The organism is Burkholderia sp. BCC1996 (assembly GCF_905339955.1).
Lineage (GTDB): Bacteria > Pseudomonadota > Gammaproteobacteria > Burkholderiales > Burkholderiaceae > Burkholderia.
Genome location: NZ_CAJPHM010000024.1, coordinates 57,672 through 107,614, shown reverse-complemented (window position 1 = coordinate 107,614; position 49,943 = coordinate 57,672). Strand labels below are relative to the sequence as shown.

Here is a 49,943-nt window from a genome sequence, read left to right as displayed (position 1 = left end):
TGCGCGAGCAAGTCCTGTGTGGTCAAAATCCTGTCTCCTCCTGCGCCCCGACCGTTACGGTCAGAACTGGTCTTCCGTCAACGCGAGCACGCTCTCGTTGCCCTTCGCGCCGACGATCGACGCTTCGAGCCCGCCTGCCTGCACGAGGACGTGTTCCGCATAGCATTGTGCGATCGCGATCTTCGCATCGAAGAACGCCGTGTCGCTCGCGCGGTTCGCGTGCGCCGCCAGCAGCGCGCGCGCCATCTGCCATCCGCACAGCACGACGCCCGCCAGCTTCAGGTACGGCACGCTGCCCGCGAACACCGCGTTCGGGTCCTGCTTCACGTTCGCGACCACGTAGTCCACCACCGTCGACAGCGCGCGCGCACCCTTCTCCAGCTGCGCCTTCATCGACGCGGCCGCCGCGCCGTCGACCTTGCCGAGCGCCGCGACGGTGTCGCCGATCTCCGCGATCAGCGCCTTCGCCACCGCGCCGCCGTCGCGCATCGTCTTGCGGCCGACCAGGTCGTTCGCCTGGATCGCGGTCGTGCCTTCGTAGATCGCCAGGATCCGCGCGTCGCGGTAGTACTGCGCGGCGCCGGTTTCCTCGATGAAGCCCATCCCGCCGTGCACCTGCACGCCGAGGCTCGCCACGTCGTTCACCATCTCCGTGCTCCAGCCCTTCACGACCGGCACCAGATATTCGTAGATTGCCTGATGACGCGTGCGCGTCGCCTCGTCCGAATGGCGGTGGGCAATGTCGCTGTGCGCGGCCGCGACATACGCGAGCGCCCGCGCGCCCTCGGTCAGCGCGCGCATCGTGCCGAGCATGCGGCGCACGTCCGGGTGATGGATGATCGTCACCGACTGCTTGGCCGACCCGTCGACCGGGCGGCTCTGCACGCGCTCCTTCGCGAATTCCGCGGCCTTCCGGTAGGCACGGTCGGCCACGCCGATCCCCTGCATCCCGACGCCGAAGCGCGCCGCGTTCATCATGATGAACATGTATTCGAGGCCGCGATTCTCCTCGCCGACCAGATAGCCGATGGCGCCGCCGTGGTCGCCGTACTGCAGCACCGCGGTCGGGCTCGCCTTGATGCCGAGCTTGTGCTCGATCGACACGCAGTGCACGTCGTTGCGCGCGCCGAGCGAGCCGTCGTCGTTGACCAGGAACTTCGGCACGATGAACAGCGAAATGCCCTTCACGCCTTCCGGCGCGTTCGGCGTGCGCGCGAGCACCAGGTGGACGATGTTGTCCGCCATGTCGTGCTCGCCCCACGTGATGAAGATCTTGGTGCCGAACACCTTGTACGTGCCGTCGCCCTGCGGCTCGGCGCGCGAGCGCACCAGCGCCAGGTCCGAACCGGCCTGCGGCTCGGTCAGGTTCATCGTGCCGGTCCATTCACCCGAGATCAGCTTCGGCACGTAGCGCTGCTTCTGTTCGTCGGTGCCGGCCGTCAGCAGCGCCTCGATCGCGCCGTCGGTGAGCAGCGGGCACAGCGCGAACGACAGGTTCGCCGCGTTCAGCATCTCGATGCACGGCGTCGCGATCAGCTTCGGCAGCCCCTGGCCGTCGTATTCGGCCGGATGCTGCAGACCTTGCCAGCCGCCTTCGACGAACTGGCGGAATGCGGCGCCGAAACCCGGCGTCGCGGTCACGACGCCGTCCTTCCAGCTGCTCGGGTTGCGGTCGCCCTCGACGTTCAGCGGCGCCAGCACCTCGTCGCAGAATTTCGCGGATTCGTCGAGCACGGCCTGCGCCGTGTCATAGCCGGCGTCCTCGAAACCCGGCAACTGCGCAACGGTGTCGATGCCCGCGAGTTCCTTCAGCACGAACAGCATGTCCTTGACAGGGGCGTTATAGCTCATGGTCGATGTTCCAAATCAGGCGGTGAATGAGGCGCGCGGCCCGGGCGGCTGCGGCAAAACCGGCCAGCGCCAGGCGACGTCGTGGCCCATCGTAATGCCGCGTCGGCGGTTTTCCATTGTCATATCCGGCCCACATGGTGACAAAACCGGCCACACGATGCGCGGGGCGATGGCGGAAACGGGCGTCCGGGCGGGGGTTCGGGTGCCGTTTGCAGCACACGCGACGCGCGATCGGCGTGCCGGCAGAGAATCAGGGGTTAACCCTCTATCCGGTCAACATCGCATGCAAGAGATTCATCGGCAACGGCCTCGTCGTTGACAGCCGGGCCGCTGTTCGTATGGACACACGTCACGCATAACCTGATGTAATGCCGCCCGGAAAATAAAGCGCATTGACGCTGTTTCAGGGCCCGCCAATACTCGGCGCACAGCGAAGGCAATCCGGGTACGGAGCGAACCATCGGAACGAGGCGCGATGCACGCCCGTCATCGAGGCCCGGCTTTCGCGAACGACTGCGCGCACGTCGAACGTGCGACGCGCCCCAAGGAAGCGATGCCATGAATTCCGTAGACAGCATGTTCGATCCCGCACCCGAAGCATACGACCGACTCTCCGATCCCGGCACCTGGGACAGCACCGGAAGAACCTGGGCGAGCGGCGAACAGCAGATGCTGACGTGCTGCCGCGTCGTCGACGAGACGCATGACGTCAGGAGCTTCGAGTTTCGTGTAGGCGACGGCTCGCCCGTTCGCTTCGAACCCGGCCAGTTCATGACGGTGTCGGCGAACGTCGACGGCCAGCCGGTCGAGCGCTGCTACACGATCTCGTCGCCGCCGACGCGTCCCTATCTGGTGTCCATCACGGTCAAGCGCGTGCCCGGCGGCATCATGTCGAACTGGCTGCACGACAACATGAAGCCCGGCAGCCAGCTAGCGGCTTACGGCCCGTCGGGCAGCTTCACGCCGACCGCGGCACCCGCCGCAAAATTGCTGTACCTGTCCGCCGGCTCGGGCGTGACGCCGCTGATGTCGATGACGCGTGCGAGCATCGATCTCGGGCTCGACCTGGACATCGTGTTCGTCCACAGCGCGAGAACGCCCGCCGATATCGTGTTCCGCAAGGAGCTGCAGCGGCTCGAGGCGCTGTCGCCGCGCCTTCGCACGTACTTCGTCTGTGAAGGTGCCGGCGATGAAGCGCACTGGCCGGGACCGATCGGCCGGCTCAGCCTGCCGTTGCTTGCCGAACAGGTGCCCGACTACGCCGAGCGCGAAGCGTTCACCTGCGGCCCGGCGGGCTACATGAATGCCGTGCGCGACGTCCTGCGCAGCGGCGGACACGATCCCGCACGCTATCACCAGGAGAGCTTCGACATCGGCGCCGGCGTCGCGCCGACACTGGCCGCCCCCGCTGCCGAATCGTCGTCGGAAACCTTCGCGGTCAGGTTGGCGCGCTCGTCGAAGACGTTCACGATGAACGCCGCCGACACCGTGCTGTCGGCAGCGAGGAAGGCCGGCGTCGCGATTCCGTCATCCTGCAGCCAGGGCATCTGCGGCACGTGCAAAACGAAGGTGCTCGACGGCACGGTCGACATGCGGCACAACGGCGGGATTCGCGACCGGGAAGTGCAGAAGGGTTTCCGGCTGCTCTGCTGCAGCCACCCTACGTCGGACCTCGTGCTGGAGCTCTAGTCCGGCGGCAGACGACGCGCACGGCACGCTCACGGGCCTTGTTCGCACGTGTCCGGATCGGTGTTCGTCGCGGGTGCTGCACGCGGGCGACCTGCTCGCGTTCGACACCGACTTGGTCGGGCCGCACGGTTACTGCTCGGACATCTCCCGCACCTGGCTCGTCGGCGACGGCCGTCCGTCGGACGAACAGCGCAAGCTGTACGAATTCGCATACGCACAGGTCCATTTCAATATGAATCTGCTGCGGCCCCGGCAGTCCGAAGGCGGCAGCGTGATGTGCCGTCGATTGCGGCGCGTGCCGCTGGCCGGACGGCAACCGCGGCACGCGCATGGCGGCCAGCACCAAATCGGCCGCCCTTTTTCGCTGTCCGGGTCGGCACGTTTCTCCGTAGACTTCCATCTCATCATGCCAAACGAGCACCGGAGCAAAGACCAGGATGAGTGAACGCCCGAAGCACATCGCGGATTTCATCCGGGTCGCCGGCGATCTGTTTCAATCGGACAAGCTTCCGCCCGCCGCGCGTGCATTCGCACCGCAAGTATTCGCGCGGCTGCAGACCCCGTCGGATAACGGCACGCGGCTCGCGGTGCGCTACCCCGCCTGCGAATGGCTCGACCCGGCGCTCGAGTCGGTCGCACGCGTCGACCCGACGTTCGCCACCGTCGCACGGCTGATCAAGGCGCTCGAACCCGAGATCGGCTGGTCGCGTCGCACGTCGGGCAAGGACGGCAGCCCGAACTACATCGATGGGCACGTAAACGGGATGATCTGCGGGCCCGGCGGCGCCGAAAGCCGCGACGACATTCAGCTCGGCTTCTCGTTGATGATGCCCGGCGTCAGATATCCGGATCATGGTCACGCACCGGAGGAAGCGTACGTGCTCATGACCGCCGGCGAATTCCGGCAGCAAAACGGCGCATGGTTCGATCCCGGGATCGGCGGCGGCATCCACAATCCGCCCGGCGCGCTGCATGCGATGCAGTCCGGCAACGCGCCGTTCCTCGCGATATGGTGTCTGCTGAATTGATCCGACGATCGACGCGGGGTGCCGACGGATTCGCCTGCGGCAAGCGGCCGGCCATTGACCTACCGGCCGGTCGGAATCATCAATGGGAGCCGGCCATGGGAACCCGAGCAGGAAGCCAGTTATGGGAAGCCCACGCAGTCCCGCCGCGCGACGGCCGGCTCACGCAGCCGCGCCGCACGGCGGAGGCAGCGGTCCGACCGCATCGTCAACCTCCATTCGGTCGACGCGATATCGCCCGCGCGTGGATAAAACGCAACAGCACGGCAGAAGACGCGTTCGACGATTTTGTGTCCTCGATGGCGCCTTTGTTATCGGGCATACTCTATTCGCGCCCAGCGAACGGTCGTTCCATTTTTAATGCGAACCGTCGCGCGAGCCACTAAACACACACATGATTCTGTTACCTTGACGCACCGGCCCGAGCGCTTCGCGATGGCCATCACCCATCTTTCACACTATGACATTACAGATTGGGGTTCCTCTGGAGACAGCCACCGGCGAACGGCGCGTTGCGACCGTTCCCGAGGTGGTCGAGAAACTGATCAAGCTGGGGTTTTCGGTGGCCGTCCAAAGCGGCGCCGGTGCCGGCGCGAACTTTGACGACGACACGTATCGCGCGGCCGGCGCGAGCATCGCCGCCACGGCGGCCGAGCTCTGGTCCGGCAGCGACATCGTGCTCAAGGTGCGCCCGCCGAGCGCCGACGAAGTCGCGCTGATGCGCGAAGGCGGCGCGCTGATCGGCTTCGTGTGGCCCGCGCAGAACCCCGAGCTGATGCAGCAGCTGGCCGCGAAGCGCGCCACCGTGCTGGCGATCGACTCGCTGCCGCGCACGCTGTCGCGCGCGCAGAAGATGGACGCGCTCACGTCGATGGCCGGCATCAGCGGCTATCGCGCGGTGATCGAGGCCGCGCATGCGTTCGGCCGCTTCCTGAACGGCCAGGTCACGGCGGCCGGCAAGATCCCGCCGGCGAAGGTGTTCATCGCCGGCGCCGGTGTGGCCGGTCTGGCCGCGATCGGCACGGCCGCGAGCCTCGGTGCGATCGTGCGCGCGAACGACACGCGTGCGGAAGTGGCCGATCAGGTCAAGTCGCTGGGCGGCGAGTTCGTCAAGGTCGACTACGAAGAGGAAGGCTCGGGCGGCGGCGGCTACGCGAAGGTGATGAGCGAGGGCTTCCAGCAGGCGCAGCGCGCGATGTATGCGCAGCAGGCCAGGGACGCCGACATCATCATCACGACCGCGCTGATCCCCGGCAAGCCGGCGCCGAAGCTCATCACCGCCGAGATGGTGCAGTCGATGAAGCCCGGCAGCGTGATCGTCGACATGGCCGCCGAACAGGGCGGCAACTGCGAACTCACGGTGCCCGGCGAAGCCGTGGTGCGCCACGGCGTGACCATCGTCGGCTATACCGATCTCGCGTCGCGCCTGTCGCGGCAGTCGTCGACGCTCTATGCGACCAACCTGCTGCGCGTGATCGAAGAGCTGTGCAAGGCCAAGGACGGCACGATCAACGTCGACTTCGACGACGACGCGATCCGCGGCCTCACCGTCATCAAGGAAGGCAACGTCACGTGGCCGCCGCCGCCGATCAAGCAGGCGGCCGTCGCGCCCAAGCCTGCAGCGGCCGCACCCGCGGCAGCCGCCGCGCCGGCGAAGTCCAAGGGCCACGGCCACAGCGGCGAGCCGATGTCGGCCAAGGCGCTCGCGATCGTGTTCGCGATCGGCGCGCTGGCGTTCCTGCTGGTCGGCCAGTTCGCGCCGGCGAGCTTCCTGTCGCACTTCACGGTGTTCGTGCTCGCGTGCTTCGTCGGCTACATGGTGATCTGGAACGTCACGCCGTCGCTGCACACGCCGTTGATGAGCGTGACCAACGCGATCTCGTCGATCATCGCGATCGGCGCGCTCGTGCAGGTCGCGCCGCCCCTCGGTGAGCTGGCCAACGCCGGCGATCGTCCGTCCGGGCTGATCCTCGGTCTCGCGGTCGGCGCGCTCACGCTCACGGCCGTCAACATGTTCGGCGGCTTCGCGGTCACGCGCCGCATGCTGGCGATGTTCCGCAAATAAGGGGACGACAATAATGACTTCCAACCTGACTACCGTCTCCTATATCGGCGCCGCGATCCTGTTCATCCTGAGCCTCGGCGGCCTCGCGAACCCCGAAACCGCGCGCCGCGGCAACCTGCTCGGCATGATCGGCATGCTGATCGCCGTGCTGGCCACCGTGGCCGGGCCGCGCGTGTCGGCCGCGGGCATTCCGTACGTGATCGCCGCGCTCGTCGTCGGCGGTGCGGTCGGCCTGTACGCGGCGAAGAAGGTGCAGATGACGCAGATGCCGGAACTCGTCGCGCTGATGCACAGCCTGGTCGGTCTCGCGGCCTGCCTCGTCGGCTTCGCGAGCTACATCGACACGTCGCTGCAGTTCACCGGCGCCGAGAAGGCGATCCACGAAGTGGAAATTTATGTCGGCATCCTGATCGGTGCCGTCACCTTCGCGGGCTCGATCATCGCGTTCGGCAAGCTGTCGGGCAAGATCGGCGGCAAGCCGCTGCTGCTGCCGGCACGGCACTGGCTGAACCTGGCCGCGCTGCTGATCGTGATCTACTACGGCCGCGCGTTCCTGCATGCGGAAAGCATCCAGGACGGCATGCTGCCGCTCGTCGTGATGACCGTGATCTCGCTGCTGTTCGGCGTGCACATGGTGATGGCGATCGGCGGCGCGGACATGCCGGTCGTGGTGTCGATGCTCAACAGCTACTCGGGGTGGGCGGCAGCCGCCACCGGCTTCATGCTCGGCAACGACCTGCTGATCGTGATCGGCGCGCTGGTCGGCTCGTCGGGTGCGATCCTGTCGTACATCATGTGCCGCGCGATGAACCGCAACTTCATCAGCGTGATCGCGGGCGGCTTCGGCAGCGGCGCGGGCGCACCGGCGGCAGCCGGCGGCGGCGCCGCGCAGCCGGCCGGCGAAGCGGTCGCGGTGAGCGCAGTGGAGACGGCCGAGCTGCTGCGCGAAGCGAAGCGCGTGATCATCGTGCCCGGCTACGGGATGGCCGTGGCGCAAGCCCAGCACACGGTGTTCGAGCTGACGAAGCTGCTGCGCGAGAAGGGCGTCGACGTGCGTTTCGCGATCCACCCGGTCGCGGGCCGCATGCCGGGGCACATGAACGTGCTGCTGGCCGAAGCGAAGGTGCCGTACGACATCGTGCTGGAGATGGACGAGATCAACGGCGACTTCCCCGAGGCCGACGTGTCGATGGTGATCGGCGCGAACGACATCGTGAACCCGGCCGCGCAGGATGACCCGTCGAGCCCGATCGCCGGCATGCCGGTGCTGGAAGTGTGGAAGGCAAAGACGTCGATCGTGATGAAGCGCAGCATGGCGTCCGGCTATGCGGGCGTCGACAATCCGCTGTTCTACAAGGACAACAACCGCATGTTGTTCGGCGATGCGAAGTCGATGCTCAATGAAATCTTCGGCGCACTGAAAGCCTGAGTACGGCCACGCGCGCGGAGCGGCAGCAAGCCGCTCCAGCGCCGCGTGGCTTCGATACGCCGTCGCGGACGCCGAACCGGACGACGCGCAGCCTTCCTCCCCTGCCCTTTTCCCGTTGCGCCGGTTTGGTCAGCGCTTGTGAACGACGGAGTCGAGCACGAAACTGGTCGTCATGTTTTGCACGCCGTCCAGCGCGCTGATCGTTGCCCAGATGTCGCTGATGCGCTCGTGCGTGGCCGCCTCGATCTGCACCAGCAAATCGACTTCGCCGCTGAGGACCGCGCAATCGCGCACCTCGGCGATCCGCTCGAGCGCGGCGAGCACGTCCGCGCCGCGCATCCGGTCCCGGCGATACACGAGCATCACGGCGCGCACCGGCACGACATCGTCGGGCAATGCGAGCCGCACCGTATAGCCTGCAATGATGTTCAGCGCTTCGAGCCGGTCGATCCGGTTGCGGACCGCCTGCCTGGACAGACCGATCCGGTCGGCCAATACCGCGAGCGGTATCCGCGCATCGGCACACAATGCGTCGATGATCTTCTGGTCCAGGCCGTCGATCTTCATTGGCCGAACCCGGTGTGCGCGGCGCCGCGCGCATCGACCGCGTCGCGCAATGCCGCGATGTGGCCGGGGCCGATGCCGCAACACCCGCCGACGATCCGCGCGCCCAGGCCAAGCCACTGCTCCGCCCATCTTGCATAGCCGGGCGGATCGACGTCGCCGCGCAGGCCGTCGAGTTCCTCGTTCGCGCGCGCATCGGCGCGCTGAGGCGGAAACGCGTTCGCATAGGCGCCGATCGCGAGCGACGTTCCGGTGTTCGCGAGCGTGCGCTGCACCGTCTCGATCGCCGCACCCATCACCTCCGGCTGGCTGCAGTTGAACAGCAGCGCGGTCGCGCGCGCGGACACGGCGGCGTCGATCGCTTCGTCGAGCGTCTGTCCCGATCGCAGTACCGGCGTGGCGCCTGCGTCGACGTCGTCACGCAGCGTGAACGAGACCCAGAGCGGCTTCGGATTCGCACCTAGCGCACGCCGGACCGCGCCGATCTCGTCGGTCAGGCTCTGCGTCTCGGCCAGCCACAGGTCGACGTAGGGATCGAGCCCGTCGACGAGCGTCGCCAGGATCGCATCCGCGCGCGCCGCGTCGAACAGGTCGGGTCGGTAGGAACCGCCGGTCGGCGGAAGCGATCCCGCGACGCGCACGGGCCGCGCTGCGCGGTCCGCCGCTTGCCGCGCGAGTTGCCCGGCAAGTGCCGCGAGCGCGACACCGTCGCGGCGGAACCGCGCTTCGCCGATATGGAACGGCACGACCGCATAGCTGTTCGCGGTGATCACGTCGGCACCCGCCGCGATGAACGCGTCGTGCGCAAGGCTGACGTAATGCGGCGCTTCCATCAGCGCGAGTGCCGACCATTCCGGCTGCCTGAACGGCGCCCCCATCCGCGCCAGTTCGCGCCCCATGCCGCCGTCGAGTACTGTGATGTCTTGCATAGTCCGTGCTCCGTCGTTGCAATCCGCGCAGCTCGTGCCCGCATCGATTCAAAGGCCGGCGCGACGCGCGTGGGGCGTCGACCGAGCGTGCGCGCGGGTCCGTTTCAGATCTGCGCCAATGCTTGCGCGATATCGCTTTTCAGGTCGTCGATGTGCTCAATGCCGACCGAATAGCGGATGAAATTGAGCGGGATGTCGGCAGCGCGCATCTGCTCCGCCGACATCGTGCCCGCCCACATCGATGCCGTATGGATCGCGAGCGAATCGACGCCGCCGAGATTGCCTGCATTCAGCGGCAGGCGCAGCGCCTCGACGAAGCGCTGCGCTTCGCCGTAGCTTCCCCGCACGCCGAACGCGACCACGCCGCCGAAACCGCTCATCTGCCGGCGCGCGAGCCCATGCTGCGGATGGCTGCGCAGGCCCGGATAGAACACGCGCTCGATCTTCGCGTGCGCTTCGAGGAATTCAGCGAGCGCCTGAGCGTTCGCATTGATCCGCTCGACGCGCATCGGCAGCGTGCGCAGCCCGCGCAGCAGCAGCCACGCGTCCATCGGCGACAGCACCGACCCGAGCGTGATGTGCGTATGCCAGATCTGCTCGGCGAGCACGCGGCTCGTGCAGATCACGCCGCCCGTCAGGTCGTGATGGCCGCCCAGATACTTGGTCGCGCTGTGCACGACGATGTCGACACCGAGCCGGTGCGGCTGCTGGTTGATCGGCGACGCGAACGTGTTGTCCGCGAGCGTGAGGATGCCGCGGGCTCTGGCGATCTCGGTCACCGCGGCGATGTCGGTCACGAGCAGCAGCGGATTGACCGGCGACTCGAGCACGATCAGCCGTGTGTTCGGCCGGATCGCGCGATCGAACGCGACCACGTCGGTCTGGTCGACGAACGTCACCTCGACGCCGAACCGGCGCAGCATGTCGTCGAGCAGCTTCGTGGTGCTCATGTAATGACGCGTCTGGCCGACGACGTGATCGCCGGCCTTCACGACACTGAGGATCGCGGTCGCGATCGCGCCCATGCCGGATGCCGTGACCAGCGCGGTCTCGGTGCCCTCGAGCTCCGCCATGACCGCCTTCACGCGCTCGTGAACCGGATTGCCGTAGCGCGTGTAGTTGCGCGGATGCTGCGGCACGCTCGACATCTCCGCAAATTCCTCGCTGCCGGCTGCCTTGAACACCGCCGAATAGTGGATCGCCGGCGCGACCGACTTCTCGTCGGTCACGTCGCGGTCCGCGGCGAGCGCCAGCGTTTCAAGCTTGTATCCCATGTCGTCCTCGGATCGTTCGTTGTGTCGGGTTCGTTGTGTCGCGTTCATGCGGCGCCCGTCAGGCACGCACGCTGCCCAGATGGCGATTCAGCAGACCTTCGACGCGCTTGAGCACGGTCGAAAGCACCGCCGTGATACCGACGTACACGATGCCGGCCAGCATCAGCGCGTCGGTCGTATAGGTTTCGATGGAGATGCGTCGCGCGACACCGGTGAGGTCGAGCACGGTGATCGTGCTGGCAAGCGCGGTCGATTTCAGCTGCAGCACGATCTCGTTGCCGAGCGTCGGTGCGACGATGCCGATCGCGCGCGGCACGATCACGAACCAGGTGAGCATGAAGCGGCTCATCCCGAACGCGAGCGCGGCCTCCTTCTCGCCGGCGGGGACGCCGGCGATCCCGCCGCGGATGTCTTCGGCCATGTAGGCCGCGAGATTGAGCGTCAGCGCGCACAACGCACACGAGAACGATCCGCCGACCAGCAGCCACAGAGGCGATGCACGCACGATCGAGAACTGCGCGAGCCCGTAATACAGCACGAAAATCTGCACCAGCAGCGGCGTGCCGCGAAACACCGACATGAACAGGCGGCTCGGCGTCGACAGCCAGCGGCACGCCGACGTGCGCGCGACCGCCAGCGGCACCGCGAGCGCGAACGCAAGGGTGCATGACAGCACCAGCAGCTCGAGCGTGATCCCGATGCCGCGCGCGACGTCCGGGCCGGACTGCGCGATGAGGGAAACAAAGTCGTTCATCAGATGGCCCTCCTCAGGTGCGTGCTGCGTAACCGCGGCCCGCAATGCGCTCGAGCCACGCGAACACGGGGTTTGATGCGGCGAGAAAGCCGAAATAGACGATTCCGACCGCCACGTAGAAGACGAACGGCTGCTTGGTGAACTGCGCGGCGATGTTGGCCTTGCGCAACATGTCCTCGAGCCCGACGATCGACACCAGCGACGTGTCCTTCAGCAGGTTCTGCCACATGTTGTTCAGGCTCGGCAGGCAGATGCGCCACGCCTGCGGCAGGCGCACGTACCACAGCGTCTGCACGCGTGTCATCCCGTACGCGCGCGCGGCCTCGATCTGTCCGGCCGGCACCGCGCTGAACGCGCCGCGGAACATCTCCGACGAGTACGCGCCGAACACCACGGCGAGCGCGATCACGCCGGCGGAGAACGGGCTGATGACAACGGCGCCATCGAATTGCGCGTTGAGAAAATGCGACAGCCCGAAGTAGCAGATCAACAGGATCAGGAACTCGGGAATGCCGCGTAGGAAATTGGTCAGCGCATAGGTCGCATGCCTGAGCCACCCGAGGCTCGACAGTTTTGCCGACGCACCGGCGATGCCGAGCAGCATGCCGACGCACAGCGCGGCGACCGCCAGCTCCAGCGTGACGAGTGCACCAGCCGCGATCTGCGCGCCGTAGTTCACCAGGATATCCATCGTGATGTCGCTCCGTGTAAGACCGGAATCGCGCGGGCCGCCGTCCGGCGCCCGCGCGGTCCCGCTGCGCGGTTATTGCGGCGCGATGCTGAACGGGAAATAGCGCTTGTTGGCAGCGGCGAACGTGCCGTCCGCCTGCACCTGCGCGATGCCCTTGTCGAACAGCGCCTTCAGCGGCGCGTCGCCCTTGCGCACCGCGATCGCCGTACCGTCGCCGAAGATCTCCGCATCGGCGATCGGCTTGCCGACGAAGCCGAAGCCTGCCTTCCTGCCGGCCTTCGTCAGCCAGTCGTACGCGACCGTGTTGTCGGCGAATACCGCATCGACGCGCCCGGCCTCGAGATCGAGCCAGGCCTCGTCGAGCGTCTGATAGACCTTCACGTCGATCCCCGACTTGCTCGCCGGCAGGCGGCGGCGCAGATAGGATTCGTGCGTCGACGCCGTCTGAACGCCGATCGTCTTGCCGCGCAGCGTGGCGGCGTTGTCCGTGATGCCGGAGCCCTGCTTCGCGACGAGCTGCACGGGCGCCGTCGTGACGATGCGCGTGAAGTCCACCGACTGCTCGCGCTCCGGCGTCTTCGACATTTGCGCGAGCACCGCGTCGATCTGCTTCGCCTTGAGTGCCGGAATCAGCGCGTCGAAATCCATCGTCACCCACTGGCACTTGACCTTCATCGTGTCGCACATCTTCTTGCCGATGTCGATCTCCATGCCCTGCAGCTTGCCGGCGGCATCCTTGTATTCGAACGGCGCGTAATCGGCGAGCGTGCCGACCCGCACGACCTGCTCGGCCTGCGCGACCGATCCGAGCAATGCCGCGCCCACGCACAGCGACTGAAGCAGCTTTTTCATGGTTTCCTCTCCGGTTGGCATTGAATCCGCATCAAATGATGCTGGACAGAAACTTCTGGAACCGCGGCGATTTCTGGCTCGCGAACACTTCGTCAGGACTGCCGTCTTCCTCGATTCGTCCCTGGTGGACGAACACGACGCGGTTCGCGACTTCGCGCGCGAACCCCATCTCGTGCGTGACGACGAGCATCGTGCGTCCCTCGTCGGCCAGCGAGCGCATCACTTTCAACACTTCGCCGACGAGTTCCGGATCGAGCGCCGACGTCGGCTCGTCGAACAGCATCACGTCGGGGTCGGTCGCGAGCGCACGCGCAATCGCGACGCGCTGCTGCTGGCCGCCCGACAGCTGGTTCGGATAGTGTTCGCACTTGCCGGCGAGCCCGACCCGTTCGAGCATCGCGATCGCCTTGTCGCGGGCGTCGCGCTTCGGCACGCCGAGCACGCGCACCGGCACGAACATCACGTTCTGCAGCACGGTCATGTGCGCCCACAGATTGAACTGCTGGAACACCATTGCGAGCCTGCGGCGCACGCGCATCACCTGCCGCGCATCGGCCGCGACGAGCGCGCCGTCGCGGCCCGCCTGTTTCAGCGCGAGCGTTTCGCCATTCACGCAGATCCGGCCGCGGTCGGGCATTTCCAGCAGGTTGATGCACCTGAGGAACGTACTCTTGCCCGACCCGCTGCTGCCGAGGATCGACACGACCTCGTGATTCTTCGCGGTCAACGAGATGCCCTTGAGCACCTCGACACCGCCGAACGACTTGTGAATATCCTCGACCACCAGCGCGTCCGCCGCCGGTTTGCATGCAGGAATTGCTGCTGGCATCCTCGACTCCTTCTTCGATACGTTGCTCACACCGCTCCGGTTCGCGCCGCGCCGGCCCGCGAGGGGCCCGCGCTCGCGCATCAGCCCGACAGCCGCCGGTTGCGCCTGAAGCAGACCACCTTCGGCTGCGTCATGTCCGTCATCGCGAACCGAACGCCTTCGCGGCCCAGCGACCCATGCTTGAATCCGCCGAACGGCATGCCGTCGAAGCGGTAATCGGACGAGTCGTTGATCATCACGCCGCCCGCCTGCAGACGCTCGGCCGCACCGAGCGCCACCTCCAGGCGGTTGGTGAACACGCCTGCATGCAGGCAGCTCTCCGACGCGTTGGCCGCGTCGAGCGCCTGCTGCAGGTCGGTGAATTTCTCGATCGTCACGACCGGCGCGAATACCTCGTCGGTCCAGACACGCGCGTCGTGCGGCACATCCGCGAGCACCGTCGGTTCATACAGCGCCCCGCGTCGCCGATGGCCAGTCAGCACCGTCGCACCGCCCGACACGGCTTCGTCGACCCAGCGCTCGATGCGGATCGCCTGCTCCTCGCCGATCATCGGCCCCATGTCGGTCGCATCGTCCAGCGGATCGCCGACGACCATCCTGCCGGTCAGTTCGACGAAATACCGCACGAACGGCTCGTACGCGGCCTCGGCGACGAAGATCCGCTGCGTGCCGATGCAGTTCTGTCCCGCCGCCCAGAACGCGCCCGACACGCACGATTCGGCGGCATCCTTCAGGTCGCAGTCGGCCATGACGATCACCGGCGCATTGCCGCCCAGGTCCATCGCGATCTTCTTGAGTCCCGCATCGCGCGTGATGGCCTCGCCGGTCTGCGGGCCACCGGTAAAGGTCACCATCCGGATCCGCCGGTCGCGCACCAGCGCGGACGCGAGATCCGCGCCGCCGTGCACGATCTGCAGCGCGGCGCGCGGCGCACCGGCTTCCCACAGGACCTCGACGAGCGCCTGTGCGGACAGCGGCGCGAGCAACGAGGGCTTCAGGATGACCGCATTGCCGGTCGCGAGCGCCGGCCCGAGCTTGTGTGCGACGAGGTTCAGCGGGTCGTTGAAGGGCGTGATCGCGAGAATCACGCCCAGCGGCTCCAGCGTGTAGTAGCCGCTGCGATCCTCCGAGCCGGGATACCCGTCGAACGGGATCGTCTCGCCGTTGAGTCGTTTCGCTTCCTCACCCGACAGGCGCAGCGTGTTCACGCAGCGCGCGACTTCCTTGCGGGCTTGCCGCAGCGGCTTGCCCGCCTCCAGCGTGATCGTGCGTGCGAATGTCTCCGCTTGTGCCTCCACGCTCGAGGCTGCGCGAAACAGGAGGTCGGCCCGCTGGCTGCGCGACATGGTTGCGGCCGCGCGCGCGCCGTCGAGCGCGCGCTCGACGAGGAGCGGCGCCGCATCGGCTCGCGACAGACGAACCTGGCCGACGATCGAGCCGTCATACGGCGATCGCACATCGGCCACGCCGGCTCCCGTGCAGTCGCTCATCACCGCATCGCGCGCGCTCATGCGGCCACCTCGTGCGAGGCCGCGCCAATCCGGTCCGCCAGTTCGATCAGGTCGGAGAGGATCGCGAACGCCGTTTCCTCGCGCCCGGCACCCGGCCCGCTGATCGTCACGCCACCGAGCACGTCGGTGTCGAACGTGATCGCGTTCGTCACGCCGCTGGCGGCCAGCAGCGGATGGCCGGCCGGCAGCTTGCGCGGTTCGACGCTCGCGGTGACGGTGCCGTCCGGATGGCGGGCGGCGGATCCGATCAACCGCCAGGACATGCGCTCCGCCGCCGCCGCGCGCACGTCTTGCTCGGTCAATTCCACGATGCCGCGGCACGTCACGTCGGCGCGCTCGAGGCCGGCATTCCACAGTGCGTTCGCCAGAATGACGACCTTCAGCTGTACGTCCGAACCGTTGACGTCGGCCGCCGGGTTCGCCTCCGCATAGCCGCGCTGCTGCGCATCGCGGATCGCCGCATCGAAGCTCGCGCCGGCCTCGACCTCGCCGAGCACGTAGTTCGACGTGCCGTTCAGGATGCCGGCGAAGCCCCGGATGTCGCAGCCGCGCAGCGAGGTCGCGAGCTGCCGCAGCACCGGCGTGCCGCTCATCACCGTGCCCTCGTACATCACACACGCACCCGATTGCGCGGCGATCCGCGCCAGTGCCGGCTGCGCGAGCGCGATCGGCCCCTTGTTGGTCGTGATCACGTGCTTGCCGCATTCGAGCGCGGTACGGCAATGCGACAGCGCGGGCTCGCCGGTGGTCGGATCGGTGAAGGTCGCCTCGATGACGACATCCACGTGTTCCGACGCGATGGCCTTCAGCACCGCACCGAGGCCGACGTCCGGCGACACCAGCGTGCCGGGATCGCGACGCAGCGCTTCGGCATCGACGCCCCGCCGGGCGGTTTCGTCGAGCACGTCCAGCGCGATACCGCGAGGATTCGTCGCGATTCCGAGCCGCAGGTCGGCGACCATCGTCACCGATACGTCGAGTCCCGCCGCGCCCAGCATCGCGCGCTTCTTCTTGAGCAGTTCGACCAGTCCCTGATTGACTCCGCCGAAACCGACCAGTGCCAGTTTGAGTTCCATCTCGATCATCTCCTGTTCATTGACTACACGACACAGGTTAGTTATGCGAATCGATTTTCAAATTATGCGTTTCGCCCGATTCACGCCATCACCCGTTGCGATTCGTCATGCGGGACGGACGGATCGCCCGTCCCGCGCGAAACAAGTCCGTCAGGCGGCCGGCGGTTCGTCGTCGCCGTCCTTGTCGACCGGCACGAACAGCCCGACCTTGACCGCGCTCAGCACGACATTCGTGTTGATCCGGCGGATCATCGGATTGCTCTGCATGATCCGCGCGGACAGCCGGTCGTATGCCTCGACGTCGCGCGCGGTGATGATCGCGATCAGGTCGGCGGAGCCGGTCACGTAGTAGATCTGCTGGATCTCGTCGTGCGCCTTCGACCACTCGCGGAACCTGGCGACCGTCTCGTAGTTTTCGCGTTCGATCTCGATTGCGGCGATGAACGTCATCGGCCTGCCGACCGCCGCGCGATCGACCACCGCGATTTCCGCCGAAATGATCTTTTCGGTGCGCATGCGCTTCAGCCGCTTTTGCACGGCCGACGTGGACAGGCCGATCCGTTCGGCAATGGCGTCCGCGGTCGCGCTGCAATCGCGCTGGACGATATTCAGGATCTTGCGGTCGAAGGAGTCGAGTGCGTCGGTCATCGCGTGGTCTGCCGGAGAACGGGGGCTTGCGTCAAAGATAGAAAGGGCGGGCCGACCTGAGCCCGACCAGATGCCGGACACGGTCGAACGCGGTGACGAGCGTTTCGCGCCACTGCGCTGCCGGCCCGCAGATACATACGGGCGCGAAATGGATCGTATCCACACCCGCAGGAATTCGGAACGGACGCTCGATGCCATCGTCCGATTCGGTCACGAGCGCGGTGCCGTCGACTTCGGTCAGGCTCATCAGCAGATAGGCGGGTGCAGTCGCGCCAAGCAGGTCGCGCAGAGGCGACTCGCTCGCGGACAACTGTTCGAGCAGCGGCAACTCGTACGCGCCGGGCCACCAGGTGTCGTGCTCGTCGAGCCACGGGCCGACGCCCGGCATGCCGACCATCTCGAGGATCCGGTTCGCACCGAGATGCGCGTAGGCGCGACACCGGCCGGTTCCGTCGGTCGACGAGCGCGCCAGCCAGCCGCCGGCGCTCGGGACAGGGTCCGTCAACGCGACGTTCGCAGGCTTCAGTCGGCCGAGCGTTTCAGCCGTGCCTGCGGCGGATCGGTGCCCTTCGCAGGACCTCGGTGCTTGATCCGGGACGATCTGGTCCGGCACGATCCTGCACACCCACTTGGGACCGCCCTGCAAGGCGGCGGGGACGTCGCCGGCCCGGACTTGAGCGGTTCGCCTGCGGGCGTGTTCGACGATGACGATTGGCGTGTCCGGCATACGACTCTCTTGTGCTTGCTGGGCCGCGTCGCAGCGATGCTGGCGCGCTTCATGGATCGGCCGACGGTGTTGGGGCTGGAGAAATCATATCGTCTCGATGCGACTGAAAAAATCTCAACAGCCATTCTTTTCGACGTAAAGCGTCGAATAACGAGGGAAACTGGACGTCTGGCATCCAACCAGGGTCTCGGCAGGTCCGGTGACGGGTGCTGGCGGGAAGATGACAACATCCGGATGCGGGCCAACACGCTCCGCGGGCGCCCGATGGCGCGAGGCAAATCTGCTATCGGCCACGGGTGGCTCATACCACGAAGCCACCCCACCGAGGATGGTGATTGCTTGGGCATCGGATCGCGGAGAAAGCCTGCAATCATGAAGGAGACGGGCCCGCTTCGGTCGCCGATATCGGCTCACGTCGGCTGCCACGCTCAGGTATCCGATGACCGGGACCTGACGGTAGGCGATCGAACGAACACGCGCATCGGCGATGAATTGATGTCTTATTCCATTGATTTATATCGATACGCCGAGCTACATGCCTTCCTGCAGTTGCAGACCCACGATGCCCACGACGACGAGAGCAATGCAGATCAGTCGTCCAACGAAGGCGGGCTCATGGAACCAGGCGATGCCGACCAACGCCGTTCCCGCTGCCCCGATTCCTGCCCATACGGCGTAAGCGTCTCCTAGCGGGAGGACGGTCAATGTGAGACTCATTAGCCATACGCTCAGTACGGCCGCCACGATCGATATCCCGCCGGGCAGTACTTTTGTGTAGCTCTCGGAGAGCTTCATCGTCACGGAGAAGACGACTTCCAACAAGCCGGACGCTACAACGACCGACCAGGCAGCAAGCGGACTGGAGACGGCAAACATGGGTCCCGCCTTCGGGTTGGAGGTGGTCGACAGAGGGTATCAAAGTATTTCCTCTCACGGACATCGGAATCGAAGAAAGCGGCTGCCTGGCCAGTCGCGGATGTTATTTCTTCACTTGATGCCGGGCCCGCCAAGAGGCGTCAACTCAAATGCCAATGCCATGAACGACCGGGATTCCGCAGTGACGAAATTAATCTTCTCTACGCCAGTGTCTATGCGTCATGTCGACAATACTCCGCCACGAATTGTCTCCGCCGACCTGCCTTCCCGCTTTCGATCTGCACGAATCATCTCGCTAGCGCGCTCCGCGATCATCAGCGTCGGCGAATTAGTATTGCCGGACGTGATCGTCGGCATGACCGACGCATCGACGACCCGCAAGCCGCTCACGCCGCGCACGCGAAGCCGGGAATCGACGACCGAGCCTGGATCGTCCGCCCTTCCCATCCGGCAGGTTCCAACCGGATGAAAGATGGTTGTTCCGACGTTGCCGGCTGCATACTGCAACTCCTCCTCAGTCTGGAATTGAATGCCGGGCAGTATTTCCTGCGGGCGAAACCGCTCGAGCGCGGGTGCCGCAACAATGCGCCGGGTCAGTCGCAGCGCGTTGGCCGCGACGTGGCGGTCTTCCTCCGTCGACAGATAGTTGGGCGCAATACTCGGTGCCATCAGCGGATCATTCGACGTGATGTGCACGCTACCCCGCGACGATGGCCGCAATTGACAAACGGACGCCGTAAATGCGTCGAACGGATGCAGCGGTTCGCCGAACCGTTCGAGCGACAGCGGCTGCACGTGGTACTGGACGTCGGGGCGCGACAGCGTTTTATCGTTCGGGTCCGACTTCGCAAACACGCCGAGCTGCGACGGCGCCATCGCCATCGGCCCGCTTCTGAACAGTCCGTACTCGAGACCGATCATCAGCTTGCCCCACCAGTGAGCACTGAGCGTGTTCAAGGTCCGCACACCTTCAACCTTGAATGCCATGCGCAATTGCAGATGATCCTGCAGATTCTCGCCGACGCCGCGCAGATCCTCCACCACCTCGATTCCAAGCTTCGCCAGACGATCGGCATTTCCGATTCCCGACAATTCCAGCAATTGCGGAGAATTGACCGCGCCGGCACACAGGATCACTTCACGCTTTCCCTTGGCAATGCGCGATTCGCCGCCGTGACGAAACTCGATTCCGGTGCAGCGCTTGTTCTCGAACAGGAGTCGTCGGGTCTGCGCGTTCGTCAGAATCGTCAGGTTCCCCCGCTTCGCCACGGGTCGAAGATAACCTTTCGATGCATTCCAGCGAATGCCGTGCTTCTGATTGACGTCGAAATATCCGACGCCGGTGTTGTCGCCGCGATTGAAATCGTCCGTTGCGGGTATGCCGGTCTGCTCGGCGGCTTGCGCGAACGTTTCGAGAATGTCCCATTTCAGCCGCTGCTTTTCTACGCGCCACGGGCCGCCGGCGCCATGAGCATCGCTTGCGCCGCCGTGATAGTCCTCGCTCTTCTTGAACGTTTCGAGCACCGAGTCCCATCGCCAGGACGAGTCGCCCGTCATTCGCGCCCATCCGTCGTAATCCTCTCGCTGACCGCGCATGTAGATCATGCCGTTGATCGACGAACATCCACCCAGAACCCGGCCTCTCGGATAGGCCAGCGCCCTGCCGTTCAATCCAGCCTCGTCACGGGTCTTGTAACGCCAGTCGGTCCGTGCGTTTCCGATGCAATAGAGATACCCCACCGGAATGTGAATCCAGTGGTAGTTATCCTTCCCGCCCGCCTCGATCAGCAGCACGGATACGTCATTGTCCTCGCTCAAGCGATTCGCGACCGCGCAGCCAGCCGTACCCGCTCCGACCACGATATAGTCGAACTCGCCAACCGATTGCGTCGCGCGGGCTTCGTTGATCTTTCCTGCCGACATCTTGCCTCCTGGATTATTTGCATAACATCTGCGCGTCGTTCCGGACACTTGCCTCCACCAGGGCAGATCCGATCATCGCCGGCGCAGGCAACGTCAGGTCAACACCTGCCTCGCGACGGATCGGGAACGCAACCATTCCATGGTGATTAGCAGCAGACTTGAGAAGACGATGAAAATGGACGCGAGCGCAGCGACCGTGGGCGTAATGTTTTCGCGAATCCCGATGAACATCTGAAGCGGAAGCGTTCCCTGAGTCGGACCGGCGATGAACATCGTGATCACGACGTCGTCCAGCGACGTAGCGAACGCAAACAGCGCGCCGGAAATCACCCCTGGCGCAATGATCGGCAACGTAACGGCAAAAAATGTTCGTACCGGCGATGCCCCCAGGCTCAGGCTGGCTCGCACATAGTTCTGGTTGAAGCCGGCAAGCGTCGCATTGACCGTGACCACGACGAACGGCGCGGCGATCACCGTATGCCCGAATATCAGTCCGGTATACGTTCCGGCCAGTCCCCATCGTGCAAACAGCAGGTACATCCCGACGCCGGTGACGATGACCGGGACGATCATCGGCGAGATCAGGATGGCGACCAGCAAGCCCTTGCCCCTGAACGACGCCTTGTTCAATCCCAATGCCGCCAGCGTTCCGAGGACGGTCGCAACGATCGTCGCGATCGGCGTCACGATGAAGCTGTTTGCGCCGGCGCGCGCCCAGTCCGTGGACGCGAACAGATTGTGATACCACCTGAACGAGAATCCGTGTATCGGATAGACGAGAAATGAATTCTCGTTGAACGAAAGCGGAATGATCGCCAGGATCGGCAAAATCAAAAACAGTAGCACCACGACATTTGCCGATCGCAATGCGTAATGCCATACGATTTCCGGCGTCGACATGTAGGGCGCGAAACGCGGCACGTGAGTTTTCATGATGCTAAGCCACCTTGATTTCCGAACCGACGATCCTTCGATAGAGTGCGAAGAGCACAAGCGTCACCAGGAGAAGGATCGCACCGAGCGCGCAGGCCATCCCCCAATTCAGGGCCACGTTGGTGAAATACGCGATGTAGTAACTGACCATCTGGTCACCGGCGCCACCGAGCAGCGCCGGGGTGATGTAGTAGCCCAGCGAGGTAATGAATACCAGCAACCCGCCCGCGCCGACACCGGGAAGCGTCTGCGGCACGTAGACTTTCCAGAATGCCCCGAAAGGATGACTGCCGAGAGAAATGGCCGCTTTCGTGTAAGTCGAAGGAATCGACTTCATCACGCTGTAGAGCGGCAGGATCATGAATGGCAGCAAGATGTGCGTCATCGCGATCAACACCCCCGTCCGGTTGAACAGGAGCGACAGGGGCGTCGAAATCACCTGCAGCGCCATTAACGCCTTGTTGACGAGGCCCGCCCCCTGGAGAATGACGATCCACGCCGAGATCCGCACGAGAATCGATGTCCAGAACGGCAGAAGCACCAGGATCATGATGAGATTCGCCTTTCGAGCTGGCAGAATCGAGATCCAGTAAGCGAGCGGATAACCCAGCAACAGCGCCGCAAGCGTCACAAGCCCGCTGATCACGAAGGTCCGCATGAACACCGCGCGGTATGCGGACGCGCCGTTCTCGACCGGCACGATGCGGCCGTCCGAGTCCTCACGATAGTCGATCGTGGCAAGGAGATACTGGCTCGTGTAACGGGACGATACGCTGGCGATCGCCTGCCAGTAGCTCGTATCGGCCCAGCGTGGGTCGACTTCGATCAGGCGCTTTTGCATATCCTGCGCAGATATCGCCGCATCGTCATCGGTGAAAGGAAGCGCACTGGTTGTCTTGTAAAACAACGACCGGAACCCATCCTTCAGGCCGTTCAGCCGACCGGCCGCGGTACCGGTATCGTTGTCTCCAACGTTGCTCTCCACGTCGAGCACCAGTGCACGGTAAGCCTCGGCAGGAACGGGTGACTTGCCATCCCAGTGGCGCAATGCCGAGGTCGTCTTGGGCAATGCATCGACCACCTCGGGACTTTGGACCGATCGAGAAATCATCGATGCGACCGGCATCACGAACACAAGCAGGATGAACAGAACGAGGGGCGCCGCCAGTCCTAACGCCACTACCTCCTTTCGAAACTGAACGGCTCGCAGCGACCGCTTGAGTTGGCGTGTATTCCAGCCCTGTTGCCGAGAAGTTATGGTGCTCATGCTTCTTCCCCCGGTCGTTACTTCGCGGCCCAAGCCGTGAAGCGCTGCTCCAGTGCGTCGCCGTGGTCCGTCCAGAACTCGACACTGTTGGGAATGGCGGTTTTGCCATTCTTCGCTGAATTGGGAAGCGCTGCCTGTGTCGCCGCATCGAGCATTTTCAGCGATGCCTTGTTGGTCGGACCATACGGAATCTTCTGCGCGAACGCGACTTGTGCCTGGGGCTTGAGCACATACGAGATGTATTTTTCGGCCGCTTCTTTGTTCTTCGAGCCCTTCGGAATGACGAAGAAATCGAGTTCGTAAATACTCTGATCCCACGCAATACCGAGATTCTTGTTTCCTTCACGCACTGCCGCGTCGATGCGACCGTTATATGCGGTCGACATCGCGACGTCACCTGCAATCAGGAATTGTGGCGGCTGCGCGCCAGCTTCCCACCACTGGATGTAGGGCTTGAGTTCGTCCATCTTCTTGAACGCGCGTTCGACACCCGCGGACGTGCCGAGCACCGTGTAGACGTCTTTCGGCGCCACCCCGTCAGCCATCAGTGCGAACTCGAGGTTATAACGAGCCTCCTTCTTCAATCCCCGCTTTCCCGGGAATTTCTTGACGTCCCAGAAATCCTTCCAGCCTTGCGGCGCGCCCTTGGTCAGCGTGGGGTTGTATGCGAGCACGGTCGACCACACGAACGTGCCGGCCGCGCAAGGCGTGGCAGCTCCGGCCATCAGGTCACTCTTGTTGGCGATCTTGGACCAGTCGAGTTTTTCGAAGAGACCATCCTGGCATCCGCGACCGACGTCCGCCGCTTCCACCTCCAGGACATCCCAGGTGACATTTCTGGCTTCGACCATCGCTTTGACCTTGGCCATGTCACCCGTGTACTGGATGGCATTCGTCGCGATGCCGCTCTCCTTCGCGAACGGGTCCACCCACGCCGCCTTTTGGGCATTACCGGCCGCGCCACCATAGTTGACGGTCGTGAGACCATCGGCGAAAGCCGCTACCGACAGGGACGCGAGCAGCGCGGCGCAAATCATTTTCGAATTCGATTTCATTGTCTCCTCCTACTGAGTGATAAAAACTAAACAGTCAGCTCAAGATCTTCAGGTGGTCCTCACGGAACGACAGCGCAATCCGGTTTCCCTGACGAACGTGCGACCGCCAATCGTGTTCGAGGGGAACCTTGACAAAGCACTCGGCTTGCCCCGGGCCACGGCAACGCAGGCGAACGTGGTCGCCGAAATAAATTGCGTCGAGCGTTTCGGTGTCGATGACATTGCCCTCGTTGACCGCGAACGTCGATTCGACAGAGAGCCGTTCCGGTCGGATAACCGCCGTCGCCTGGTTGCCGACGTCAACGGACGCCACATTCAGTGCGCGCACCATCGTCCCGTCTGCGAGCCGAAGCTGGCAACGGTCGCCGTTCCTTGCAACGACCGTGCCGCTCATCCGATTGTTGTCGCCGATGAAATTCGCGACGAAGAGATTCGTCGGTGATTCGTACAAGCGATCCACGGTATCGAGCTGCTGAATCACACCCTGGTCGAACACGGCAACACGATCGGACATCGTGAGTGCTTCACTCTGGTCATGCGTGACGTAGACGAACGTCAGCCCGAGCTCCTCGTGAAGCGCCTTCAGCTCGAGCTGCATGTGTTCGCGCAATTGTTTGTCGAGCGCGCCGAGTGGTTCGTCCATCAGCACGAGCCGAGGGTTGAATACGAGTGCACGCGCCAGCGCAACGCGCTGCTGCTGACCGCCGGACAGCTGGCTGGGCATCCGTTTGCTCAGCTTGTCCATGCCGACCATGTCGAGCGCTCGCTTGACCCTTGCGTCTCGTTCAGCGGGCGGCATTTTCCGAACCTTGAGCGGGTATTCCAGATTTTGCGCGACCGTAAGATGCGGAAAGAGCGCATAGTTCTGGAACACCATCCCGATATTGCGTTTATGCGGCGGGATCCGATTCAGCAATTGACCATCGAGCCAGATCTCGCCATCGGTCGGATACTCGAATCCTGCGAGCATCATCAGACAGGTCGTCTTTCCTGAGCCGGATGGGCCGAGCAAAGTCAGGAATTCGCCCTTTTGGATCTCAAGATTGAGATCCTTGACGACTAATGTTTCGCCGTCGTAGGTTTTTTTAACGTGACGAAAGCTCACAAGAGCCTGGGTCGGATCGTGCATGGCTGTCTCCAATGTAAGAATATTCACATCCCGCCGTAGCCTTGCGCACGTCGGCTGTGTGTCGCGTTGATTCATCCGGCGAACCACCGGCACGACTGTCTCGTCGCCGCGACGTTTGCTTTGCACCGCGCTTCATGCGGGAATGCTCGACTCGTCGCGCGACTCGACAAGACACGCAACTAGCTGGGCAAATACTCTTCGGACCAGCTATCTCCGATCGCATGTCGGGCAATCAGTATCTCGATCTCGGCATCGCTGTATCCGAACTCGCGCAGGACGGAATACGTCGATGCGCCGAATTTTTCAGCCGGTGCCAATGCGCGAATCCGGGCATGGCGCGGACGAATCGCGAAAGGATCGAGCTGCGTGACGCATCGACCGCTAGGATGATTCGCGTAGACGCTGAACGAGTAGCTGCCGTTGTCGATACCGGGACGATCGTCGCAAGGCCGGCTGTTGTTCCGGCGCAGATTGACGATGTTGTCCGGCACCGCCGCCGCGATATTGGCGGCCTGCAACCTGATCTGCCAAGACGCGGCGGACGCGGTACCAAGCGCGGACGCGAGGAATGCAGCCGGATCCTTGGCTGCCGCAATTCCGGCCAGACCTTCTACTCGATCCAATTCGTTTAACTCACTTTCGCTGGTGTCCACATAGATCCAGTCGTCCGCGGTCCGGAAGAATCGAGACATCGCGCCGTAGCCGCTCACCTCGCGACCAGACGGCTCGTCGAATGGTGGGCGATTCGCATAGTCATACGCAAACGGAATCTGCACCAGATTGCCGAGTGCCGACAAGGAGGTTCTCGTGCGCCCGACCTCGCCTGTTTTCGCCTTGCGGTAAAGCGCGGCAGCCACACCTAGCGCAGCCGCGAATCCGCACATGACATCGATCGTTCCGACATGCGCATGCTCCTCCGGCGTCTCCATGCCGCCGCCGAATCGCACCATGATTCCGGTGCACGCCTGGATCAGATCGTCGTAGCCAAGGTAGTCGGTCCGCGGCCCGCGTCGAGGACCGCCGAAGCAGTCGAGCTGGCAGAAGATCACGCCGGGATTGATGGAACGGAGGCTCGCCTCGTCCAGCCCCAGCGGCTCAAGCTGACGATCCGGGGCATTCATGACGATCACATCGACAGACCGCGCAAGTCGAGCGAACACCTCGCGTCCATCCGGATGGTTCAGATCGACGAGCACGCTCCGCTTCCCACGCGCCGACGACATCCCGAAGACCACGGTATTCCACGGATCATAATTCGGCACGACGGGGTCGAGCTTGATGACATCGGCGCCAAACCGACCGAGAAACGACGCCGAATGGGGTCCGGCGATCACGTTCGTCAGGTCGAGCACACGTACCCCGTCGAGCCACCCCTGTGTTGGCGCCCCCGACGGAGCAGGCAGTTCAGTACGCTCCTGCTCATCCAGAATGGCTAACGCATCCCGGAAGGTCACCGGATGGCGGGACGCCGGCGAGAGCATGGATTCGGCACAGTCTTCAAGCCACGCGACCGGCCCGGGCTGTTTCATCACACCATATTCGAGATCGTCGACATTCACGACCAGGCCGGCAGTATTCGCGTGGTCGTCATGCAGCCACTCCCGCGTGGTCCGGTGTGCCGCTCCAGGGAAACCGCCTTCGCCGAAAATCTTTTCCCACTCGGACGCTGTTTTCGTACGAAAAACTTCCTTCATTCGTGCGGAAATGCGCTTCGCCCACTCTTCAGGTAACGGATAAACCCCTAGCGACGCGTTCCCTTCCCATTCGGAAATCGGCAGGTACGGATCATCGACCCGTGGCAAACCGGCCTCTAGCATTTCCTCGTACAGTCCCATCGCCTGCAGACAGCGGCGTGCGTGCGAGCGATGTGACGGGCATACCGTATAAAACTTGCGGCCGTCGGCACACTCGTAGGTCCGGTAGAACGGATCCAGATATTCCTGCAGCGCTTCGTACGACAGATCCATCGGTAGATCGTTGGAGCGCCGCCGCTCGATTTCCTTTTCGCGCAGGGTCTTGTATCGCTCGGGGTAGTTCTCGATATGGATCGAGTTGTAGGAGAGCCCCTCCATCACAGCCGACGCCAGCGGGACCTCGATTTCATCTCCCATGCCGGTGCGCTGCCGTGCCTGCAACGCAAGCGCAATAGCCGAGACGGCCAGCATGGTGCCGTAGGCAGACGCGAGCGGCAACGGCGAGAAACTCGGGTTGATGCCCATCAGCACGCGGTTCTGCCCCATGTCCGTAAAAACGCCCGAAGCCGCCGCGATGATCGGCTCGAACGCGCGCCATTCGCGACGTAACTGGTCGTTGCTGGCAAAGCCGGGCATCGAGAGCGTGATTAGCTCCGGGCGTGCTTCACGCAACTTCGCGAAATCAAGACCCAGCCGCGCCATCACGCCCGGCCGGAAGTTCTCGATGACAACGTCCGCGCGGCGGATCAGATCTTTGGCTTCTTCCAGGCCTTTGTCGGTCTTCAGATCGATCTGCAGGCAATGCTTGCCGCGGTTGAGCACCGCATTGGCCGGGCTATCCCAAAGCGGCCCGGCTGGAGGATCGACGTGAATGACGGTCGCACCAAGATCCGCGAGGATCATCGCGACGGCTGGCCCCGCAATGTACTGGCCGAAATCGATGACTTTCACACCGCTGAACGGCAATTGATTGCTCTTTCCCATAATCCGCCGAGTCGCCTCCAGACTGGCCGCATCGCGCGACCGTCGATCATCATGTTGTGGACAATCCCCGTCACCGCCGGCCGTCCGCGTCGAGTCGCGGTTGGATGACTGTCAAACGGGATGGAAGCAACTTTCGGTGAGAAGCCGTGGTGGGTAAAGCAATAAAAAAAACGATGATGGGTACGTTTTTTTTATGACTCGAGCAGATGATGGGTAGGTCGGAGATCGTGTCCCAGCGACCCGGCTCGCATACGCAAGCCACGTGCGAGATCAGAATCTCGCGTGTGCCCCCTGAACCTGAGCACCGAGCCATTCGACGAACGCAGCCGCATGAGGATTGACGATGTTGTGCGGGGAATAGACGAGGTAGAACGCCTCACTGGTTGGAAGGCGTGGTTTCAGTGGCGCGACCAACTGGCCGGAGATCAGCATGTGCTCGACGAGGGACGACCGTGCAAGCGCAACGCCCTGACCGAGTTCAGCCGCCTTCAGGGCCGAAATCAGCGTGTCGAATTGCATCCCCTTCGACGAATCGACCTTCGATGCACCCGCTTTTTTGAGCCAGTATCCCCAACCTTCCTCGTAGCCGAGCACATGGAGCAGTTCGAAATGCGCGAGGTCCTTCGGCACCGAAAGCGGCGCTTTGGGAGACAGCAACCCGGGAGCACAGACCGGCAGCAGCGTGTCCCAGGTCAGTCGCTCAGCACGCAGCCCCGTCCATTTCCCGTGCCCGTAGCGGATCTCCAGATCGGCTTCGACATCGGTGACGCTGCTATCGCCTCCCCAGATATTGCTCGTAATGCGTAGATTGACGTTCGGATACCGCTTGCGGAAGTCCGGTATGCGCCACGCGAGCCAATGCGTGAAAAACACCAGGCTCACTCGCACCGTCAGCACCTTCAGATGCCCTTGCCCGAAAATCTCGTCGGTGGCGGCAGCAAGCCGCTCTATCGCTTCATGCACGACTGGCAGGTAGGCGAGTCCGGCCTCGGTCAACTCGATGCCCCGCGGCAGGCGCTTGAATAACGCCGTCCCGAGTTGGGATTCAAGTCCTTTCACCTGCTGGCTGATTGCGGCCTGGGTCAGATTCAACTCGGTCGCCGCGTGCGTGAAACTCAGGTGCCGGGCTGACGATTCGAATGCACGTAGCCAATTGAGCGGTGGAAGTCGTTTCATCGTGCGAATCGTTGCAATAGATCGGGTGGGAAAACGAGAATACCGGCATTCTATTGCACCGATCCGATCAGAATCGGTCGCTGGGCGCCGCTGCGGATGTCGAGAGGCAACGACAAGTTACTCGCCAGCGCGACATCATATGAGGGATCGTTAATCCATATCGACCGCATTCCGATGGAGCTTGCGCGGCGCCAAGAATCGCTCGCCGGAGTGTCATCAGCATTGACCCTGCTCCCGAACATCTTGATGGCGTGGAACACCGCTCACGTGCAACGCGATATCGACGCTCGTCGTGGACAACCGGTCGAAGTGATCGATTGCGGCGAATCACTCCCACTCATACGGGTGGTATCAACTTGCGCGGCACCTGCTTTCCGGACGTTTCGCATCCAACCAACCGCCGGCCGGTCCGGCGTCCATCACGACCGCCGAACCCGCAAGTCAATGCGATGCACCGAACAGCTGAATCACGACGCCGCGCAGCCAGCGGTTGCCGGCCTCATGGTGATATCGCGCATGCCAATGCTGCCGTACCGCAAACCCGTCGACCGGGATCGGACACGCATGAACCGCCAGATCGCTCGCCTGGGCCAGTGTCTGGCCGATATGACGCGGTAGCGTCGTGATCAGGTCGGTCGTCTGGACGATCGCCCCCAAGCCCAGGAAACCCGGCAACTCCAGCACGACGTCCCGCTCGATGCGCGCCTGCCGCAGCGCCTGTTCGAGGAGTTGCGCCCCGGTTCCCGCGGTAATGGCGACATGTCCTTCGGAACGATACTGCTTTGCCCCGAGGCGACCGCGAATCCTCGGATGATGCCGGTTGGCCAGACATACCCAGTCCTGGTCGTACAGCTTCTGCTGATAAATGCCGCCACCCAGCCACGGCACATAGCCGATCGCGAGATCGGCTTCGCCGGATTCGAGCGCGCGTTCCGTATTGCCGTCGATCCGCGCGGCTTCCAGCCGGACGCCGGGCGCCTGCGCCCGGACATGGGCCAGCAGCCTTGGCAGCAGCGTGATGTGGCTCGCGTCGGTCATGCAGATGCGAAAGCGTCGCTGGGCCGTCGCCGGATCGAACGCGATCTCCCATGCGGTGAAGCGCCGCAGGGATTCGAGAATTTCCCGGCATGGCCCGATCAGCGCGTCGGCTTGCGGCGTGGGCGCCATGCCGCCGGGCGTCCGGATGAAGAGCGGATCGTGCAGGTGTTCCCTCAAGTGCCCGAGCCAGATGCTGACCGTCGGCTGGCTCTGGCCCAGTTGCTCGGCGACGCGCGTGACGCTGCGCACGTCGTACAGGAGATCGAAAAGCTGAAGCAGCTTCAGGTCGGGCAGGTCGGCGGGCATCGTGGCGTTATTGTCCAGGGCAATGACGACATTGTATCCATTGCATTGTCGGCATGAGCGGCGACTCCTATCGTGATGCCATACGTCAGCTTTGCATGGGACCAGAGTAAGGCGCCAAAGCGCCAACTCTGGTCGACAAAGGAGAAGCCATTGAAAATAGCAATTCTGGGCGCCGGCGCACTCGGCTGCGCGATCGGCGCCACCCTCACCCAAGGCGGCCACGAGACCTGGCTGATCGACCGCTCGCCGGCACACGTCGATGCGATGCGCCGTGACGGCCTGCGCGTCGACGACGCGGGCGGCACCCGCCACGTACGCGTCCACGCGACGACCCAGGCTGCCGATGTCGGCGTGGCCGACCTGGTGGTGGTGCTGGTCAAGTCGTTCCACACCGACGCGGCCATCCGCGGCGCCCAATCGCTGGTGGGGCCGGATACCACCGTGCTGTCGCTGCAGAACGGCCTCGGACATGAGGACATCCTGATCGACGCCGTCGGCCGCGAGCGCGTCCTCGCGGGCAAGACCTACGTCGGTGGCGTGCTGCGCGGCGCGGGCCATATCGAATCCGGCGTGATCGGCAAATACACCTATATCGGCGAACTCGACGGCCGCATCACGCCGCGCGTGCAGGCGATCGCCGCCGCGTTCGATGCCGCCGGCCTCGCCACGACGATCAGCGACAACATCGTCGGCACGATGTGGGACAAGCTGCTGGTGAACGTCGCGACGGGTGCGCTGACCGGCCTGACCGGCCTCACCTACGGGCAGCTTTACGACGAACCGCTGCTGAAGGCGACGTCGCTCGCGGCCGTCGCCGAGGCGATCGCGGCGGCGCAGGCGGCCGGCGTCAAGCTGTCGATGACCGATCCCGAGCAGGCCTGGACGCTCGCCGCCGAGGGGCTGCCCGCGTCCTTCAAGACGTCGATGCTGCAAAGCCTGGAGAAGGGCTCGATCACCGAAATCGACTTCATCAACGGTTCGGTCGTGCGCTGGGGGCAACGCTACGGCGTGCCGACCCCGGTCAACGCAACGCTCGTCGCCTGCATCAAGGGGCTGGAACGCGCGATGGCCGACCGCCAACGGCAGGAGGCCGCCGCATGAATGCCACGAAAGCCTATCTCGAACACGTCGCGATCTGGGTCAAGGACATCCGCTGGCACATCCGCTTCTTCGAGGACGTGCTCGGCATGACCCTGCGCGAAGTGGACGGCACGCTCGACGCGCCGCGGCAGTACTGGACGCTCGGCGGCCTGCAGTTCATCCACGCGCCGGAACACGATGGTCCGGAAGGCCGGCTCGCGCATCTCGGCGTGATGTGCGAAGACCTGGAGGCCGCGCTGGCCGCGGCGCAACGCTTCGGCGTGACGGAGATGCCTCAAGGGCGCAACTGGCTTCGCCTGCCCGACGGGCTCGCCGTCGAGCTGATCCAGGCCAGGCCGGCTTCCTGCGTCGCGCAGGCGCTGGCGATCAACCCGCGCGCGGAGGCATGACCATGACGATCGTCGAAAAATACTGGGACGACGCCCGCGAGGGCGACACGTGCACGAGCCCGAGCTACACCGTGACCAAGGAGCGCATTCTCGCGTACGCCGACCTCACCGGCGACCATACGCCCGTCCACGTGGACGAGGAATACGCGAACGCGAGCCATTTCGGCTGCCTCGTCGCGCACGGGCTGTTCGGCCTGTCCATCGCCGACGGCCTGAAGACGCAGAGCGACTATCGCTTTCTGCCGGGCATGTCGCTCGGCTGGAGCTGGGATTTCCTGCTGCCGATCAAGGTCGGCGACGTGCTGCACGTGACGTTCCGCGTCGGCTCGATGCGGGCGAGCAAGAGTCGCCCGGACTGGGGCATCGTCGTGCTGCCGTCGGAGCTGATCAATCAGGACGGTCAGGTCGTTCAACGCGGCGAGCATCGCCTGATGGTGCCGCGCCGCCCGGAGGCACTGTGATGCAGGCTCGCCCACTCGAAGGCATTCGCGTCGTCGACTACAGCCACTTCCTTGCCGGGCCGTATGTCGGGCGCTGTCTCGCGGCGCTCGGCGCCGAAGTCATCAAGGTCGAGCGCCCCGGCTCGGGCGATGCGGGACGCCAGCACGCGACCGTGCTCGACGACCAGCAAAGCGGCTACTTCCTGCAGCTCAACATGGGCAAGCGCGGCGTGAGCGTCAACATGAAGGACGCGCGCGGCAAGGCGTTCATGCAGCGGCTGTGCGACTCGGCCGACGTGTTCATCGAGAACTATCGGCCGGGCGCGCTGGACAAGCTCGGGCTCGGCTATGCCGAACTGTCCGCGCGCAATCCGGGCCTCGTCTACTGTTCGATTTCGGCGTACGGGCATACCGGTCCGGACGCGCATCGCGCAGGCTTCGGGCTGATCGCGGAAGCCAAGAGCGGCATCATGCAGATGGTCGGCACGCCCGGCGAGCGGCCGCCGCTGCTGCGCATCTCGCTCGGCGACATGTATACCGGCATTCATGCGGTCGCGGCCATCAACGCCGCGCTGCTGGGGCGCGTGAAGAGCGGCCGCGGGCAACACATCGACATGGCGCTGTACGACACGCTGGTATCGATGCACGAATACGCGGTGCAGTGCTACACGCTGCAGGGCGTGCTGCCCGAGCAGACCGGCCACGACATGCCGACCTCGACGCTCTACGGCGTATTCCGCGCCGCGGACGGCGATCTCGTGATCGCCGCGCAAGTCGACGACGCGTGGAAACGCTTCGCCGAGCTGATCGCGACGCACGGCGGCCCGGCGGAGTTCGGCGCCGACACGCGGTTTCACGACAGCACCGGGCGCAACGCGCACCGCGCGGAGATCCTGTCGGTGGTCGAGCCGTGGGTGGCCGCGCGTTCCGTCGCGTCGGTACTGGAACTGCTCGACGGCATCGACGTTCCGTGCGCGAAGGTGCAGCGCATCGACGAGGTATTGAACGATCCGCAGATCCAGGCGCGAGGCATGGTCGTCGAGCAACAGCATCCGCGCTACGGGACGCTGCGCCTGCCCAACCTGCCGTTCCGGTTTTCCGATTGCGATACGACGATACGCGACGTCGCGCCCGATCTCGGGCAGCACAACGCGGAAGTCGCGCGCGCCCTCGGGTTCGATCCGGCCGAAATCGACGCGATGCAGGCCGACGGCGTCCTCTATTCAAAAGCGAGCCAATGATGACCGACCAGTACGCGGTGATCGGCAATCCGATCGGGCACACGAAATCCCCGTTGATTCACGGCCTCTTCGCGCAGCAGACGCGCCAGGACCTCAGCTACACGGCGATCGAGGGGCCCGTCGAGCCGGCAGGCGCTTTCGCTGCCACGGTTCGCGCGTTTTTCGACGGCGGCGGCAAGGGCATCAACGTCACTGCACCGTTCAAGCTCGACGCGTTCGCGATGTCGGACGAACGCAGCGAGCGGGCGCAGCTCGCGGGCGCGGCCAACGCGCTCAAGTTCGACGGCGGCCGCATCCTGGCCGACAACTTCGACGGCATCGGCCTGGTTCGCGATATCGAGGCGAACCTCAGGCTGCCGATGGCCGGCAAGCGTGTCCTGGTGCTCGGTGCGGGCGGCGCGGCACGCGGCGCGCTGTTGCCGTTCCTCGAAGCCGGACCGGCTGAACTGGTCATCGCGAATCGCGACGTCGACAAGGCGCGTGCGTTGGTCGCGCAGGTCGCCGGACGCGGTCCGCTCGTTGCCGGCGGCTACGCGGACCTCGCACGCATGGGGCGTTTCGACCTGGTCGTCAACGCGACGTCGGCGAGCCTGACCGGCGACCTGCCGCCGGTCCCGCCGAGCGTGTTCAGTCCGGCCGGCACGGCCTACGAACTTGCCTACGGCAAGCGTCTGACGCCGTTTCTCCGGCTCGCGAAAAACGCCGGCGTGCACGGCATTGCGGACGGCGTCGGCATGCTGGTCGAGCAGGCAGCCGAAGCGTTCGCGTGGTGGCGCGGCGTACGCCCCGAGACCAGCTCGGTGATCGATCGGCTGGCCGTGCCCTTTGATTGAACACGCGATGGAGATTCGCATGAAGAAGATCCTGATGCTGCATGGCATCAATCACAACATGTTCGGCAAGCGCGACCCGGCACAGTACGGGACGATCACGCTCGCGCAGATCGATGCGCGGCTGCAAGGGCTGGCGGAGGAACTGGGTGTACAGGTGGACTCGTTCCAGACGAACAGCGAAGGCGCGATGTGCGAGCGCATTCATCGCGCTTTCGAGGAACGCCAGGATGCGGTGCTGATCAACGCCGGGGCATGGACGCATTACAGCTACGGGATTCGCGATGCCCTCGCCATCCTCACGTGCCCGATCGTCGAACTGCACATGTCCAACATTCATGCGCGCGAGCCGTTCCGGCATCACTCCGTGCTGGCCGAGATCGTCAGCGGGCAGATTTGCGGTTTCGGAGTCCAGAGCTATCTGCTGGCGCTGAGGGCCGCGGTCTCGGCGCTCGGCGACGCATAGGCCGATTCCCGCATCGGCCGCCGATGCGGGACCGGCGCCCATGCGCAACCGTTCCCGGGTGCACGGCGTGGCGCACCGCGCTGGTTCGCCGTGCGTCGGATCGACGGGCCCCGGTCAGGTCACACAACGGAGTCGCCACATCGGGCAGTGACGACTCCCCGCATCACCCGCGTTGCCCGGCACACATATCAATATCTGGAGACGACGATGACCACGACCTTGCGAGACGAGCCTCGCGGCAGGCACCAATCGAGAAAAGCCGCCATCAGCGGCTGGATCGGCTCGGTGCTCGAATACTACGATTTCTTCATCTACGCCACGGCATCGGCACTGATCTTCCCGCAGATATTCTTTCCGCACGGCAGCCCCACGACCGCCATCATCGCGTCGCTGGCCACTTACGGTGTCGGCTACGTGTCGCGCCCGATCGGCGCGTTCGTGCTCGGCCATCTCGGCGACACGCGCGGACGCAAAACCGTCCTGCTGTTCTGCATGTTCCTGATGGGCATCTCGACCGTCGGCGTCGGCCTGCTGCCGACCTATCAGCAAGCCGGGCTGATCGCGCCGGCCTTGCTGGTGACGCTTCGCCTGCTGCAAGGTTTCGCCGTGGCCGGCGAGATCACCGGCGCGAGCTCGATGATCCTGGAACACGCGCCGTTCGGTCGGCGCGGATACTTCGTCAGCTTCACGCTGCAAGGCGTGCAGGCGGGCCAGGTGCTGGCCGCCGCCGTGTTCCTGCCGCTCGCCTACTACATGCCGTCCGCGCAATTCGACAGCTGGGGCTGGCGCATTCCGTTCCTGCTGAGTGCGCTGGTCATCGTCGCGGGTTTGATCATTCGGCGCCAGGTCGACGAGTCGCCGGCCTTCGATGAAGCGGTACGCAACCAGGCGCAAGCCGGCTCGCCCGTCGCCGACGCTTTCCGGCATCACTTTCCAGACATGGTGCGCGTGGCCTGCATGTCGATGATGAACGTGATTCCGGTCGTCGCCACGATCTTCGGCGCAGCCTATGCGGTGCAGCCGGCGTATGGCATCGGCTTCCAGAAAGACGTCTATCTCTGGATCACGGTGATGGGCAATATCGTTGCGATGATCGTGATTCCGTTCGTCGGCAACCTGTCCGACAAGGTCGGACGCCGGCCGCCGATCATCGTCGGCGCGCTGGCGGCCGGCCTGCTCGCGTTCGCCTACCTGTATGCGATCAGCATCCGCAACGTGCCGCTCGCGTTCGCGATGTCGATGCTCATGTGGGGGGTCGTGTACCAGGGCTACAACGCGGTATTTCCGTGCTTTTACCCGGAACTCTTCCCGACCCGCACGCGCGTCTCCGCGATGGCGATCGCGCAGAACCTCGGCACCGCGGCCACGGCGATGCTGCCCGCGCTGTTCACCGCAGTCGCGCCGCCCGGCGCACACCACGTGTGGCTGATCGTCGGCGGGATCGCGTTCGGCATCACCGTGATTGCGTCGCTCGCGGCCGCGAGCGCACGCGAGACCCATCGTGTCCATATGAACGACCTGGGGCAAGCGAACGCTCGACCGGTCGACAAGGCAGAGTACGACCGGCTGCGCGTCGCTGCGATGGCGCACCATCGCGTCGCGCACGAACACGTGCCGGGATCGCTGGGCAGCTAGCCGGCGCTCGACGGGGCGTCGTGTCCGACGCCTCGTCCGCCGGGCAGTTCCGGCTTGCTGCTGCACCCTCGCCGGCAGAGCGCACTTGCGTTGCCGCTGTCTTCACCCGATGCCTGATACCGTGCCGAAAACCGTCATGCCGGACACCACGCGCCCTGCCCGCCTGAACTTCGCGCTCATGTTGCCGCTTCTGCTGGCGGCCCAGCCGGTGGCGACCGACAGTTACCTGCCGGCGCTGCCTGAAATCGCCGCAACGCTGGGGTCCGCCAGCGTCAGCCTGACGGTTTTCGCATTGATATTCGGTATCGGGCAATTGCCGATGGGCAGTCTTGCCGACCGGTACGGCCGCCGCCCCGTGCTGCTGAGCGGCCTTGCGCTCTATACGCTGGCAGCGCTCGCGGCTGCGCTCGCGTCGAGCGCGGCGATGCTGGTCGCCGCTCGCGCGATGCAGGGCTTTGCGATGGCCGCGATCCTGGTATGCGCGCGCGCGACGGTGCGCGACCGGTATTCGGCAGCCGAAGGCCCGTACGTGATGGCGCGCGGTTTCATGGGAATGGGGATGATGGCGTTCCTCGCGCCGATTCTCGGTGCGTATGTCACGCAGCAGGCCGGATGGCGATGGGTGCTCGCGGGGATGAGCCTGTATGCGTTCGGGCTGCTCGTCATGTGCTGGTACGGCTTCGAGGAAAGCTTCACCCGAGTCGCTTCGGGCCGGGGCTCGATCCGCGGCTCGATCCGCGACGTGCGCGAGATATTCGGCAATGCCACGTTCAGGGTATGGGCGCTGCTGGCCGCCTCGACGTACACCGGCATGTTCTGCTTTCTCTTGCTCTCGCCCGCAATCTACATCCGGCATCTCGGCCTGTCGCCCCAGCGATATGGCTGGATACCGGCGAGCGGTACCTTCGTCTATGTCCTGAGTACGTATGGCTGCCGCCTGTTGCTGCGACGTCAGAGCATGCTGCGAACGGTGCGACAAGGCGCAACGTTGAGCCTCACCGGCGCGGTGATTCAGGCATTGGGGTGTGCGCTGCTTCCCGGAAGCATCTGGCCGCTGCTCCTCGGGCATGGCGTGTATTGCCTCGGGCACGGCATCCATCAGCCCTGCGGGCAGGCAGGCGCGGTCAGCAGCCTGCCTCATCTGGCGGGCCGCGCGGTATCGTGGTCCGGCTTCATCATGATGTTCTTCGCTTTCAGCGTGGGGCAGACGGCAGCGGTCTTCACCGATCCGCGCTATCAACTGGGCGCGTGGCCGATGGTGGTGCCGATGCTCGTCGTCGGCGTGACGCTGGTCACGATCGCGTTTGCCTGGCTGCCGGCAATCATCCGCACGACGTCGGTCGGCACGCAATCCGGCGTATCGGCGAGTTCGAGCAGCTGACCGGGCCGCCGTGCTTGCGTGTGAAGCGCGCGGCCGATTCGCTCGCCCTGTCCGTCGAATGGGTCGCGCGCGATGTGACGCCGCCCGCTCGTGACCGCGAACGACGCGAGGTGGACGATCTTCGCGACGCGCTATTGCCGATACGAAAAGCAAAACGACACGCCGCACGCACGCCGACGCCTGACGACGGGGAGCCGTCCATGGGAGCGCGCGAAGGATGCCGGTTATGGGAGCGGGATCGAAACCGGGTTTGAACAACCCGCGCTACGCGCGCCGCCGGTAAGTCCCCGGCGTACTCCCCGTCCAGTGGCGGAACGCGCGATGGAACGCGCTCGGATCGTCGAAGCCGATATCGGCGCCGATCGCCGCGATCGTGTCGAGCGTGTCGGTGAGCCGCTGGATCGCGATGTCGCGCCGCAGTTCGTCCTTGAGCGCCTGGAACGTCGTGCCTTCCGAGGCCAGATGGCGGCTCAGCGTGCGCACCGAACAATGCAGATGCTCGGCCGCCTGTTCGATCACCGGCAGGTCGGGCAGCGCCGCCGACAGGTATTGCCGCACGCGATGGCACACGAGCTGTTCGCTGAACGATTCGAAGATCCAGTCGCCGGGCGCGCGCGCGAGGAACTTGCGCAGGTTGCGCTTGCTCTGCCGGATTGGCGCGTCGAGGTAGTCGGCGCTGAAGCGCATCAGCGTGCGTTCGCAGTCGAACTGCACGGAGCCGGTGAAGAAGTACAGGTGCTCGACCGCATGGCGCGGCCGCGGGCACGCGAACTCGATCCGCAGCAGCGGGATCTTCTGCCCGATCAGCCAGGAACACACGCCGTGCACGAGCTTGAGCATCAGCTCCTGGCCGAGCGCGCCGATCGGGCCGACGGCCGGGTTCGGCCGCAGCAGCACCTGCGCGACGAGGCCGTCGCGCTTCGATTCGACGAAGAAGTCGTCGAGCAGGATATGGAAGAACTGGCCGAAACGGTGCAGCGCCGTTTCGAGGTTGCGCGCATCGAGCAGGCTCAGGCACAGGTACTTCAGCGTGCCGCCGCGCAGCGGGCGCGAGAAGATGCCGGGCATCTCGTCGTCGAGGTCGATCGCGAGCGTGCGGTACAGCGTCGAGAACTGCTCTTCCGTCACGCGCGCGTGCGGCTCGCCGAGCAGCTCGAGCGGGATGCCGGCCCCGCGCAGGTAACGCTCGACCACGTCGCGCTGCGCGCCCGCGCTCGCCAGAAAGCCGTTGACGAGCGAAATCGGCACCGTCGCGCTCGGCGACGGCAGCGCCTGCCCGGGCCGGGCGGAAGGTGAGTCTGAACCGGTCATCGCGTCCCCGTCGGTCGAACCGCTCGCATTGTACTTGAGCGGCCCGGGCCGGGCTTTTGGGGCTTTTGGGGCTTTTGGGGCTTTTGGGGCTTTTGGGGCTTTTGGGGCTCTCTCGGCTCTCTCGACTTTCTCGACTTTCTCGACTTTCTCGGCTCTCTCGGCTTTCGGCGCGCCGGCCCGCGCGCCGCCGGGCGCGCGACGCGTCGGCGCCATCAGTCGGCGCGGCTGAGTTCCCGGCGCAGGATCTTGCCGACCGTCGACTTCGGCAGCCGCTCGACCAGGCGGATCAGCTTCGGCACCTTGTACGCCGCGAGGTTCGCGCGACAATGCGCGACGAGCTCCGCTTCGGTCACGGCCGCGTCCGGCGCGAGCACCACGAACAGCTTCACGGCCTCGCCGGTGCGCGCGTCCGGCACGCCGATGCACGCGCATTCGGCCACGCCCGGCAACGCGGTGGCAACCGCTTCCACCTCGTTCGGGTACACGTTGAAGCCCGACACGATGATCATGTCCTTCTTGCGGTCGACGATCTTCAGGAAGCCGGCCGCGTCGAACACGCCGATGTCGCCGGTGCGGAAGTAGCCGTCCGCGGTGAACGCCGCCGCATTCGCTTCCGGCTTCTGCCAGTAACCGCCCATCACCTGCGGCCCCAGCACGCAGATCTCGCCCGCTTCGCCGATCGCGACCTCGCGATCCTGGTCGTCGAGCAGCTTCACGTCGGTCGACGGCAGCGGCAGGCCGGTCGTGCCGGTGAACGCGTCGATCGACTGCGGGTTGAAGGTGACCACCGGCGACGTTTCCGACAGCCCGTACCCTTCGCGGATGAAGTTGCCCGTCACGGCCTTCCAGCGCGCGGAGATCACGTCGATCACCGCCGCGCCGCCGCCGGCCGACAGCTTCAGCCGCGACCAGTCGACTTCCTTCAGCCGCGGATGGCCCGCGAGCCCCGCATACAGCGTGTTGACGCCGACGAACACCGTCGGCCGTGCGGCCTTCAGCACGTCGATGAAGCCGTCCATGTCACGCGGATTCGCGACGAGCCAGTTCTCCGCGCCGATCGCGAAGTAGGACAGGAAGTTCACCGTCAGCGCGAAGATGTGATACAGCGGGATCGCCGTGACGACGGCCTCCTCGCCCGGCTGCCGTGCGCCCGACACGATCGCCGCGAACTGCTCGATGTTCGCGACCAGGTTGCGGTGCGACAGCGCGGCGCCCTTCGACAGCCCGGTCGTGCCGCCCGTGTATTGCAGCAGCAGCAGATCGGCGCCGCCGAGCGCGACCGGCTCGAATGCGAGCGTTTCGCCGGCGGCGAGTGCATCCGCGAGCGGGATCGAGCCCGGCGGCAACGCGTCGCACGCGCCGGGCGGCGCATCGACGACACCGAGATCGCCGCGGCCCACGCCCAGCACGGTCCGGATGCGCGTCTTGCCGACCACGTCGGCGAACGTCCCCATCGAGCCGCCGCACACCACGGCCACTTCGACGCCCGCGTCGTTGAGCTGGTGCTCGAGTTCGTGCGCGGTATAGAACGGGTTCACGTTGACCTGGATCGCGCCGAGCCGCGCGAGCGCGACGGTCGCCACCGGAAACGCGAGCACGTTCGGCAGCATCACGGCCACGCGGTCGCCCTTGCGCACGCCGACGACCTGCTGCAGGTACGCGGCGAGCGCGGCCGACAGGCGGTCGACGTCGGCGTAGGTCAGCGTGCGGCCGAGCGCGCGGAACGCGGGACGATCGGCGAAGCGGCGCATCGCGTCGTCCAGCAGCGCGGTTACGGAAGGAAAGCGATCGGGGTCGATCTCGGCGGGGATCGAGCCGTACGAGCCGATCCAGTGTCTCTTCGTCATTGTCCTGCTCCTCGGGGGACGGCACCGGGCAGCGCCGTTCGCACGGCGGCCCGCGCACCGGATGCGCATGGGCCGTCGCCTGACCGGGAACTATCGCGCGCCAACCGCGCTTTGAAAATGATCCGGGCGGTCGAAAAGATGATCGAAACGGACACGCGGACGCGCGGCGAGCGACCCGCCGCGGCGTGCGCTCGCGCGACGGTTCACCCTTGCCGGACCGTGCAAGCCCGTGCGCATCAGGGTGAACCCTATGGCGCGCCCGCGCGTTCCGGCGCAGAATCGCGAACCCGGAACGGTATCGAATCGGACGCAGAACCAGCCATGCCGCGCAGTGCGCTCTTGACCCCGACGGCCGCCGGCGCCGCCCCGCCGCCGGACGCGCCGCTTGCCCCCGCGTCGCGCGAGAAACGCTTCTCGCCGGCCAAGCTGGCCGTGCTCGTCGGCGTCGCGCAGGAACTCGGCCTCGACCCGGCCGCGGTGCTCGACGGCACCGGCCTGGCGCCGGACGCCGTCGCCGACCCGTTCACGCTCACGTCGTCGCTGCAGTTCCTGACCGCCGCGCGCAACGCGATCGGCCGCTACGACGGCACCGATCTCGGCGTGCAGGTCGGCCGCCGGCTGCATGCGTCGAGCTACGGGATGTACGGCTACGCGATGCTGTGCTCGGAATCGCTCGCGCATGCATTCGATTCCGCCGTCAAATATCACCAGCTGGCCAACGGGATGCTCGCGATCCGCTGGGTCGAACAGGGCGACACCGCGTCGTGGCTGTTTCCGGATCCGCACGAAGCCGCGCTGGCCGGGCCGGACCTGCCGCTGTACCGCTTCCTGATCGACATGCAGTTCGCGCTGCACGTGACGATCATCAAGGACGTGATGGGCGCGTGGTGCGTGCCGGCCCGCGCGCAGTTCGCGCAGCCGGAGCCGGCGCACGCGGCGCAGCTCGCCGATGCGCTCGAATGCCCGATCGCGTTCGACCAGCCGCACCATGTGTTGAGCTACCCGGCCGCGTGGCTCGCTCGCGCGCCGCAGCTCGCGAACCCGATCACCGCCGCGCAGGTGTCGTCGCACTGCGCGCGCCTGCTCGACGAGTTGCGCAGCCAGGCCGGCGTCACGCGGCGCGTCTACCAGGAACTCACGCGCACGCCCGGGCAGTTTCCGGACATCGACGCGATCGCCGATACGCTGTGCATGACATCGCGCACGCTGCGCCGCAAGCTCGACGCCGAAGGCTCGTCGTACAGCGAACTGCTGACGAGCGTGCGCAAGGCGCTCGCGATCGATTACCTGAGCACCACCACGCTCAGCACCGAGGACATCGCGCTGACGCTCGGCTTCAGCGACGCGGTGGGGTTCCGCCACGCGTTCAAGCGCTGGACCGGCACGACGCCGAGCGAGGTGCGGCGCAAGCGTGGCGGGTGACGGCGGGCACCGCGGGTGGCGTGGACCAGGATCAGCGAAGTCGTCACCGGAGCAGCGCAAACCGACCGTGTTCTTTTTTCAGCCGAAAGAAGGCGCGCTTTCGCCAGCCGTCGCGCCGATCTTGCGCGTTGAACAGGGAGAATCATGAAACCGTTGCATAGCCGTTGCCTGGCACTTCTCGGTGGCGTCAAGTCTGTTGTCTGGCTGCTCGTCTGCGCATCCGCGCATGCGCAGACTTCCGGGCCGTTCGAACTGAAGTGGACCCATCCAGGCGAGAAGCTCGTCTACCAGTCGCGCGGCTGTGCCGATGAATGCTGGGAGGCTGCGGTGGTGAACAAGCGTACCGGTGTCTTGCTTGCACGCCTGCGCTGCGACGGCACCGACTTGCCGTTGACCCTGCGCGGCTACCGGCCCGCCGCGACGCCATCCCAAGTGGATCTCGGCGATTGCAGCCCCGATTCGTGGCCGCCAGACGGCGTGAACAAGTTCGAGGCCATATCGGCGGAATTCGAGCGATTGCTCAGGATGCCTTGACGCTGGCGACTCGCACGGCAGCGCTCGGCACCGAGCGCTTTCAGCGTGACATCCTGATGCTGAAATCGCGACATCGTTCGAAACCACGGACGACCGACGAGCGGGGCCCGGCCCGCCGCGATTTCCGAGCATGCATTCGGGCGGAAATCGCGCCAACGGCGCGGGTCGGCTTCAGTCGGCTTCAGTCGGCTTCACCGCGCGTCACCCGCCGCCGGATTCGCCACCGCCAGCGCAAACTCGAACACCGCGCCGCGCCCGTCCCGATCGACGAGCCGGATGCCGCTGCCGTTGAGCGCCAGCATCCGGTGCACGATCAGCAGCCCGAGCCCGCCGCTCGTCGCCGCGCCGCCGCTGATCGGCCGCTGCGGCCGCCGGAACAGCCCTTCGCGCCGCGCCGGCGGAATCCCTTCGCCGGTATCCGACACGGTCACCACCACGCGATCGTCGAGCGGCGTCAGCGCGACCTCGACCTCGCCGTGCTGCGGCGTGTGCCGCAATGCGTTGTCGAGCAGGTTGGTCAGCACGCGCTCGATCATCCCGAGATCGGCCGACACGACCGGCACGCGCGGCGGGATCCGCGCATGCAGCGCGATGCCGCGCGACTGCGCGGCGAGTTCGAACTTCTGGAATACGTCCTGCACGAGATCGACGAGCGAGAACGGCTCGCGCTCGGCCTGCACGCCGCCCGACTCGAGCCGCGCGAGCTCGAACAGCGCCTGCGCGAGCCGGCCGACCTTCGAACTCTGCGCGAGCGCGATCGACAGGTAGCGGCGGCGCTCGGGTTCGGCGAGCGTGTCGGACTTCAGCGACAGCGTCTCCAGATAGCCGTGCAGCGACGTCAGCGGCGTGCGCAGGTCGTGCGAGATGTTCGTGATCAGTTCGCGCCGCTGCTGGTCCTGGCGCGTCAGCGCGCGCCACTGGTCGCCGATCCGGTCGGCCATCTGCGCGAACGCGGATTCGAGCACCGCGATCTCGTCGCCGCGTCGCCCCGGCGGCGAGCGCGGCACCGGCGGCTGCGCATCGGGCGCGGCGTTCGCGTCGAAGCGGCGCATCGCGTCGGTCAGCCGGCGCAGCGGGCGCGTGATGAAGCTGAACGCGATCAGGCCCGCGAGCAGGCCGAGCAGCGCGACGACCGCCATCGACCACAGCGTCGTGCGCAGCACGTTGCCGGCGTCGACGCGCGCGGCCAGCCGGTCGTGCGCTTCGCCGAGCAGCACCACGTAGATATAGCCGGACGGCGGCTGCCCTGCGCGCTGCAGCGGCGCGGCGCTGAACACCTTGCGCGCGTCGGGGCTGCGCGGATCGTCGCCGAGGATCGGCAGCGGCTCGCCCGCGATGAAGCGCTGCACCGGCGCGAGATCGACGCGCTCGCGCTTCACGTGGCCGGGCGGCGCGTCGTCGCCCTTGATGCGCCCCGCGTTGTCGAGCAGGTACACCTCGACGCTCGGGTTCACGCCCATCAACTGGCCGAACAGCGTGCGCACGGCGTCCGGGCGCAGCCCGTTCGCGTCCATCAGCGGCGTGCTGCCGGCGATGTGCGCGGCGAGATCGCGCGACAGGCCCTGCACGACTTCCTTCTCGCGCATGTCGTTCGCGCGGATCTGCAGCCACGCCGACGCACCCGAGCACGCGAGCAGCAGGATCGAGAACACGAGCGACAGCCGCTGGGTGAGGGTCAGCTTCATCACGTGTCCCGCTGGTCCGGCGCGGCGAGCTTGTAGCCGCGCCCCCACACGGTGAGGATCCGCAGGGGCTCGGCCGGATCGGCCTCGATCTTCGCGCGCAGCCGGTTGATGTGGGTGTTCACCGTGTGTTCGTAGCCTTCGTGCTGATAGCCCCACACGGCATTGAGCAGGTCCATCCGCGAGAACACCTTGCCCGGATGCCGCGCGAAGAAATACAGCAGGTCGAACTCGCGCGGCGTGAGGTCGATGCGCGTGCCGTCGACGGCGGCTTCCCGCGCGATCGGGTCGATCGACAGCCCGGCGACGTCGAGCGTGCCGGCGTCGATCCGCGAATCGCGCGCGAGCGCGTCGACGCGCCGCAGCAGCGCCTTGACCCGCGCGACGAGTTCGAGCACCGAGAACGGCTTCGCCAGGTAATCGTCGGCGCCGAGTTCGAGGCCGAGGATCCGGTGCACCTCGCTCGAACGCGCGCTGGTGATGATGATCGGCGTGTAGCGCGTCATCGCGCGCGCGCGCCGGCAGATTTCCAGGCCGTCGACGCCCGGCAGCATCAGGTCGAGGATCAGCGCGTCCCAGTTGCCCTGTTCGAGCAGGCGCAGCCCTTCCGTGCCGTCCGCGCTGTGCACGACTTCGTAGCGCTCGTCGCGCAGGTGCAGGCTCAGCACGTCGGCGATGTCGGCGTCGTCTTCGACGATCAGGATGCGTTTGGGGTGGTCCATGGCGGTCGGCGGCGGCACGGCGGCGGCGGTCTTCGGTCTCGAACGGCGGGTCTGGCCGGCCAGGTCCGGCAAGCCGGCCTGCCCGGGGCGAATCGCGGCGCAATGCCGCGCTGCCGCCATTGTGCAAAATTTTGCGGCGGAAAGGGGTCACAAATCGTTTAACTCTGGATCGTGCCCGTCCCGTGAGCCAATGCCCGCAAGGCTTGCTGCCCCGTCCTCTAAACCTGGATCTGCGTTGTCCTGGCCGAACACCCAATGGACGTTAAAAATCGGGCCAGATTTCTTGCTTCATGCTGAAGGCGAATCAAACGGCAGGAATGGCCCGCAGACGCATCGCCGCTCCCGCGCGTCACCCCTGCGTATGCCGCAATTCGCCGTCGATCTCCTGCGGCAGCCTCAGCAGGTTGAAGATCGGGCAGACCGCCTCGACCGCCTGATGCAGCGCGCGGATGGCCTCGGACGGCTCGGGCGACACGATGTCGAGCGTATAGCGGATGTTGTGCGGGAATACCGGGACATGCTCGAACCCCGGCTGCTGTGCGAGCGGATGCTGGTCGCCGGTCACCTCGACCGCGATCGAATCGATCTTCAGGCCGCGCTCGGCCGCCTGGATCAACGTGATATGCGTGAGGCAACTGCCGAGCACGCCAAGCTGCAGCTCCGGCGACGCGGGCCCGAGGTTGTAGCCCGCGAAGTCGGGCGGACTGTCGCTGATCACCTGGAAGTCGCGAATCCGGATCTCGCGCACGCCGCTGCGACCGAGCGCGCGCGCGGTCGCCTTCAGCGGCGTCGCCTTGAAATCGGGATCGTTGCGGGCCGCCTGCTGCTTCGCGTGCCACGCATCGCGTTTTTGTGCGAGATAGTCGTTGAGTGTCGTCATGGTCGAGTCAGGGGTAGGCAGCACGCGGGCGACGGATCGATTCGCCGCGTGCCGAGGCCATCAGTCGGCCGCCGGAATCCATGCAGCGGTCGCCGCGTCGCTTGCGCGGAACGCAGGAAACTTCGCGCCGAGTTCGGCCACGGTGCGAATGTCGTTTTTCACGAGATCGTCGCGCGTGATCAGCGTCGGCTTGACCGCGATGCGTGCGCCCGGGTCCTGGCCGGCCACCAGCAGTGCCGCCGCGCGCACCGACACGGCGCCGACGACCGCGGGATTGGTCGCAGCGGTCGCGACCCACGCGCTGTTCGGCGAGCGGATCGCCTCGATGTCGGCCGTCGAGATGTCGGCACTGTAGATGCGGATCTTCGACGCCAGCTTCGCTTCGTCCGCGGCGAGCTTCGCGCCGCGCGCGAACTCGTCGTAAGGCGCAAAGACGACACGGATATCCGGATTCGCGCGATACGCGGCGGCCGCCTGATTCGCGACGGACTGCGCGATCGGATTGTCGACGGTGCCCCAGCGCGCCTTCTCCCGCACCTTCGGGTGCGCGCGCTTGAAGTCGCGCCACGCGGCATCGCGCCGGTCGAGCGGCGCAAAACCGGCGACGTAGACGTACCCGGCCGAGAACGCGTCGCCGTTGTCCTTGACGGCCTGCCCGAGCAGCAGGTTCGCGAGGTCGCGATCGTTCTGCTCGATCTGCGGCACCTTCGGGTTGCCGAGGTCGACGTCGAACGCGACGACCTTGATGCCTTTGTCCAGCGCACGCTGCACGACGTCCTTCAGCGATTCCGGCAGGCCGTGATTGACGATGATCGCGGACACGCCGACGCTGATCGCCTGCTGGATCTGCTCGCGCTGCTCGGCCGCATCCTGCCGGCCCTCGTAAATGCGCAGATCGACGCCGAGCGCACGTGCCTGCTTCTGCGCACCGGCCTCGTAGGCCTGGAAGAAGTCGCCGGTCGACAGATAGTTGACCAGCGCGATCTTCACGCCGCCCCTGTCGAACGGCGCGGGCGCGCCCTTGAGCGGACCGGCTTGCGCGGCGGGCACGCCCAGCGCAGTCGCGAACCACAGCATGCATGCACCGATCTTCAGATCGACGCGCGATTTCCGGCGAAGCAACGAGCGCATGGCGGGCCTGTCTCCAGATAGGACGATATCGGCCCAATCTATCAGCGCCGCACGCGAACTCAAACCGAGCGATTCGGAAATAGATATGACTTAGGATGACAAACCGTTCCGGTTCGGTGAGCCGGCCGATCAAGGCGAGCCGCTGCGGCGCATCGCGGCACGCGCATCACGCTCGCGCATCCGTGCGGCGCCCGATGCCGAACGTAAACGCCAGCGCGAGCACGAGCAGCGCGCCCTTGATGAAGTCCTGCATGTAGTACGGCGCGTTCAGCATCGTCAGCCCGTTGAGCAGCACGCCGACGAATACCGCGCCGACGACCGTACCGAACACGTTGGGCCGCTTCGCGCCCCATACCGCGTGACCGATCAGTGCGGCGGCCACCGCATCGAGCAGCAGCGAGTGGCCGGCGCTCACGTCGCCGCGACCGACCCGCGCGGCGATCAATACGCCGCCCAGCGACGCGATCGCCCCCGAGACGACGTACGCGGCGACCCGGTAGCGCGCGGCGGGCGCGCCGGCGAGCCGCGCGGCCGTTTCGTTGCCGCCGATCGCGTAGATCACGCGGCCCCATCGGGTGGCCTCCATCGCGACACAGGCCAGTGCCGTGACCGCTGCGAGCAGCAGCACCGGCAGCGGCACCACGTCGAACACGCGCAGCCGGCCGAGCGCGAGAAAGGCGTCGGGGAACACGCCGGTCGCGTCCGTGCCGTCGGGCAGCACCGAGCCGGTCGCGAGCGAACGGCCGCCGGTCGGAATCAATTGCAGGCCGGCCATCAGGAACAAGGTGCCGAGCGTCGCGAGCTGGTCGGGCACGCGCAGGCGCGTAATCAGCACGCCGTTGAACCACCCGGCGGCCACGCCGAGCGTCACGCAGGCGATCACCGCCGCCAGCGTACCGCCGTGCCACACGACCAGCACATAGCTGGCGGCCATCTGCGCGGTCGCGGCCACGCTGCCGACCGACAGGTCGAAACCGCCGGCGGCGAGCGTGATCGTCACGCCGATGCCGAGCAACGCGACGATCGACACCGACTGCAGGATGCTGAACAGATTGTCGACGTTCAGGAACGCGGGCTCCCTGAGCGCAAACCCGATCACCAGCAGGATCAGCACGAGCAGGATGCCCGTGCGCTCGAGCGCGTCGCGGACGCGGGCCGACGCGGCGCGCGGCCGTTCGGCGGGCGCGGCATCGTGCCGGGCGGAAGAAGTCACGGTTTTCATGAGCAGTCACGCAAGGTGGAGGACGTCGGAGGCGGGTCGTCGAGCGTCGCGCGATCGAACCGCACGATACGATCCGCGATCTCGGCAGCTTCCTCGAGATCGCTGACGAACACGATCGTCGCGCGCGCCTGCGCATGACGCCGCAGCGTATCGACGATATCGGCCCGCGCGCCGGCATCGATGCCCTGAAACGGTTCGTCGAGCAGCAACAGCCGCGCGGGTTCGGCATGCCAGCGTGCGAGCACGACTTTCTGCTGATTGCCGCCGGACAGGTGAGCCACTCGATCGTCCGGGCCGGTGCAGCGGATGCCGAACCGCGCGATCGCCGCCGCGGCGGCCGCGCGTTCGCGCGCCCTGCCCACCGGGCCGCGCGCGAACCAGCGCGCCAGAAACGGAAAACCGATCGTGCCCGCGATCGATGCGAACGGCACGCTGTCGGGAAACAGCGACGTGCGCCAGCGGTCCTCGCCGGCCAGGAAGACGCCGGCGCGAATCGCATCCGCCGGCGAACGCGGCCGCCACGGCCGCCCGTCGAGCGTCATGTCGCCGGCCACCGCGCGCGCGGCGCCGAAGATCGTATTGGCGAGCCGCGACTTGCCGCCGCCGACCGGCCCCGCGATCGCGACGATCTCGCCGCGCCGCACGTCGAGGTCGAACGGCGTACTGGCCGGCGTCAGCCGGATGCGCCGCATGCTGAACGCCGCGTCCGGTTCGCGCGGCGCGGCGCGGGCCGGCACCGGCTCACGCGTGTTCGGCAACGGCCGCCCGATCATCGTCTGCACCGCCGCATCCAGATCGACGGGTGCGGGCAGATCCGCGACGATGCGGCCGTCGCGGACGATCGCCACGCGATCGGCCATGCGCCGCAAATCGCCGAGCCGATGCGACACCAGCAGGATTGCCACGCCATCGCGGCGCAGCGCGTCCAGCAGCGCGTAGAGCCGCTCGGCCTCCGGGGCGGACAGGCTGGCGGTCGGCTCGTCGAGTATCAGCAGCGACGGCTGAGCGCCGAGCGCGCGCGCCAGCGTCACGCGTTGCTGGTCCGCCAGCGACAGCGACGCGAGCGGCGCGGCCAGGTCGGCGTCGAGCCCGACCCGCGCGGCGAGCGGTCGCGCCGCGACACGCCGCGCGGCCGGCGTCGCGCGCCACGGCGACGCCCGATCGCACAGCCGGTCGAGCAGCAGGTTGTCGGCGATCGACAGCGTCGGCACGACCGCGTCGGCGACCGACTGGTGCACGGTCGCGACACCGAGCCGCTTGGCCGCGTGCGGCGACGCCGGCCGATACGGTTGGCCGCGCAGTGTCAGCGTGCCGCCGTCCGGCCGCAGCACGCCGCTCAGGATCTTGACGAAGGTCGACTTGCCCGCGCCGTTCGCGCCCATCAGCGCGACCACTTCGCCCGCGTCGATCGTCA

Annotated in this window: 43 protein-coding genes and 2 pseudogenes (1 of these 45 only partly in view); 16 read left to right on the top strand and 29 right to left on the bottom strand. The window is 65.7% G+C overall.

The genetic code is table 11. The features are described from left to right. Positions 1–60 precede the first annotated feature (60 nt). Positions 61–1,851 carry an acyl-CoA dehydrogenase gene (locus U4Z64_RS29245; RefSeq protein WP_321821800.1) on the bottom strand — a complete coding sequence of 597 codons (1,791 nt, stop codon included), beginning with the start codon at positions 1,849–1,851 and terminating at the stop codon, positions 61–63. A 558-nt stretch (positions 1,852–2,409) separates the two neighbouring features. Here U4Z64_RS29245 and U4Z64_RS29240 point away from each other — a divergent pair. The 5 genes and pseudogenes from U4Z64_RS29240 (at position 2,410) to pntB (ending at position 8,059) form a co-directional block, all read left to right on the top strand. Next, complete coding sequence (locus U4Z64_RS29240; protein ID WP_321821799.1) at positions 2,410–3,540, top strand: hybrid-cluster NAD(P)-dependent oxidoreductase; 1,131 nt, start codon at positions 2,410–2,412, stop codon at positions 3,538–3,540. A 13-nt stretch (positions 3,541–3,553) separates the two neighbouring features. Beyond that, positions 3,554–3,985: pseudogene (locus U4Z64_RS29235) on the top strand (M24 family metallopeptidase); the annotation flags it as partial. Beyond that, positions 3,978–4,568 (top strand): dimethylsulfoniopropionate lyase, encoded by a 591-nt coding sequence (locus U4Z64_RS29230; protein ID WP_321821798.1) that lies wholly within the window; start codon positions 3,978–3,980, stop codon positions 4,566–4,568. The pseudogene U4Z64_RS29235 and the gene U4Z64_RS29230, both read left to right, overlap by 8 nt. A 457-nt stretch (positions 4,569–5,025) precedes the next feature. Beyond that, complete coding sequence (locus U4Z64_RS29225) at positions 5,026–6,630, top strand: Re/Si-specific NAD(P)(+) transhydrogenase subunit alpha (protein WP_321821797.1); 1,605 nt, start codon at positions 5,026–5,028, stop codon at positions 6,628–6,630. Between the two features lie 13 nt (positions 6,631–6,643). Continuing rightward, on the top strand, positions 6,644–8,059 hold the full coding sequence (gene pntB / locus U4Z64_RS29220; RefSeq protein ID WP_321804160.1) for a Re/Si-specific NAD(P)(+) transhydrogenase subunit beta: 1,416 nt from the start codon (positions 6,644–6,646) through the stop codon (positions 8,057–8,059). A gap of 129 nt (positions 8,060–8,188) precedes the next feature. On the opposite strand, the gene U4Z64_RS29215 is transcribed toward pntB, so the two are convergent. The 19 genes from U4Z64_RS29215 to gcvA all read right to left on the bottom strand — a co-directional run bounded on the left by U4Z64_RS29215 (position 8,189) and on the right by gcvA (position 28,951). Further along, positions 8,189–8,626, bottom strand: a complete 438-nt coding sequence (locus U4Z64_RS29215; RefSeq protein ID WP_044848460.1) for an Lrp/AsnC family transcriptional regulator — start codon at positions 8,624–8,626, stop codon at positions 8,189–8,191. Continuing rightward, a complete protein-coding gene (locus U4Z64_RS29210; protein WP_124489174.1) occupies positions 8,623–9,552 on the bottom strand; it encodes a homocysteine S-methyltransferase family protein in 930 nt (309 codons plus the stop codon). Before U4Z64_RS29210 ends, U4Z64_RS29215 begins: the two co-directional genes overlap by 4 nt. 104 nt (positions 9,553–9,656) lie before the next feature. Then, on the bottom strand, positions 9,657–10,826 hold the full coding sequence (locus U4Z64_RS29205) for an aminotransferase class I/II-fold pyridoxal phosphate-dependent enzyme (protein ID WP_321821796.1): 1,170 nt from the start codon (positions 10,824–10,826) through the stop codon (positions 9,657–9,659). A gap of 58 nt (positions 10,827–10,884) precedes the next feature. After that, complete coding sequence (locus tag U4Z64_RS29200) at positions 10,885–11,580, bottom strand: ABC transporter permease (protein WP_321821795.1); 696 nt, start codon at positions 11,578–11,580, stop codon at positions 10,885–10,887. A 13-nt stretch (positions 11,581–11,593) separates the two neighbouring features. After that, positions 11,594–12,271: an ABC transporter permease gene (locus U4Z64_RS29195; RefSeq protein WP_321821794.1), complete on the bottom strand. Its 678-nt coding sequence runs from the start codon at positions 12,269–12,271 to the stop codon at positions 11,594–11,596. 72 nt (positions 12,272–12,343) lie between these two features. Beyond that, positions 12,344–13,123: a transporter substrate-binding domain-containing protein gene (locus U4Z64_RS29190; RefSeq protein ID WP_321821793.1), complete on the bottom strand. Its 780-nt coding sequence runs from the start codon at positions 13,121–13,123 to the stop codon at positions 12,344–12,346. 31 nt (positions 13,124–13,154) lie between these two features. After that, the gene (locus tag U4Z64_RS29185) at positions 13,155–13,952 is read right to left on the bottom strand and encodes an ABC transporter ATP-binding protein (RefSeq protein WP_044848454.1); all 798 of its coding nucleotides are present in this window, start codon (positions 13,950–13,952) and stop codon (positions 13,155–13,157) included. A gap of 80 nt (positions 13,953–14,032) precedes the next feature. Further along, positions 14,033–15,463 carry an aldehyde dehydrogenase family protein gene (locus U4Z64_RS29180; RefSeq protein ID WP_321821792.1) on the bottom strand — a complete coding sequence of 477 codons (1,431 nt, stop codon included), beginning with the start codon at positions 15,461–15,463 and terminating at the stop codon, positions 14,033–14,035. Next, on the bottom strand, positions 15,460–16,539 hold the full coding sequence (locus U4Z64_RS29175; RefSeq protein WP_321821791.1) for a homoserine dehydrogenase: 1,080 nt from the start codon (positions 16,537–16,539) through the stop codon (positions 15,460–15,462). Before U4Z64_RS29175 ends, U4Z64_RS29180 begins: the two co-directional genes overlap by 4 nt. Before the next feature lie 150 nt (positions 16,540–16,689). After that, on the bottom strand, positions 16,690–17,187 hold the full coding sequence (locus U4Z64_RS29170; protein ID WP_044848452.1) for an Lrp/AsnC family transcriptional regulator: 498 nt from the start codon (positions 17,185–17,187) through the stop codon (positions 16,690–16,692). A 31-nt stretch (positions 17,188–17,218) separates the two neighbouring features. Continuing rightward, on the bottom strand, positions 17,219–17,914 hold the full coding sequence (locus tag U4Z64_RS29165; RefSeq protein ID WP_321821790.1) for a hypothetical protein: 696 nt from the start codon (positions 17,912–17,914) through the stop codon (positions 17,219–17,221). 531 nt (positions 17,915–18,445) lie between these two features. Further along, positions 18,446–18,790 carry a multidrug efflux SMR transporter gene (locus tag U4Z64_RS29160; protein ID WP_321821789.1) on the bottom strand — a complete coding sequence of 115 codons (345 nt, stop codon included), beginning with the start codon at positions 18,788–18,790 and terminating at the stop codon, positions 18,446–18,448. A gap of 219 nt (positions 18,791–19,009) precedes the next feature. Continuing rightward, complete coding sequence (locus U4Z64_RS29155) at positions 19,010–20,713, bottom strand: GMC family oxidoreductase (protein ID WP_321821788.1); 1,704 nt, start codon at positions 20,711–20,713, stop codon at positions 19,010–19,012. A 93-nt stretch (positions 20,714–20,806) separates the two neighbouring features. Beyond that, on the bottom strand, positions 20,807–21,646 hold the full coding sequence (locus tag U4Z64_RS29150) for an ABC transporter permease (RefSeq protein ID WP_321821787.1): 840 nt from the start codon (positions 21,644–21,646) through the stop codon (positions 20,807–20,809). A 4-nt stretch (positions 21,647–21,650) separates the two neighbouring features. Then, on the bottom strand, positions 21,651–22,913 hold the full coding sequence (locus tag U4Z64_RS29145; RefSeq protein WP_321821786.1) for an ABC transporter permease: 1,263 nt from the start codon (positions 22,911–22,913) through the stop codon (positions 21,651–21,653). Between the two features lie 17 nt (positions 22,914–22,930). After that, positions 22,931–23,968: a polyamine ABC transporter substrate-binding protein gene (locus tag U4Z64_RS29140; protein ID WP_321812140.1), complete on the bottom strand. Its 1,038-nt coding sequence runs from the start codon at positions 23,966–23,968 to the stop codon at positions 22,931–22,933. A 34-nt stretch (positions 23,969–24,002) separates the two neighbouring features. After that, complete coding sequence (locus U4Z64_RS29135) at positions 24,003–25,097, bottom strand: ABC transporter ATP-binding protein (protein WP_321821785.1); 1,095 nt, start codon at positions 25,095–25,097, stop codon at positions 24,003–24,005. Between the two features lie 179 nt (positions 25,098–25,276). Next, the gene (locus U4Z64_RS29130; RefSeq protein ID WP_321821784.1) at positions 25,277–27,775 is read right to left on the bottom strand and encodes a CoA transferase; all 2,499 of its coding nucleotides are present in this window, start codon (positions 27,773–27,775) and stop codon (positions 25,277–25,279) included. 270 nt (positions 27,776–28,045) lie between these two features. After that, a complete protein-coding gene (gene gcvA, locus U4Z64_RS29125) occupies positions 28,046–28,951 on the bottom strand; it encodes a transcriptional regulator GcvA (protein ID WP_321821783.1) in 906 nt (301 codons plus the stop codon). Between the two features lie 153 nt (positions 28,952–29,104). Here gcvA and U4Z64_RS29120 point away from each other — a divergent pair. Continuing rightward, positions 29,105–29,319 (top strand): annotated as a pseudogene (locus U4Z64_RS29120) (Tn3 family transposase); the annotation flags it as partial. 73 nt (positions 29,320–29,392) lie between these two features. Here U4Z64_RS29120 and U4Z64_RS29115 read toward each other — a convergent pair. Beyond that, complete coding sequence (locus U4Z64_RS29115; RefSeq protein ID WP_044848491.1) at positions 29,393–30,313, bottom strand: LysR family transcriptional regulator; 921 nt, start codon at positions 30,311–30,313, stop codon at positions 29,393–29,395. A 132-nt stretch (positions 30,314–30,445) separates the two neighbouring features. On the opposite strand from U4Z64_RS29115, the gene U4Z64_RS29110 reads away from it, so the two are divergent. The 8 genes from U4Z64_RS29110 to U4Z64_RS29075 all read left to right on the top strand — a co-directional run bounded on the left by U4Z64_RS29110 (position 30,446) and on the right by U4Z64_RS29075 (position 37,778). After that, positions 30,446–31,396, top strand: a complete 951-nt coding sequence (locus U4Z64_RS29110) for a 2-dehydropantoate 2-reductase (RefSeq protein ID WP_321821782.1) — start codon at positions 30,446–30,448, stop codon at positions 31,394–31,396. Further along, positions 31,393–31,785, top strand: a complete 393-nt coding sequence (locus tag U4Z64_RS29105; protein WP_044848449.1) for a VOC family protein — start codon at positions 31,393–31,395, stop codon at positions 31,783–31,785. Before U4Z64_RS29110 ends, U4Z64_RS29105 begins: the two co-directional genes overlap by 4 nt. A gap of 2 nt (positions 31,786–31,787) precedes the next feature. Next, on the top strand, positions 31,788–32,246 hold the full coding sequence (locus U4Z64_RS29100) for a MaoC family dehydratase (RefSeq protein ID WP_044848448.1): 459 nt from the start codon (positions 31,788–31,790) through the stop codon (positions 32,244–32,246). Further along, complete coding sequence (locus U4Z64_RS29095) at positions 32,246–33,466, top strand: CaiB/BaiF CoA transferase family protein (RefSeq protein WP_044848447.1); 1,221 nt, start codon at positions 32,246–32,248, stop codon at positions 33,464–33,466. Before U4Z64_RS29100 ends, U4Z64_RS29095 begins: the two co-directional genes overlap by 1 nt. Further along, positions 33,466–34,299: a shikimate dehydrogenase gene (gene aroE / locus U4Z64_RS29090; RefSeq protein WP_044848490.1), complete on the top strand. Its 834-nt coding sequence runs from the start codon at positions 33,466–33,468 to the stop codon at positions 34,297–34,299. Before U4Z64_RS29095 ends, aroE begins: the two co-directional genes overlap by 1 nt. A gap of 19 nt (positions 34,300–34,318) precedes the next feature. After that, on the top strand, positions 34,319–34,762 hold the full coding sequence (aroQ, locus tag U4Z64_RS29085) for a type II 3-dehydroquinate dehydratase (protein WP_321821781.1): 444 nt from the start codon (positions 34,319–34,321) through the stop codon (positions 34,760–34,762). Between the two features lie 207 nt (positions 34,763–34,969). Beyond that, positions 34,970–36,397, top strand: a complete 1,428-nt coding sequence (locus U4Z64_RS29080; RefSeq protein WP_321821780.1) for an MFS transporter — start codon at positions 34,970–34,972, stop codon at positions 36,395–36,397. 136 nt (positions 36,398–36,533) lie between these two features. Then, positions 36,534–37,778 (top strand): MFS transporter, encoded by a 1,245-nt coding sequence (locus U4Z64_RS29075; protein WP_321821779.1) that lies wholly within the window; start codon positions 36,534–36,536, stop codon positions 37,776–37,778. A gap of 264 nt (positions 37,779–38,042) precedes the next feature. On the opposite strand, the gene U4Z64_RS29070 is transcribed toward U4Z64_RS29075, so the two are convergent. Together U4Z64_RS29070 and U4Z64_RS29065 are read right to left on the bottom strand one after the other, a co-directional pair. Next, positions 38,043–39,416, bottom strand: coding sequence for an AraC family transcriptional regulator (locus U4Z64_RS29070; protein ID WP_415750607.1), 1,374 nt, complete (start codon positions 39,414–39,416; stop codon positions 38,043–38,045). Continuing rightward, complete coding sequence (locus U4Z64_RS29065; protein ID WP_321821778.1) at positions 39,302–40,936, bottom strand: AMP-binding protein; 1,635 nt, start codon at positions 40,934–40,936, stop codon at positions 39,302–39,304. The genes U4Z64_RS29070 and U4Z64_RS29065 overlap by 115 nt, the downstream gene beginning before the upstream one ends. A gap of 321 nt (positions 40,937–41,257) precedes the next feature. Here U4Z64_RS29065 and U4Z64_RS29060 point away from each other — a divergent pair, with 321 nt between their 5' ends. Beyond that, the gene (locus U4Z64_RS29060; RefSeq protein WP_321821777.1) at positions 41,258–42,358 is read left to right on the top strand and encodes an AraC family transcriptional regulator; all 1,101 of its coding nucleotides are present in this window, start codon (positions 41,258–41,260) and stop codon (positions 42,356–42,358) included. Positions 42,359–42,502: 144 nt separating this feature from the next. Continuing rightward, positions 42,503–42,892, top strand: a complete 390-nt coding sequence (locus U4Z64_RS29055) for a hypothetical protein (protein WP_321821776.1) — start codon at positions 42,503–42,505, stop codon at positions 42,890–42,892. Positions 42,893–43,083: 191 nt separating this feature from the next. On the opposite strand, the gene U4Z64_RS29050 is transcribed toward U4Z64_RS29055, so the two are convergent. The 6 genes from U4Z64_RS29050 to U4Z64_RS29025 all read right to left on the bottom strand — a co-directional run. Then, positions 43,084–44,577: a sensor histidine kinase gene (locus U4Z64_RS29050; RefSeq protein WP_257774842.1), complete on the bottom strand. Its 1,494-nt coding sequence runs from the start codon at positions 44,575–44,577 to the stop codon at positions 43,084–43,086. Then, entirely contained in the window at positions 44,577–45,296 is a 720-nt protein-coding gene (locus tag U4Z64_RS29045) for a response regulator transcription factor (protein WP_321821775.1), read from the bottom strand. The genes U4Z64_RS29050 and U4Z64_RS29045 overlap by 1 nt, the downstream gene beginning before the upstream one ends. Before the next feature lie 349 nt (positions 45,297–45,645). Further along, positions 45,646–46,176, bottom strand: a complete 531-nt coding sequence (locus U4Z64_RS29040) for an OsmC family protein (protein ID WP_321821774.1) — start codon at positions 46,174–46,176, stop codon at positions 45,646–45,648. A gap of 60 nt (positions 46,177–46,236) precedes the next feature. Continuing rightward, positions 46,237–47,307, bottom strand: a complete 1,071-nt coding sequence (locus U4Z64_RS29035) for a substrate-binding domain-containing protein (protein ID WP_321821773.1) — start codon at positions 47,305–47,307, stop codon at positions 46,237–46,239. A 166-nt stretch (positions 47,308–47,473) separates the two neighbouring features. Continuing rightward, positions 47,474–48,529 (bottom strand): ABC transporter permease, encoded by a 1,056-nt coding sequence (locus U4Z64_RS29030; protein ID WP_321821772.1) that lies wholly within the window; start codon positions 48,527–48,529, stop codon positions 47,474–47,476. Continuing rightward, positions 48,526–49,943, bottom strand: the 3' portion of a protein-coding gene (locus U4Z64_RS29025; protein ID WP_321821771.1) for a sugar ABC transporter ATP-binding protein. Its footprint extends 127 nt past the window's final position; the window shows 1,418 of its 1,545 coding nt (coding positions 128–1,545); its start codon lies beyond the right edge, outside the window; the stop codon is at positions 48,526–48,528. Before U4Z64_RS29025 ends, U4Z64_RS29030 begins: the two co-directional genes overlap by 4 nt.

What these genes read in the sequence shown, in the direction of transcription:
- U4Z64_RS29245 (WP_321821800.1), bottom strand. Translation starts at nt 1,851, where the DNA reads ATGAGCTATAACGCCCCTGTCAAGGACATGCTGTTCGTGCTGAAGGAA.
- U4Z64_RS29240 (WP_321821799.1), top strand. Translation starts at nt 2,410, where the DNA reads ATGAATTCCGTAGACAGCATGTTCGATCCCGCACCCGAAGCATACGAC.
- U4Z64_RS29230 (WP_321821798.1), top strand. Translation starts at nt 3,978, where the DNA reads ATGAGTGAACGCCCGAAGCACATCGCGGATTTCATCCGGGTCGCCGGC.
- U4Z64_RS29225 (WP_321821797.1), top strand. Translation starts at nt 5,026, where the DNA reads ATGACATTACAGATTGGGGTTCCTCTGGAGACAGCCACCGGCGAACGG.
- pntB (WP_321804160.1), top strand. Translation starts at nt 6,644, where the DNA reads ATGACTTCCAACCTGACTACCGTCTCCTATATCGGCGCCGCGATCCTG.
- U4Z64_RS29215 (WP_044848460.1), bottom strand. Translation starts at nt 8,626, where the DNA reads ATGAAGATCGACGGCCTGGACCAGAAGATCATCGACGCATTGTGTGCC.
- U4Z64_RS29210 (WP_124489174.1), bottom strand. Translation starts at nt 9,552, where the DNA reads ATGCAAGACATCACAGTACTCGACGGCGGCATGGGGCGCGAACTGGCG.
- U4Z64_RS29205 (WP_321821796.1), bottom strand. Translation starts at nt 10,826, where the DNA reads ATGGGATACAAGCTTGAAACGCTGGCGCTCGCCGCGGACCGCGACGTG.
- U4Z64_RS29200 (WP_321821795.1), bottom strand. Translation starts at nt 11,580, where the DNA reads ATGAACGACTTTGTTTCCCTCATCGCGCAGTCCGGCCCGGACGTCGCG.
- U4Z64_RS29195 (WP_321821794.1), bottom strand. Translation starts at nt 12,271, where the DNA reads ATGGATATCCTGGTGAACTACGGCGCGCAGATCGCGGCTGGTGCACTC.
- U4Z64_RS29190 (WP_321821793.1), bottom strand. Translation starts at nt 13,123, where the DNA reads ATGAAAAAGCTGCTTCAGTCGCTGTGCGTGGGCGCGGCATTGCTCGGA.
- U4Z64_RS29185 (WP_044848454.1), bottom strand. Translation starts at nt 13,952, where the DNA reads ATGCCAGCAGCAATTCCTGCATGCAAACCGGCGGCGGACGCGCTGGTG.
- U4Z64_RS29180 (WP_321821792.1), bottom strand. Translation starts at nt 15,463, where the DNA reads ATGAGCGCGCGCGATGCGGTGATGAGCGACTGCACGGGAGCCGGCGTG.
- U4Z64_RS29175 (WP_321821791.1), bottom strand. Translation starts at nt 16,539, where the DNA reads ATGGAACTCAAACTGGCACTGGTCGGTTTCGGCGGAGTCAATCAGGGA.
- U4Z64_RS29170 (WP_044848452.1), bottom strand. Translation starts at nt 17,187, where the DNA reads ATGACCGACGCACTCGACTCCTTCGACCGCAAGATCCTGAATATCGTC.
- U4Z64_RS29165 (WP_321821790.1), bottom strand. Translation starts at nt 17,914, where the DNA reads ATGCCGGACACGCCAATCGTCATCGTCGAACACGCCCGCAGGCGAACC.
- U4Z64_RS29160 (WP_321821789.1), bottom strand. Translation starts at nt 18,790, where the DNA reads ATGTTTGCCGTCTCCAGTCCGCTTGCTGCCTGGTCGGTCGTTGTAGCG.
- U4Z64_RS29155 (WP_321821788.1), bottom strand. Translation starts at nt 20,713, where the DNA reads ATGTCGGCAGGAAAGATCAACGAAGCCCGCGCGACGCAATCGGTTGGC.
- U4Z64_RS29150 (WP_321821787.1), bottom strand. Translation starts at nt 21,646, where the DNA reads ATGAAAACTCACGTGCCGCGTTTCGCGCCCTACATGTCGACGCCGGAA.
- U4Z64_RS29145 (WP_321821786.1), bottom strand. Translation starts at nt 22,913, where the DNA reads ATGAGCACCATAACTTCTCGGCAACAGGGCTGGAATACACGCCAACTC.
- U4Z64_RS29140 (WP_321812140.1), bottom strand. Translation starts at nt 23,968, where the DNA reads ATGAAATCGAATTCGAAAATGATTTGCGCCGCGCTGCTCGCGTCCCTG.
- U4Z64_RS29135 (WP_321821785.1), bottom strand. Translation starts at nt 25,097, where the DNA reads ATGCACGATCCGACCCAGGCTCTTGTGAGCTTTCGTCACGTTAAAAAA.
- U4Z64_RS29130 (WP_321821784.1), bottom strand. Translation starts at nt 27,775, where the DNA reads ATGGGAAAGAGCAATCAATTGCCGTTCAGCGGTGTGAAAGTCATCGAT.
- gcvA (WP_321821783.1), bottom strand. Translation starts at nt 28,951, where the DNA reads ATGAAACGACTTCCACCGCTCAATTGGCTACGTGCATTCGAATCGTCA.
- U4Z64_RS29105 (WP_044848449.1), top strand. Translation starts at nt 31,393, where the DNA reads ATGAATGCCACGAAAGCCTATCTCGAACACGTCGCGATCTGGGTCAAG.
- U4Z64_RS29100 (WP_044848448.1), top strand. Translation starts at nt 31,788, where the DNA reads ATGACGATCGTCGAAAAATACTGGGACGACGCCCGCGAGGGCGACACG.
- U4Z64_RS29095 (WP_044848447.1), top strand. Translation starts at nt 32,246, where the DNA reads ATGCAGGCTCGCCCACTCGAAGGCATTCGCGTCGTCGACTACAGCCAC.
- aroE (WP_044848490.1), top strand. Translation starts at nt 33,466, where the DNA reads ATGACCGACCAGTACGCGGTGATCGGCAATCCGATCGGGCACACGAAA.
- aroQ (WP_321821781.1), top strand. Translation starts at nt 34,319, where the DNA reads ATGAAGAAGATCCTGATGCTGCATGGCATCAATCACAACATGTTCGGC.
- U4Z64_RS29080 (WP_321821780.1), top strand. Translation starts at nt 34,970, where the DNA reads ATGACCACGACCTTGCGAGACGAGCCTCGCGGCAGGCACCAATCGAGA.
- U4Z64_RS29075 (WP_321821779.1), top strand. Translation starts at nt 36,534, where the DNA reads ATGCCGGACACCACGCGCCCTGCCCGCCTGAACTTCGCGCTCATGTTG.
- U4Z64_RS29065 (WP_321821778.1), bottom strand. Translation starts at nt 40,936, where the DNA reads ATGACGAAGAGACACTGGATCGGCTCGTACGGCTCGATCCCCGCCGAG.
- U4Z64_RS29060 (WP_321821777.1), top strand. Translation starts at nt 41,258, where the DNA reads ATGCCGCGCAGTGCGCTCTTGACCCCGACGGCCGCCGGCGCCGCCCCG.
- U4Z64_RS29055 (WP_321821776.1), top strand. Translation starts at nt 42,503, where the DNA reads ATGAAACCGTTGCATAGCCGTTGCCTGGCACTTCTCGGTGGCGTCAAG.
- U4Z64_RS29050 (WP_257774842.1), bottom strand. Translation starts at nt 44,577, where the DNA reads ATGAAGCTGACCCTCACCCAGCGGCTGTCGCTCGTGTTCTCGATCCTG.
- U4Z64_RS29045 (WP_321821775.1), bottom strand. Translation starts at nt 45,296, where the DNA reads ATGGACCACCCCAAACGCATCCTGATCGTCGAAGACGACGCCGACATC.
- U4Z64_RS29040 (WP_321821774.1), bottom strand. Translation starts at nt 46,176, where the DNA reads ATGACGACACTCAACGACTATCTCGCACAAAAACGCGATGCGTGGCAC.
- U4Z64_RS29035 (WP_321821773.1), bottom strand. Translation starts at nt 47,307, where the DNA reads ATGCGCTCGTTGCTTCGCCGGAAATCGCGCGTCGATCTGAAGATCGGT.
- U4Z64_RS29030 (WP_321821772.1), bottom strand. Translation starts at nt 48,529, where the DNA reads ATGAAAACCGTGACTTCTTCCGCCCGGCACGATGCCGCGCCCGCCGAA.